Annotated in this window: 55 protein-coding genes (1 of these 55 running past the window's edge); 19 read left to right on the top strand and 36 right to left on the bottom strand. The window is 70.2% G+C overall.

What is annotated here, in order from left to right; translation table 11 throughout:
• Window positions 1-682 carry the 3' portion of a hypothetical protein gene (locus RT2_RS05765; RefSeq protein WP_139191219.1) on the top strand. Its footprint begins 212 nt before the window's first position, so the window shows 682 of its 894 coding nt (coding positions 213-894); its start codon lies off the left edge, out of view; the stop codon is at window positions 680-682.
• Window positions 683-907: 225 nt separating this feature from the next.
• Window positions 908-1,189, top strand: a complete 282-nt coding sequence (locus RT2_RS25310; RefSeq protein WP_139191218.1) for a hypothetical protein — start codon at window positions 908-910, stop codon at window positions 1,187-1,189.
• 68 nt (window positions 1,190-1,257) lie between these two features.
• Here RT2_RS25310 and rsrA read toward each other — a convergent pair whose 3' ends face one another.
• Entirely contained in the window at window positions 1,258-1,542 is a 285-nt protein-coding gene (rsrA, locus tag RT2_RS05770) for a mycothiol system anti-sigma-R factor (protein ID WP_072843590.1), read from the bottom strand.
• Window positions 1,539-2,306, bottom strand: a complete 768-nt coding sequence (locus RT2_RS05775) for a sigma-70 family RNA polymerase sigma factor (protein ID WP_083577101.1) — start codon at window positions 2,304-2,306, stop codon at window positions 1,539-1,541. Before RT2_RS05775 ends, rsrA begins: the two co-directional genes overlap by 4 nt.
• Before the next feature lie 93 nt (window positions 2,307-2,399).
• Between RT2_RS05775 and ybaK the strand changes: the two genes are divergently transcribed.
• Together ybaK and RT2_RS05785 are read left to right on the top strand one after the other, a co-directional pair.
• Window positions 2,400-2,894: a Cys-tRNA(Pro) deacylase gene (ybaK, locus tag RT2_RS05780; protein ID WP_072843592.1), complete on the top strand. Its 495-nt coding sequence runs from the start codon at window positions 2,400-2,402 to the stop codon at window positions 2,892-2,894.
• Between the two features lie 73 nt (window positions 2,895-2,967).
• Window positions 2,968-3,972 (top strand): LLM class flavin-dependent oxidoreductase, encoded by a 1,005-nt coding sequence (locus RT2_RS05785; RefSeq protein ID WP_072843593.1) that lies wholly within the window; start codon window positions 2,968-2,970, stop codon window positions 3,970-3,972.
• Window positions 3,973-3,984: 12 nt separating this feature from the next.
• Here RT2_RS05785 and RT2_RS05790 read toward each other — a convergent pair whose 3' ends face one another.
• A complete protein-coding gene (locus RT2_RS05790; RefSeq protein WP_072843594.1) occupies window positions 3,985-4,848 on the bottom strand; it encodes an SOS response-associated peptidase in 864 nt (287 codons plus the stop codon).
• Window positions 4,849-4,947: 99 nt separating this feature from the next.
• On the opposite strand from RT2_RS05790, the gene aroA reads away from it, so the two are divergent.
• Together aroA and rsgA are read left to right on the top strand one after the other, a co-directional pair.
• Complete coding sequence (gene aroA / locus RT2_RS05795) at window positions 4,948-6,240, top strand: 3-phosphoshikimate 1-carboxyvinyltransferase (protein WP_072843595.1); 1,293 nt, start codon at window positions 4,948-4,950, stop codon at window positions 6,238-6,240.
• Entirely contained in the window at window positions 6,201-7,247 is a 1,047-nt protein-coding gene (gene rsgA, locus RT2_RS05800) for a ribosome small subunit-dependent GTPase A (protein ID WP_072843789.1), read from the top strand. The genes aroA and rsgA overlap by 40 nt, the downstream gene beginning before the upstream one ends.
• A gap of 361 nt (window positions 7,248-7,608) precedes the next feature.
• Here the strand turns inward: rsgA and RT2_RS05805 are convergent, their stop codons facing one another.
• From RT2_RS05805 to RT2_RS05830, 6 genes are all read right to left on the bottom strand, one after another.
• Window positions 7,609-8,862, bottom strand: coding sequence for a fatty acid desaturase family protein (locus tag RT2_RS05805; protein WP_072843596.1), 1,254 nt, complete (start codon window positions 8,860-8,862; stop codon window positions 7,609-7,611).
• A 132-nt stretch (window positions 8,863-8,994) separates the two neighbouring features.
• Window positions 8,995-10,221, bottom strand: a complete 1,227-nt coding sequence (locus RT2_RS05810) for a fatty acid desaturase family protein (protein ID WP_072843597.1) — start codon at window positions 10,219-10,221, stop codon at window positions 8,995-8,997.
• 101 nt (window positions 10,222-10,322) lie between these two features.
• Entirely contained in the window at window positions 10,323-11,438 is a 1,116-nt protein-coding gene (locus RT2_RS05815) for a ferredoxin reductase (RefSeq protein WP_072843598.1), read from the bottom strand.
• A 74-nt stretch (window positions 11,439-11,512) separates the two neighbouring features.
• Window positions 11,513-12,049: a DUF6912 family protein gene (locus tag RT2_RS05820; protein WP_072843790.1), complete on the bottom strand. Its 537-nt coding sequence runs from the start codon at window positions 12,047-12,049 to the stop codon at window positions 11,513-11,515.
• A 12-nt stretch (window positions 12,050-12,061) separates the two neighbouring features.
• Window positions 12,062-13,498, bottom strand: a complete 1,437-nt coding sequence (locus RT2_RS05825; RefSeq protein WP_072843599.1) for a WS/DGAT/MGAT family O-acyltransferase — start codon at window positions 13,496-13,498, stop codon at window positions 12,062-12,064.
• A gap of 1 nt (window position 13,499) precedes the next feature.
• On the bottom strand, window positions 13,500-13,916 hold the full coding sequence (locus tag RT2_RS05830) for an HAD-IA family hydrolase (RefSeq protein WP_072843600.1): 417 nt from the start codon (window positions 13,914-13,916) through the stop codon (window positions 13,500-13,502).
• A 146-nt stretch (window positions 13,917-14,062) separates the two neighbouring features.
• Here RT2_RS05830 and RT2_RS05835 point away from each other — a divergent pair, with 146 nt between their 5' ends.
• Window positions 14,063-14,590, top strand: a complete 528-nt coding sequence (locus RT2_RS05835; RefSeq protein WP_072843601.1) for an Rv3235 family protein — start codon at window positions 14,063-14,065, stop codon at window positions 14,588-14,590.
• 1 nt (window position 14,591) lies between these two features.
• Here RT2_RS05835 and secA read toward each other — a convergent pair whose 3' ends face one another.
• The 8 genes from secA to ahcY all read right to left on the bottom strand — a co-directional run bounded on the left by secA (window position 14,592) and on the right by ahcY (window position 25,618).
• Window positions 14,592-17,378, bottom strand: a complete 2,787-nt coding sequence (gene secA / locus RT2_RS05840) for a preprotein translocase subunit SecA (RefSeq protein WP_072843602.1) — start codon at window positions 17,376-17,378, stop codon at window positions 14,592-14,594.
• Window positions 17,379-17,565: 187 nt separating this feature from the next.
• Window positions 17,566-18,237 carry a ribosome hibernation-promoting factor, HPF/YfiA family gene (hpf, locus tag RT2_RS05845; protein WP_072843603.1) on the bottom strand — a complete coding sequence of 224 codons (672 nt, stop codon included), beginning with the start codon at window positions 18,235-18,237 and terminating at the stop codon, window positions 17,566-17,568.
• A 175-nt stretch (window positions 18,238-18,412) separates the two neighbouring features.
• Window positions 18,413-19,072, bottom strand: coding sequence for a ComF family protein (locus RT2_RS05850; protein WP_072843604.1), 660 nt, complete (start codon window positions 19,070-19,072; stop codon window positions 18,413-18,415).
• 93 nt (window positions 19,073-19,165) lie between these two features.
• On the bottom strand, window positions 19,166-20,953 hold the full coding sequence (gene lpqB / locus RT2_RS05855; RefSeq protein ID WP_072843605.1) for an MtrAB system accessory lipoprotein LpqB: 1,788 nt from the start codon (window positions 20,951-20,953) through the stop codon (window positions 19,166-19,168).
• Window positions 20,950-22,686 (bottom strand): MtrAB system histidine kinase MtrB, encoded by a 1,737-nt coding sequence (mtrB, locus tag RT2_RS05860; RefSeq protein WP_083577104.1) that lies wholly within the window; start codon window positions 22,684-22,686, stop codon window positions 20,950-20,952. Before mtrB ends, lpqB begins: the two co-directional genes overlap by 4 nt.
• The gene (mtrA, locus tag RT2_RS05865) at window positions 22,683-23,375 is read right to left on the bottom strand and encodes an MtrAB system response regulator MtrA (RefSeq protein WP_174556676.1); all 693 of its coding nucleotides are present in this window, start codon (window positions 23,373-23,375) and stop codon (window positions 22,683-22,685) included. Before mtrA ends, mtrB begins: the two co-directional genes overlap by 4 nt.
• Window positions 23,372-24,037 (bottom strand): dTMP kinase, encoded by a 666-nt coding sequence (locus RT2_RS05870; protein ID WP_072843607.1) that lies wholly within the window; start codon window positions 24,035-24,037, stop codon window positions 23,372-23,374. The genes mtrA and RT2_RS05870 overlap by 4 nt, the downstream gene beginning before the upstream one ends.
• A 99-nt stretch (window positions 24,038-24,136) precedes the next feature.
• Window positions 24,137-25,618 carry an adenosylhomocysteinase gene (gene ahcY / locus RT2_RS05875; protein ID WP_072843608.1) on the bottom strand — a complete coding sequence of 494 codons (1,482 nt, stop codon included), beginning with the start codon at window positions 25,616-25,618 and terminating at the stop codon, window positions 24,137-24,139.
• A gap of 151 nt (window positions 25,619-25,769) precedes the next feature.
• Between ahcY and RT2_RS05880 the strand changes: the two genes are divergently transcribed.
• Entirely contained in the window at window positions 25,770-26,789 is a 1,020-nt protein-coding gene (locus RT2_RS05880) for an iron-siderophore ABC transporter substrate-binding protein (RefSeq protein WP_072843609.1), read from the top strand.
• Here the strand turns inward: RT2_RS05880 and RT2_RS05885 are convergent.
• From RT2_RS05885 to RT2_RS05940, 12 genes are all read right to left on the bottom strand, one after another.
• Window positions 26,764-28,068, bottom strand: a complete 1,305-nt coding sequence (locus RT2_RS05885; protein ID WP_245709418.1) for an MFS transporter — start codon at window positions 28,066-28,068, stop codon at window positions 26,764-26,766. The genes RT2_RS05880 and RT2_RS05885 overlap by 26 nt on opposite strands.
• A gap of 54 nt (window positions 28,069-28,122) precedes the next feature.
• Window positions 28,123-28,734: a TetR/AcrR family transcriptional regulator gene (locus RT2_RS05890; RefSeq protein WP_072843610.1), complete on the bottom strand. Its 612-nt coding sequence runs from the start codon at window positions 28,732-28,734 to the stop codon at window positions 28,123-28,125.
• A 32-nt stretch (window positions 28,735-28,766) separates the two neighbouring features.
• A complete protein-coding gene (locus RT2_RS05895; protein ID WP_072843611.1) occupies window positions 28,767-30,026 on the bottom strand; it encodes an NAD(P)/FAD-dependent oxidoreductase in 1,260 nt (419 codons plus the stop codon).
• Complete coding sequence (locus tag RT2_RS05900; RefSeq protein WP_072843612.1) at window positions 30,023-30,196, bottom strand: rubredoxin; 174 nt, start codon at window positions 30,194-30,196, stop codon at window positions 30,023-30,025. The genes RT2_RS05895 and RT2_RS05900 overlap by 4 nt, the downstream gene beginning before the upstream one ends.
• A complete protein-coding gene (locus RT2_RS05905) occupies window positions 30,196-30,360 on the bottom strand; it encodes a rubredoxin (protein WP_072843793.1) in 165 nt (54 codons plus the stop codon). The genes RT2_RS05900 and RT2_RS05905 overlap by 1 nt, the downstream gene beginning before the upstream one ends.
• A gap of 2 nt (window positions 30,361-30,362) precedes the next feature.
• On the bottom strand, window positions 30,363-31,577 hold the full coding sequence (locus tag RT2_RS05910; protein WP_072843613.1) for an alkane 1-monooxygenase: 1,215 nt from the start codon (window positions 31,575-31,577) through the stop codon (window positions 30,363-30,365).
• A gap of 135 nt (window positions 31,578-31,712) precedes the next feature.
• Window positions 31,713-33,272 carry an amino acid permease gene (locus RT2_RS05915; protein ID WP_072843614.1) on the bottom strand — a complete coding sequence of 520 codons (1,560 nt, stop codon included), beginning with the start codon at window positions 33,270-33,272 and terminating at the stop codon, window positions 31,713-31,715.
• 104 nt (window positions 33,273-33,376) lie between these two features.
• Window positions 33,377-34,297 carry a cation diffusion facilitator family transporter gene (locus tag RT2_RS05920; protein WP_072843615.1) on the bottom strand — a complete coding sequence of 307 codons (921 nt, stop codon included), beginning with the start codon at window positions 34,295-34,297 and terminating at the stop codon, window positions 33,377-33,379.
• A gap of 78 nt (window positions 34,298-34,375) precedes the next feature.
• Window positions 34,376-35,611, bottom strand: coding sequence for a mannose-6-phosphate isomerase, class I (manA, locus tag RT2_RS05925; protein WP_072843616.1), 1,236 nt, complete (start codon window positions 35,609-35,611; stop codon window positions 34,376-34,378).
• Window positions 35,611-36,759 carry a tobH protein gene (locus RT2_RS05930; protein WP_072843617.1) on the bottom strand — a complete coding sequence of 383 codons (1,149 nt, stop codon included), beginning with the start codon at window positions 36,757-36,759 and terminating at the stop codon, window positions 35,611-35,613. Before RT2_RS05930 ends, manA begins: the two co-directional genes overlap by 1 nt.
• A gap of 64 nt (window positions 36,760-36,823) precedes the next feature.
• Entirely contained in the window at window positions 36,824-38,206 is a 1,383-nt protein-coding gene (locus tag RT2_RS05935; protein WP_072843618.1) for a phosphomannomutase/phosphoglucomutase, read from the bottom strand.
• 126 nt (window positions 38,207-38,332) lie between these two features.
• Window positions 38,333-38,713 (bottom strand): DUF3499 domain-containing protein, encoded by a 381-nt coding sequence (locus tag RT2_RS05940; RefSeq protein WP_072843794.1) that lies wholly within the window; start codon window positions 38,711-38,713, stop codon window positions 38,333-38,335.
• Between the two features lie 81 nt (window positions 38,714-38,794).
• Between RT2_RS05940 and RT2_RS05945 the strand changes: the two genes are divergently transcribed.
• Window positions 38,795-39,289 carry a metallopeptidase family protein gene (locus tag RT2_RS05945; RefSeq protein WP_072843619.1) on the top strand — a complete coding sequence of 165 codons (495 nt, stop codon included), beginning with the start codon at window positions 38,795-38,797 and terminating at the stop codon, window positions 39,287-39,289.
• Window positions 39,290-39,407: 118 nt separating this feature from the next.
• Here the strand turns inward: RT2_RS05945 and RT2_RS05950 are convergent, their stop codons facing one another.
• Window positions 39,408-39,641, bottom strand: a complete 234-nt coding sequence (locus tag RT2_RS05950; protein WP_169888194.1) for a WhiB family transcriptional regulator — start codon at window positions 39,639-39,641, stop codon at window positions 39,408-39,410.
• Between the two features lie 484 nt (window positions 39,642-40,125).
• On the opposite strand from RT2_RS05950, the gene cofD reads away from it, so the two are divergent.
• From cofD to RT2_RS05965, 3 genes are read left to right on the top strand one after another with little or no spacing between them, the layout of a single operon-like run.
• Window positions 40,126-41,100 (top strand): 2-phospho-L-lactate transferase, encoded by a 975-nt coding sequence (cofD, locus tag RT2_RS05955; RefSeq protein ID WP_072843621.1) that lies wholly within the window; start codon window positions 40,126-40,128, stop codon window positions 41,098-41,100.
• Window positions 41,097-42,476, top strand: a complete 1,380-nt coding sequence (locus RT2_RS05960) for a coenzyme F420-0:L-glutamate ligase (protein ID WP_072843622.1) — start codon at window positions 41,097-41,099, stop codon at window positions 42,474-42,476. The genes cofD and RT2_RS05960 overlap by 4 nt, the downstream gene beginning before the upstream one ends.
• 5 nt (window positions 42,477-42,481) lie before the next feature.
• Window positions 42,482-43,030 (top strand): NUDIX hydrolase, encoded by a 549-nt coding sequence (locus tag RT2_RS05965; RefSeq protein ID WP_072843623.1) that lies wholly within the window; start codon window positions 42,482-42,484, stop codon window positions 43,028-43,030.
• A 25-nt stretch (window positions 43,031-43,055) separates the two neighbouring features.
• Here the strand turns inward: RT2_RS05965 and RT2_RS05970 are convergent, their stop codons facing one another.
• Both RT2_RS05970 and RT2_RS05975 read right to left on the bottom strand, forming a co-directional pair.
• Complete coding sequence (locus tag RT2_RS05970) at window positions 43,056-43,703, bottom strand: CoA transferase subunit B (protein WP_072843624.1); 648 nt, start codon at window positions 43,701-43,703, stop codon at window positions 43,056-43,058.
• Window positions 43,700-44,446, bottom strand: a complete 747-nt coding sequence (locus RT2_RS05975) for a CoA transferase subunit A (RefSeq protein ID WP_072843795.1) — start codon at window positions 44,444-44,446, stop codon at window positions 43,700-43,702. The genes RT2_RS05970 and RT2_RS05975 overlap by 4 nt, the downstream gene beginning before the upstream one ends.
• Before the next feature lie 201 nt (window positions 44,447-44,647).
• On the opposite strand from RT2_RS05975, the gene pcaH reads away from it, so the two are divergent.
• Genes pcaH through RT2_RS06005 form a run of 6 tightly spaced genes read left to right on the top strand, consistent with a single transcriptional unit; the run spans window position 44,648 to window position 50,603 of the window.
• Window positions 44,648-45,370 (top strand): protocatechuate 3,4-dioxygenase subunit beta, encoded by a 723-nt coding sequence (pcaH, locus tag RT2_RS05980; protein WP_072843625.1) that lies wholly within the window; start codon window positions 44,648-44,650, stop codon window positions 45,368-45,370.
• Window positions 45,363-46,010: a protocatechuate 3,4-dioxygenase subunit alpha gene (pcaG, locus tag RT2_RS05985; protein ID WP_072843626.1), complete on the top strand. Its 648-nt coding sequence runs from the start codon at window positions 45,363-45,365 to the stop codon at window positions 46,008-46,010. The genes pcaH and pcaG overlap by 8 nt, the downstream gene beginning before the upstream one ends.
• 13 nt (window positions 46,011-46,023) lie before the next feature.
• Entirely contained in the window at window positions 46,024-47,382 is a 1,359-nt protein-coding gene (locus tag RT2_RS05990) for a lyase family protein (protein WP_072843627.1), read from the top strand.
• Complete coding sequence (pcaDC, locus tag RT2_RS05995) at window positions 47,379-48,554, top strand: bifunctional 3-oxoadipate enol-lactonase/4-carboxymuconolactone decarboxylase PcaDC (protein ID WP_072843628.1); 1,176 nt, start codon at window positions 47,379-47,381, stop codon at window positions 48,552-48,554. Before RT2_RS05990 ends, pcaDC begins: the two co-directional genes overlap by 4 nt.
• A 2-nt stretch (window positions 48,555-48,556) precedes the next feature.
• On the top strand, window positions 48,557-49,369 hold the full coding sequence (locus RT2_RS06000) for an IclR family transcriptional regulator (RefSeq protein WP_072843629.1): 813 nt from the start codon (window positions 48,557-48,559) through the stop codon (window positions 49,367-49,369).
• 22 nt (window positions 49,370-49,391) lie between these two features.
• The gene (locus RT2_RS06005) at window positions 49,392-50,603 is read left to right on the top strand and encodes an acetyl-CoA C-acetyltransferase (protein WP_072843630.1); all 1,212 of its coding nucleotides are present in this window, start codon (window positions 49,392-49,394) and stop codon (window positions 50,601-50,603) included.
• A gap of 85 nt (window positions 50,604-50,688) precedes the next feature.
• On the opposite strand, the gene RT2_RS06010 is transcribed toward RT2_RS06005, so the two are convergent.
• Together RT2_RS06010 and RT2_RS06015 are read right to left on the bottom strand one after the other, a co-directional pair.
• Window positions 50,689-51,876, bottom strand: a complete 1,188-nt coding sequence (locus RT2_RS06010) for a 4-hydroxybenzoate 3-monooxygenase (RefSeq protein WP_072843631.1) — start codon at window positions 51,874-51,876, stop codon at window positions 50,689-50,691.
• A gap of 115 nt (window positions 51,877-51,991) precedes the next feature.
• Entirely contained in the window at window positions 51,992-52,708 is a 717-nt protein-coding gene (locus tag RT2_RS06015; RefSeq protein WP_072843796.1) for an IclR family transcriptional regulator, read from the bottom strand.
• Between the two features lie 179 nt (window positions 52,709-52,887).
• Here RT2_RS06015 and RT2_RS06020 point away from each other — a divergent pair, with 179 nt between their 5' ends.
• A complete protein-coding gene (locus RT2_RS06020; RefSeq protein ID WP_072843632.1) occupies window positions 52,888-54,168 on the top strand; it encodes an MFS transporter in 1,281 nt (426 codons plus the stop codon).
• Between the two features lie 66 nt (window positions 54,169-54,234).
• Here RT2_RS06020 and RT2_RS06025 read toward each other — a convergent pair whose 3' ends face one another.
• Window positions 54,235-55,011, bottom strand: coding sequence for an SGNH/GDSL hydrolase family protein (locus RT2_RS06025; RefSeq protein WP_072843633.1), 777 nt, complete (start codon window positions 55,009-55,011; stop codon window positions 54,235-54,237).
• Between the two features lie 51 nt (window positions 55,012-55,062).
• A complete protein-coding gene (gene manB / locus RT2_RS06030) occupies window positions 55,063-56,139 on the bottom strand; it encodes a mannose-1-phosphate guanylyltransferase (RefSeq protein WP_072843797.1) in 1,077 nt (358 codons plus the stop codon).
• Window positions 56,140-56,149: the final 10 nt, after the last annotated feature.

Below are 56,149 nucleotides of genomic sequence, written 5' to 3' on the forward strand. Positions count from 1 at the left end.
GCAGCGGCGACGCGGCACAGCCGCCCGACTCGCCACTGCCACCGCAGCCGCAGCACTCATCGCCGCGAGCGTCACCGGCATCGCCACAGCCCAGTCCGCCGACACCGGGTCCGCGAACACAAAGCGCGCCACCACGACCCACGACAACCTCACCGTCACCCACGAGGTCATCGGTAGCAATATCGGATTGGAGGGTGACGAAATCCACTACCGCACAACCATCTCCGCAACCGACGGCCCCGCGCGACAGGTCACCGGGATCGCCGAAGGCCTCGTGGATCTGGTGGGTTGCTACGCAACGTGGACGACGGCGAAGTCCGGGACCGTGACGTACACAAACAATTCGGGTGAGCGGGTGTCCGAATCCATGCCACGCAACGGCTACAGCTACCCGGCGGTCGGATCATGGACCGTCGACCCCGCAGCGGGAACAACCGTCGTCTACGACACCGTCCGCGAATTCAATTCCACGCTCGGAGGGTTCGCCGTGGGTTGCGACTGGGCCGGCAATGCGAGCCCGTCGAACATCGACGCCGTGCTGACCGTCCGAGTGGACGGTCTCGACACGCTCGATTGGCGCCCGACCGGCGTCACCGCGACCTGCGCCTCCTCCTGCCTCATCCCCGGCAGCCCTGCCGGTTCGCTCGACATGGTGCTCGGCTCCGCATTGTTCGGGAGCTGACCCGCCCGGGCCCAGGTGGCGTGGCCGCGTTCGTTGCCGAGCACGATCCATCCGTCCGCGATCATTGCAACTCGCCCCCTCGATTGGCGAAATACCATTAGACACAATGGTTTTCGCATTTACCGACAGGACAGGCCGGCCATCCATACGATGACCACAGCATGGCCGGGCGATCACCCTCCCCGCTCCGGCCCGCATATCGAATTCGCCCCAGAACGGAGACCCATGTCCTCACCGACCCGTCCCGCAGTCCGACGTCTCGCGTCGGCCCTCGCGGCCACCGCACTGCTCACCGGCGGCATCGTCGCAGGAACCGGCACCGCCGCAGCCAGCCTGCCCGTCACGGACGTGTGCGGCGGTGGCGGCTGCGAACAACCACCCGGATCCGCGGAGATTGCACTGAATTCCGGTTTGTCTGCCCTTGCTGCCGTCGTCAACCCAGTGCTGGTGCCCGTGCTGTCTGTCTACCAGTCAGTCTTCGGCAATACTGGCTCGCTAGCGGAATGACGCACGAGGGCCGCCCGGGAATCCCCGGGCGACCCTCGTCGTCGCTGCTGAGCTAGACGTCCAGATCGCTAGTTGCCCAGATCGGTGGTCGTGGTGATGATCGTGGTGGTGCGAAGCTGGATCCGCAGCCGCTCCCGCAGCCCGTCCGGGGCGTGCTCGCCGCCGCACTTGCGGTTCACCAGAGACTTCACCTTCTCCTCGATGCCGTAGGCGGCCAGGCAGGACCCGCAGTCCTCGATGTGCCGTTGCAGCCGGGCGCGGGTGGCGTGGTCACACTCGTTGTCGAGCATCAGCCACACGTCCGCGATCACCGCGGAGCAGTCCAACTGCTCGAATTCGTCCTGCTCGCTCACCGGGACGCCTCCTGCTCCTGGTCTGCGGTCGGCGCCGCGGCGCCGCTCCGGTTGAATCCACGTTCGCGCGCCACGCCGGCGAGCAGTCCGCGCAGCTGCTTGCGCCCCCGGTGCAGGCGCGACATCACCGTGCCGATCGGCGTGCCCATGATCTCCGCGATCTCCTTGTACGGGAAGCCCTCGACGTCGGCGTAGTACACCGCCATCCGGAACTCCTCCGGCAGCTCCTGCAGCGCGGCCTTGATGTCGTCGTCGGGCAGCAGGTCCAGGGCCTCCACCTCCGCGGACCGCAGCCCGGTCGAGGTGTGCTCTGCCGTCGCGGCGAGCTGCCAGTCGGTGATCTCGTCCGTCGGGTACTGCGCCGGCTGCCGCTGCTTCTTGCGGTAGGAGTTGATGTAGGTGTTGGTGAGGATGCGGTACAGCCAGGCCTTGAGGTTCGTGCCCGCCTTGAACGAGCGGAACGCGGAGTAGGCCTTGATGAAGGTCTCCTGCACCAGGTCCTCGGCGTCGGCCGGGTTGCGCGTCATCCGGAGCGCCGCACCGTAGAGCTGGTCCAGCATCGGCAGCGCGTCGCGCTCGAAGCGCGCGGTCAGCTGCTCACTCGACTCGTCCTCCGGGCGTGCGTCGAGAACTGGTTCTGGCCGGTCGTCAGGCACGCTGATCCCTTCCATCGGGGTAGAGATCAAGGCTACCGCGGCGACCCGTCTGTCCGTGGGCCGCTCCTCGCACAGCACCGGCACGTGCACTCCTTCGTTCGGTGGCATCCGTCGTGGTGACCTCGCCAGCTCGGTGACGCCACTTGTCGGGTGCAACGCCTCCCCCGCATCCCGTGTTCCCGGCGAACCTAAGCTGGCCCCATGGCAGGCTCCTCAACCCCCGCGACACAGGCACTGACGAAGGCGAAGGTCGACTTCCGGGTGCATAGCTACCAGCACGACCCGTCCAGCGCCTCGTACGGCACGGAGGCGGTGGACGCGCTGGCCGGCCAGCTCGGCCTGCAGCCCGGCCAGATCTTCAAGACGCTGGTGGTCAAGACCTCCGACGGCGCGCTGGCCGTCGCGGTGCTGCCGGTCCCCACGAAGCTCTCGCTCAAGGCCGCCGCGGCCGCGCTGGGCGCCGGCAAGGCGGTCATGGCCGACCAGGCGGACGCGCAGCGGTCCACCGGCTACGTGCTCGGCGGCATCTCCCCGCTCGGTCAGCGCAAGCGGCTGGCGACGGTCGTCGACTCCTCGGCCGTCGACTGGGACCGGGTGCTCTGCAGCGCCGGCCGGCGCGGACTCGAGATCGACCTGGACCCGGCCGACCTCGTCCGCCTCACCGGGGCGGTACTGGCACCGATCACCGCGGGCTGAGCCGGAATACCCGCCGCGCCCGCCACCGTTGCACTACGCAACGAACTCTCCACAAACGAAAGTCGGTACCCACGTGAGTGTCCCCCTCTCCATCCTCGACCTCGCGCACATCGACGAGGGCGAGACCGCCGGCGAGAGCTTCCGCCACAGCGTGCAGATGGCGCAGCACGCGGAGCGCTGGGGCTACAACCGGATCTGGTACGCCGAGCACCACAACATGCGGTCCATCGCCTCCTCGGCGACCAGCGTGCTGATCGCGCACGTCGCCGCGAACACCGAACGTATCCGGCTGGGCGCCGGCGGCATCATGCTGCCCAACCACGCCCCGCTGACCATCGCCGAGCAGTTCGGCACGCTCGAGTCGCTGCACCCCGGGCGGATCGACCTGGGCCTCGGCCGCGCCCCGGGCAGCGACCAGCAGACCATGCGGGCGCTGCGCCGCGACCCCAGCTCCGCCGAGTCGTTCCCGCAGGACGTGCTCGAACTGCAGGGCTACCTCACCGGACCGTCCCGGATCCCGGGCATCGAGGCGACGCCGGGCAAGGGTACGAATGTGCCGCTGTACATCCTCGGGTCGTCGCTGTTCGGGGCCAAGCTGGCCGCGGCGCTGGGCCTGCCGTACGCGTTTGCCTCCCACTTCGCGCCCAATGCCCTGCGCGACGCGGTGGCGATCTACCGGCGCGAGTTCCAGCCGTCGGCGCAACTGGCCGAGCCACACGTGATCGCCGGGGTCAACGTGATCGCGGCCGACGACGAGGAGCAGGCCCAGTCGCTGTTCCTCGACGCCAAGCGCAAGCGTGTGAGCCTGCTGCTGGGCCGCGGCCGCCGGTTCACCCCGGAGGAGGCCGACATGATCCTGGAGGCGCCCGCCGGTCAGCAGGTGCTTCAGATGGCCCGGTACTCCGCGGTCGGGACACCCGACCAGGTTCGGGACTATCTCGACCGGTTCACCGAGACGGCCGACGCCGACGAACTGATGGTGGTGTCCTCGGCGCCCGACCGCGACGCCTGGTTGCGCTCCCTCGAGCTGCTGGCCGCGGTCAGCGGGCTCACCGCCGCCAAGGTCACAGCGGGCTGATCTGCTCCGAGGTCACAGCAGGCTGATCTGCTCGCCCACCGCCGGTCCCACCGGTCCCGCGGGGGCGATCAGGTCCGGTCCGTCGTTGGCGACGCTGTTCACCCGCTGCGAGACGCGCCGGATCTCGATGCCGGCCACCTCGGCGGCGGACGGCCCCGCGAGCAGCTCCGCGTCCGGCTCCGAGTCCGGGTCGAGCCAGCGGTCCCACTGCCCGGCGCCGAGCACCAGCGGCATCCGGTCGTGCACGTGCTGCAACTCCCCCACCGAATCGGTGGTCAGGATCGTGCAGCTGAGCAGCGGAGGTTCGTCCCCGCCGCCGGGTCCGGGGGGATGCCAGACGGACCACAGCCCGGCCGCGAACAGCCGGGACCCGTCGACCGGGGTCATGAAGTACGGGACCTTGACGACCTTCCCCGACCGCCCGGGACCCGACGGCCGGGACCCCGACGGCCCGGCTCCAGCCGGCTCGGCGATCCACTCGTACCAGCCGTCCATCGGCACCAGGCAGCGTGTGCTCCGCAGCGCGGCCCGGAACGCCGGCTTGCTCGCCGCGGTGTCCGCGCGGGCGTTGATCAGCGGCGCCGACCGCGCCGGGCGACGCCCCGGGGCGCCGCCGGTGCCCGGCTCCTCTGCCTTGGTCCACGGCGGCACCAGCCCCCAGCGCATCCGCCGGATCCGCCGGGTCGGGGCGTCGTCCGGGTGCTCGTGCGAGTGCCTGCTCACCACCGCGAGGACGGAGTCCGTCGGCGCCACGTTGTAGTTCGCCGCGTTGTAGGCCTCGGTGGGCTCACGGCCCCCGCTCACGGTCTCGTCGATCGCATCCAACTCGACCGCCAGCAGGGCCGGGTCCACCGTCGTTGCATACCTACCGCACATGCCCACGCTCCCTCGCCCGCGACTGTTCCCACCCCATTGTGTGCCCGACCACCGACAGGTGCCGCACCACCGACACGTCCCGGGCGGCGATGCGGGAAGATGGAGCGCGTGAGCCTGTGGAGAGCACCCGTCGCCGAATCGCCCGTGCACGCGTCCGTGACGCTGCCGGGCTCGAAGTCGATCACCAACCGCGCGCTGATCCTGGCCGCGCTCGCCGACGGCCCGTCCACCGTCACCGGCGCGCTGCGCAGCCGTGACACCGACCTGATGATCGACGCGCTGCGCGCCCTCGGCGTGGGCATCGAGGAGTCCGGCGCCGCCACCACGCTGCGGGTGACGCCCGGACCGATGGGTGCGGCCACCGTCGACTGCGGGCTCGCGGGCACGGTGATGCGGTTCCTGCCCCCGGTCGCGGCGCTGGCCGAGGGCGTGGTGGCCTTCGACGGCGACGAGCAGGCGCGCAGCCGGCCGTTGAGCACCATCCTCGACGGCCTGCGCGGCCTGGGCGTCGAGATCGACGGCGACGCACTCCCGTTCACGGTCCGCGGCCGCGGCGCGGTGGCCGGCGGCGCGGTCACCATCGACGCGTCCGGCTCCTCGCAGTTCGTCTCCGGCCTGCTGCTCGGCGCGGCGCGGTTCGAGCAGGGCGTCACCGTGCACCACGACGGCGAGTCGGTCCCCTCGATGCCGCACATCGACATGACCGTGGAGATGCTCCGACGGGCCGGCGTGCGGGTGCAGACCCCCGCCGACGGCGAGGCGAACACCTGGCGGGTCGCGCCCGGCCCCGTCACGGCCGTGGACTGGGTCGTCGAGCCCGACCTGTCCAACGCCACCCCGTTCCTGGCCGCGGCCGCCGTCACGGGCGGCGCGGTGAGCGTGCCGCTGTGGCCCTCCACCACCACCCAGCCGGGTGACGCCATCCGCGACATCCTCACCGCGATGGGCGCCGAGGTGTCCCTCCGCGAGGGCACTCTCACCGTCCGCGGACCGCGGCGCCTGCGCGGCCTCGACGTGGACCTGCACGACGTCGGCGAGCTGACGCCGACGGTGGCCGCGCTGGCCGCACTGGCCGACGGCCCCTCCACCCTGCGTGGCATCGCACACCTCCGCGGCCATGAAACCGACCGTCTTGCAGCGCTTTCCGCCGAAATCAACGGACTCGGTGGCACCGTCACCGAGACCGCCGACGGCCTCCGGATCGAGCCGCGGGCGCTGCGCTCCGGCACCTGGCGTTCCTACGCCGACCACCGGATGGCCACCGCCGGCGCGATCCTGGGACTGGTGGTGCCGGGCGTCGACGTCGAGGACGTGGGCACCACCGCGAAGACCCTGCCCGGGTTCGAGAACCTGTGGGCGACGATGCTGACGCCGATCGGGGCACCGTCCTGAGTACCCGACGGTACGACGAGTCCGATGTCCGGGTACGCCCGGGCAAGGGAACTCGTCCCCGCACCAAGACCCGGCCCGAGCACAAGTCGGCGGAGAGCGCGATGGTGGTCGCGGTCGACCGCGGCCGCTGGGGGTGCGTGCTCGACGGTGACCCGACCCGCCCGGTGGTGGCAATGCGGGCACGCGAACTCGGCCGGACCCCGATCGTCGTCGGGGACCGGGTCGGCATTGTCGGCGACACTTCGGGCCGCACCGACACCCTCGCGCGGATCGTGCGCGTCGAGGAGCGGTCCACCGTGCTGCGGCGCACCGCCGACGACACCGACCCGTACGAGCGGGTCGTGGTGGCGAACGCCGCCCAGCTGCTGATCGTCGTCGCACTGGCGGACCCGCCGCCGCGCACCGGATTCGTCGAACGCGCACTGGTCGCGGCCTACGTCGGCGGACTGTCCCCCATCCTCTGCCTGACCAAGGGCGACCTCGCCGACCACGCCGAGTTCGCCGCGGCCTTCGCGGACCTGGACGTACCGGTGGTGCTCGCGGGCCAGGACGACCCGCTCGAGCCCGTTCGTGAGGTACTGGACGGCCAGCTCACCGCGCTGATCGGCCACTCCGGGGTCGGCAAGTCCACACTGGTCAATCGCCTTGTCCCAGACGCATTTCGGGCCACCGGCGTGGTCTCCGGGGTGGGCAAGGGCCGGCACACCTCCACCCAGTCCGTGGCGCTGCCGCTGCCGGCTCCCGACGGGGAGCAGGGCAACCGCGGCTGGGTCGTCGACACCCCCGGCATCCGGTCGTTCGGCCTCGCACACATCTCGCCGGACGACGTGATGGGCGCGTTCACGGACCTGGCCGCGGCCATCGAGGACTGCCCCCGTGGGTGCACGCACCTCGGCCCGCCGGCCGACCCCGAGTGCGCGCTGGACCGGCTCGGCGGCGAGGCTGCACGCCGGGTCGGCGCTGTGCGCCTGCTGTTGGTGGCGCTCAGCACGAACGAGGCGTGGTAGCCGGGCCGCAAGATCACGGTCCGGCCACGTCCGGCTAAACGCCGACATCCGTTCGCGACCCTGTGCTTACACTGTACGAGCGCCAAATCTGATTCGAATCAGCTCACAGGTCAAGACATCTCGAGATCACCATCTCACCGTCAAGACACAAGGAGTTCAGATGAGTTCAGACATCATTCAGAGCGGTTCCGACGCCGGATCGTCCATCCTCGGCGACATCAAGAGCATCATCGGCACACTCTTCGACTTCGGATCGTCGGTCATCGGCTCCTGACACTGACGATCCCAAGCAACGAAAGCGCCCCGTCTCCACTGGGGACGGGGCGCTTTCGTGACCGACGTTCGTTACACCGACTGGTGGCTACGCCAACTGCTTGCGCCGGAGTGCGCCCCGCAGGCCGCGACGCTTCTTGGCCTCGCGGATCGCTGTCCGCAACCCGCGACTGCGACCGGTCTCCGGATCCACGGTCAGCACCGTCTCCTGACCCTCCCACTTACGCTCCGACGCCGTCTCCGGCGCGTCGTCCGTGGTGCCGACCAGGTACTTGTTCGGCAGCGAGAGCTTCGCGATGGTCCGCCACGACTTCCCGTACTGCACCAGCAGCGGACCGGTGGTGTACGGCAGGTCGTACTTGTCGCACAGTTCCCGCACCTTCACCGCGATCTCGCGGTACCGGTTCGAGGGCAGGTCGGGGAAGATGTGGTGCTCGATCTGGTAGCTCAGGTTGCCGGTCATGAAGTCCATGACGCGGCCGCCGCTGATGTTGGCGCTGCCCAGCATCTGCCGCAGGTACCACTGCTCGTGCGTCTCGTTGTCGATGTCCGCCTTGGTGAACTTCTCCGCGCCGTCCGGGAAGTGCCCGCAGAAGATCACCGCATTGGTCCAGACATTGCGAATGACGTTCGCGGTGAAGTTCGCGGTGAGCGTGCTCTTCCACGCCTTGCCGGTCAGCGCCGGGAACACCACGTAGTCCTTGAGCGCCTGCTTGCCGATCTTCTCGAGCACCTCGTCGCGCTTCTGCTTGAACTCGACCATGTCCACCCGGCCCTTGGCGACCTTGCCGAGTTCGAGGTGCTGCGCGGCGATGCCCCACTCGAAGAACAGCGCGAGCAGCGCGTTCAACGGCACGTTCGCCATGTTGAACGGCTTCCAGCGCTGGTCGCGCGTCACCCGCAGCAGGCCGTATCCCACGTCGTCGTCCATGCCGAGGACGTTGGTGTACTTGTGGTGGATGTAGTTGTGGGTCTGCTTCCAGTGCGCGGACGGGCCGTTGACGTCCCACTCCCAGGTGCTCGAGTGCACCTCGGGGTCGTTCATCCAGTCCCACTGCCCGTGCATGACGTTGTGGCCGAGCTCCATGTTCTCGATGATCTTGGCGACGCCGAGCATGCCGGCACCCGCCAACCACAGCGGACGCTTGCGGCTGCCGATCAGCAGCGCACGGGCACTGACCTCGAGACCACGCTGCAGTCGGATGGTGTTGCGGAGATACTTGGCGTCCCGCTCGCCGCGCGAGGCCTCGATGTCGCGGCGGATCGCGTCCAACTCCCGACCAAGGGCTTCCACGTCCGCCTCGGTGAGGTGCGCGTACTCCTTGATGTCCGCAATAGCCATCGCTGTTCTCCCGGCCGATAGACGTTGTAGTTAACGCCACCTACCGTACCGTAAGTTACGGCGCCGTAGGTTACGGTTTCCGGGAGTGTGACGTGGCTAACACCGACCTGGCGCGGCCACGGTCGGGCGCGCCTACCGCCGACGCTCGCGCAGTTGGCGCAGGGCGGTCCGCAGCCCCACCCGACGACCCGTGACCTCGGCCCGGAGCCGGTCGAGCGCCGCCCTGGCGTCGTCGAACTTGCGCTCGGACGACGTCTCCGGGGCGTTGTCGGAGGTGGCCTTCAAGAACCGGTCCGGCAGCGCCAGCTTGTGGATGGTCCGCAGCGCCAACAGGTACTGCTTGGCGAATGATCCCGTCGTGTACGGCAGGTCGTACTTGTCACACAGCGCCTGCACCCGCAGCGAGACCTCGCGCAGCCGGTTGCTGGGCAGGTCCGGGAACAGGTGGTGCTCGATCTGGTAGCTCAGGTTCCCGCTCATGAAGGCCAGCACCCGGCCCGACTTGAAGTTCGCGCTGCCGAGCATCTGCCGCAGGTACCACTCGGCCTTGGTCTCGTGGCGGTACTGCTCGACGGTGAACTTCTCGGCGCCGTCCGGGAAGTGCCCGCAGAAGATCACCGCGTAGGCCCACAGGTTCCGGGCGAAGTTCGCGGTCGCATTGGCGGCCAGCGTGTGCTTCCACGCCGGTCCCGTCAGCACGGGAAACAGCACGTAGTCCTTGACCACCTGCTTGGCGGCCTTCCCCCAGAACTCGCGGTTTATGTCGTCGACGTTGGCGCCGCCCCGCTTACGGTCCTCCTCCAGCGCGATCGACCAGTCGTGCATGGCGATGCCCCACTCGAAGGCGCTCGCGAGCACCACGTTCGCGACGGGCTGGAGCAGGTTGATCGGGCGCCACGGCACGTCCCGGGTCATCCGGATGATCCCGAACTGCACGTCGTTGTCCATGCCGACGACGTTGGTGTACGTGTGGTGCGAGTAGTTGTGCGCGCGCTTCCACTGCGAGGACGACGCGGTCATGTCCCACTCCCAGGTCGTGGAGTGGATCTCCGGGTCGTTCATCCAGTCCCACTGGCCGTGCACGACGTTGTGACCGAGCTCCATGTTCTCGATGATCTTGGCCAGCGTCAACATCGTGGTGCCGACCGCCCAGACCGGACGCCGACGGCCGCCCAGGAGTGTCAACCGACCGCCGAATTCGAGGAACCGCTGCAGCCGGATCACACCGCGGATGTACCTGGCGTCCCGCTCACCGCGCGAGTCCTCCACGTCACGGCGGATGGCGTCGAGCTCGTGACCGAGAGCCTCGACGTCCGCCTCGGTGAGATGTGAAAATTCTTTGATGTCCGAGATGGCCATCGCCAGGACCCTCCGTAGAGCTAGATCAGATCACCGGCGGGGTCACCGCGGGCTCATGGTTACAACGATAGACGAATCGGACACCGACACCCCGGCCCAGTTCAGAGATCAAACGTGCAGTCGCCGGCGGCCGAGGAGATGCACGTCTGGACCCGCTCGCCCTCGCTGTGCTCACGGCCGGACCGCAGGTCCCGGATGTGACCCGAGACCAGCGGCACCACACAGGTCTGGCAGATGCCCATCCGGCAGCCGAACGGCATCTGCACGCCGAGCTGCTCACCGGCCTCGAGCACCGTGGTCGCGCCGTCGATCTCCACCGAACGCCCCGACTTGGCGAAGGTGACTGTGCCACCCTGGCCTGCGGTGTCCGCACGCGGGATGGTGAACCGCTCGGTGTGCAGCCGGTCCGCGATGCCCGCCTCGGTCCACACCCGCTCGACGTCGTCGAGCATCTGGGTCGGGCCGCACGCCCACGTCTGACGCTCGCGCCAGTCCGGGTACAGCGCGTCCAGGTCGGACAGCTGGAAGCGGCCGCCCGTGCGGGTGCACTGGACGTGTGAGACGAAACTCGGATGCGCCTCGTGCAGCTCCGCCATCTCGTCGCCGAACATGACGTCCTCGGCGGTCGGCGCGGAGTGCACGTGCACCACGTCCGGCAGCGCGCCCCGACGGACCATCGCGCGCAGCATCGCCATCACCGGGGTGATGCCGCTGCCCGCGGTGATGAACAGGATCTTCGCCGGCGGCGGCTCGGGCAGCGCGAAGTTGCCCTGCGGCGCCGCCAGCCGGACGACGGTGCCCGACGGGACGCCGTTGATCAGGTGGCTCGAGAGCTGCCCCTCCGGCATCGCCTTGACGGCGATGGAGATGCGCTTGTTCTCCCAGTTCGGCGGGGAGGTCAACGAGTACGACCGCCAGTGGAACCGGCCGTCGACCAGCAGACCGATCCCGATGTACTGGCCCGGCTGGTAGTCGAAGTCGAATCCCCAGCCCGGCTTGATCACCAGGGTCGCCGAATCCGAGGTCTCCTTGCGGACCTCCACCACCCGGCCGCGCAGTTCCCGCGCCGACCAGAGCGGGTTGGCCAGGTGCAGGAAATCGTCGGGCAGCAACGGCGTCGTCACCCGAGTCACCGCCCCGCGCAACATGTTCAACGAAGGCCGGCGCGGCGCGGATACTTCCGCTGCCGGCCCCTCGAGCCACTTCCTCAGACCCATCAAACTTCCGTCCACTCGCCTAGGTTACGCAGCCGTAGGTTACCCGCTGAAAAGGCGAACTGTCACGCGGATCGTCAGAGCAGGTCCAGAAGGAAAGGCAGTTCCTGCGTGGCGTACCAGGCGAGCTCGTGATCCTCGGCGTCACCGAGCACGAACTCGGCGTCCGCGTCGCCCAGATCCGCGGCGTCCACCACCGCGACGGCCCGCTCGATCGCGGCCTCCGCCTCGGACAGGTCGACGTGCACGGACGCCACCATCGCCATCGTCACCGGGCCCGCCAGGCGCACCACGGCGTCGTCCAGGTCGGGCCGCAGCTTCGCGTCCTCGACGTCCGCCGCGATCACCGCCCGGCGGTGCGGGACGGCGGTCGACGCGTCGCCGGCCGCACCCTCCGACGGCTCCCCCTCCGGCGCCTCGGACGCCAACAGGCGCAGCGACGCCCGCGCAGCCTCCGTCATCGCCACCTCCGCCAGTTCGTCGTCGTCACCGGAGGCGTACGCCTCGCGCAGCGCAGGCGTCACGGCAAAAGCGGTGCGGCTCACCGGATCCAGCTCCTGCTCCGCCACCAACTTCTGCAACATCGCGATCGTCGCGGGAATGTAGACCCTCATCGACAGCACCCCTTACCCACAGGCATCCAACAGCTCCTCGAGCGACTCGTACAACAGTGCCGTCACCACCTCGACGTCGGACATGGCGTCGCGGTCGGCATTCAAACCGTAGTAGACGTGGCCGTCGTAGGACGTCAACCCGATGCTGAGCGCCTGATTCTTGAGCAGCGGCGACACCGGGTACATCTCGAGCATCCTGGCGCCGTTGAGATACAGCGGCGACTGCGGACCGGGCACGTTGGAGATCATCACGTTGAACATGCGCTGCGAGAGGCTGCTCGCCACCCGCAGGCCCATCGCGTGCAGCGTCGCGGGCGCGGTGCCCGACATCCGCACCAGGGTCTGCGCGGTCACCGTGCTGCTGGCCCGGGTGTGCGCCTCGGTGGCGTGCGCGATGTGTGAGAGCCGCACCACCGCATTGGGCTCGCCGACCGGCAGGTCCACCAGGAACGAGGAGACCTTGCGCTCTGCGTTCTCCGGGACGTGTTCACGCTCGACCGGGTCGGCCTCCAGGTCGACCTCCTCCTCCGAGCCGTCGCCGGAGATGTAGACGGCCATCGGCACCAGCGCCCGCACCGTCGAGTACGCGGTCACCGGCTCACCGCGCGAGAGCAGCCAGTTCCGCAGCGCCCCCGTCAGCACCGCGAGGATCGCGTCGTTGACGGTGCACCCGAAGCGTCTGCGCACGCGCCGGTAGTCCTCGAGTTCGGTGTGGACCGTGGCGAATCGGCGGTTGCGCGAGATGGCCGCGTTCAGTGGGCTGGTCGGCGCCGAGGCGGTGGCCGTGCGCACCACGGCCGCGACGTTCCCGGCGACCTCGACCGCGCTGCCCACCAGGTCGCCGAGCGCCATCTTCAGCGTCGCCGCCCCCTCGCGTGGCCGGGCGATCATCTCCGCGACCGCATCGAGCACCAACTCTGCCTCGCGCGGCTCGCGGGTGGGCATCCACAACTCTTCCTCCGTCGGCCGCGGCGTGCTGCTCGGGTCGAGCAGCACCTGGCTGATCTCGAGCGAACCCTCGTCACCGACCAGCGCCGAGTGGGACTTGGTGAAGATCGCGACCCGGTTGTCGGACAGGCCCTCGACGAGGTACATCTCCCACAGCGGCCGGGTCCGGTCCAACGGCCGCGACGTCAGCCGCGCCACCAGGTCGTGCAGTTGAGCGTCGGAACCGGGACGGGGCAGCGCGGAGCGCCGCACGTGGTAGGTGATGTCGAACTCGCGGTCGTCCACCCACACCGGCCGGGCCAGCCCCAGGGCCACCTCACGCACCCGCTGCCGGTACCGCGGCACCAGCGGCAGTCGCCGCTCGACGTGGGTGAGCAACTCCTCGTAGTCGACGCCGGCCTCGGGGACCTGCAGGATCGCCAGCGACCCGAGATGCATCGGCGTGCTGCTCGCCTCGAGAAAGTAGAACGACGCGTCCTGTGTGGTCAGCCTCGTGGCCATGTCAGTTTCCGTCCCCTGGTGCCAGATCGAACAGGACCCGCAGTTCCTCCGCGGTTCGGGCGGGGGCCACGTGGTGGACGGCCACCATGCCCGCGGCCACCGCGCCGCGGACGTTGACCGCCAGGTCGTCGACGAACACACAGTCCGACTCGGCGAGCCCCAACCGCCGGGCCGCCAGCCGGTAGATCCGGGGGTCCGGCTTCTCGAGCCCGACGTCACCGGAGAGCAGCACCTCGTCGACCAGACGCCCGCCACCGAGACCGCGCAGCCAGTCCGCGCCGGGTCCGCCCGGATCGTTGCTCAGCACGGCCGTGCGCACCCCGAGGCTGCGCACCTCGGCGATGATCGCGCCCAGCCCTTCCCCGTCGGACCCGGGACCGACCAACACGCCCCCGCAGTCCAGCACCAACCCGTCCATGCGATCACCCTAGGGCCGCGACGCCGTCCGCGCCGTCGGCCATTCGCGTGCGGACGATCGAATTCCGTGTAATCCTGCTCACAGCCCGGCCTCTCCCCGGACTCGACGCAACAACCTGTCGACGCACCCCATCGGGAGAGGACCCCATGACGTACCCCGACACGAGCCATCCACCCCGGCACGAGCCGCCACGCAACTTCCTGGCCAGGGCCCCGCAGTGCGAGCCGCCGCCGCACCCCCGGGCTATGCGGCCCGCGCCCGCCGCGCCGTCGGCCGCGGCGCACACCGCCTCCCACACCGGACGCTCGCCGGCCCGGCGAACACCACCGCCTTGCGCAGACCCGGCAGCGCACCGGTTCGCCGAGACGGCCCTGCGGCTGGTGCTCGAGGTCCTCGACCGACGCCGCCAGCCGCCCCAGCTTCGCGCCGTGCTGTCCCCGGCGGTGGTGGACCTGGTGGCCGCACTGACCCACGCCGCGCCGCCGGCGAACCGGCTCGGTGGCGCGCAGTTGCAGCGGGTGCACCTGCGCCCGAACGGCCCGGACGTCGCCGAGGTGTTCGGCACCTACGCCCGCGGCGACCGGGTCTTCGCAATCGCCGGCCGCGTCGAACGCACACCAGCCGCCCCGCAGGCGCGGGGCGGCTGGTGTGTGACGTCGCTACAGGTCGGTTGAGCTACTTGCGGCGCCTTGCCTGACGACGCTCGCGGCGGCTCCCGTCGGCCTCGGGCGCGGCGTTGCGAACCTCCGCCTTGCCGCCCTCGTCGGGTCCGGAGAACGTCAGCCGGGTCTCCTCGGCTACGTCGAGGCCCTTGGCACGCAGGGCCGCGGGCGCTGCCGACCGGGCCGACTCCTGCGCGTCCACCTGGGTGGGCAGCGGGGCCGGCGCGCTCGCGTTGCGGGCCGCGGCGGCGGCGTTGGTCCAACCCGACTGCTCGGGCGCCGGGGCCGCCTCGACCTGCAGGTTGAACAGGAAGCCGACCGACTCCTCCTTGAGGCCCTCGAGCATCGCCGAGAACATGTCGAAGCCCTCGCGCTGGTACTCGACCAGCGGGTCCCGCTGCGCCATCGCGCGCAGGCCGATGCCCTCCTTGAGGTAGTCCATCTCGTAGAGGTGCTCGCGCCACTTGCGGTCCAGCACGGAGAGCAGCACCCGACGCTCGAGCTCACGCATGCCGTTCTCGCCGGCGATCGCGTCGATCTGCTGCTCACGGGCGGCGTACGCGGACCGCACGTCGGCGAGCAGCGCCTCGCGCAGCTCGTCACGGGTCAGGTCGCCCCGCTCCCCGATCTCGGTCTCACCGGCGAGGTCCTTGTAGTCGATGCCGACCGGGTACAGCGTCTTGAGCGCCGTCCACAGCTGGTCGAGGTCCCAGTCCTCCACGTAGCCCTCGGCGGTGGCACCGTCGACGTAGGCAGTCACCACGTCGGTGATCATGCTCTCGACCTGGCCCTCCATGTTCTTGCCCTCGAGGATCTGGCGACGCTCCTCGTAGATGACGGTGCGCTGCTTGTTCATCACCTCGTCGTACTTGAGGACGTTCTTGCGGATCTCGAAGTTCTGCTGCTCGACCTGGGTCTGCGCGCTCTTGATGGCCTTCGAGACCATCTTCGCCTCGATCGGCACGTCGTCGGGCAGGTTGAGCCGGGTCATGATCGACTCCAGCGCGGCGCCGTTGAAGCGGCGCATCAACTCGTCGCCGAGCGAGAGGTAGAAGCGGGACTCGCCCGGGTCGCCCTGACGGCCGGAGCGGCCGCGCAGCTGGTTGTCGATGCGCCGGGACTCGTGCCGCTCGGTGCCGAGCACGTACAGCCCACCCGCGGAGCGCACGTTCTCCGCGTCCGCCTTGACCTGCCGCTGCACCTCGTCGAGGGCCGGCTCCCAGGCTGCCTCGTACTCGTCCGGGGTCTCGACCGGGTCCAGCCCCTGCTTGCGCAGGTGCAGGTCGGCGAGGATGTCGGGGTTGCCGCCGAGCACGACGTCGGTGCCACGGCCGGCCATGTTGGTGGCCACGGTGACCGCGCCGGTGCGACCGGCCTCGGCCACGATGGTCGCTTCCTGTTCGTGGAACTTGGCGTTGAGCACGCTGTGCACGACGCCGCGCTTGGTGAACTGCTTGGACAGGTACTCCGAGCGCTCGACGCTGGTGGTGCCGATCAGGACGGGCTGGCCCTTGCCGTGCCGCTCGACGACGTCGTCGACGACCGCCGCGAACTTCGCCTCCTCGGTCTTGTAGATCAGGTCACCCTGGTCGACGCGGACCATCGGCCGGTTCGTCGGGATCGGGATGACGCCCAGGCCGTAGGTCTGGTGCAGCTCGGCGGCCTCGGTCTCGGCGGTACCGGTCATGCCCGAGAGCTTGTCGTAGAGGCGGAAGTAGTTCTGCAGGGTGATCGTGGCGAGGGTCTGGTTCTCGGCCTTGATCTCGACCTTCTCCTTGGCCTCGATCGCCTGGTGCATGCCCTCGTTGTAACGGCGGCCGACCAGGATGCGGCCGGTGAACTCGTCGACGATGATGACCTCGCCGTCGCGGACGATGTAGTCCTTGTCCTTGGTGTAGAGCTCCTTCGCCTTGATCGCGTTGTTCAGGTAGCTGACCAAGGGCGAGTTCGCGGCCTCGTACAGGTTGTCGATGCCGAGCTGGTCCTCGACCAGTTCGACGCCCGCCTCGTGCACGCCGACGGTGCGCTTCTTGATGTCGACCTCGTAGTGGACGTCACGCTTGAGCAGCGGCGCGATCCGGGCGAACTCGCCGTACCACTTGCTGGACGCGTCGGCCGGTCCCGAGATGATCAGCGGGGTACGCGCCTCGTCGATGAGGATCGAGTCGACCTCGTCGACGATGGCGAAGTTGTGGCCGCGCTGCACCAGGTCGTCGAGTGAGTGCGTCATGTTGTCGCGCAGGTAGTCGAAGCCGAACTCGTTGTTCGTGCCGTAGGTGATGTCGCACGCGTAGGCGACGCGACGCTCGGCCGGCGTCATCCCGGAGAGGATCACGCTGGTCTCGAGACCGAGGAACCGGTGCACGCGGCCCATCCACTCGGAGTCACGCTTGGCCAGGTAGTCGTTGACCGTGACCACGTGCACGCCGTCGCCGGAGATCGCGTTCAGGTAGGCCGGCAGCACACAGGTCAGGGTCTTGCCCTCACCGGTCTTCATCTCGGCGACGTTCCCTAGGTGCAGGGCGGCGCCGCCCATCACCTGGACGTCGAAGTGCCGCTGCGAGATCACCCGCCAGGACGCCTCGCGGGCCACCGCGAAGGCCTCGGGCAGCAGGTCGTCGAGGGACTCACCCGACGCGTACCGCTCCTTGAACTCCGCGGTCTTGGCGCGGAGCTCGAGGTCGGTCAGCGCCTCGACTTCGGGCGAGAGGCTGGTTACGTGCTCAGCGATGTGCTTGAGCCGCTTGACCATGCGACCTTCACCAACACGGAGCAGCTTCGACAGTGACAGCGACGGCACGGGCTTGAACGTCCTCAATCTCGGCGGGCAGGTCTCGACTCCGCAAACGGAGCAACTGACTACACAGTAGTTCCGGTCACAGAGAGGATCCGGCCGAGGGAGTTATCCCCCGACCGGATCCCATGGTAGGCGCTCTCACGATCCGTGGAGCAGAACGACCGTGTGAGCGTGTGTCAAGCAGGGTGTGTCAGGCGAGCCGGATCAGCCCGTAGTCGAACGCGTGCCTGCGGTACACGACGGACGGACGGTCGGTTTCCTTGTCGTGGAACAGGAAGAAGTCGTGTCCGACCAGTTCCATCTCGTAGAGCGCGTCGTCGACCGACATCGGGGCCGCCGAGTGGATCTTGGTCCGCACGATCTGCCCCGGGCCCGGCGGATACTCCTCCGACTCGAGGGAGATGTCGGGCGAGATGGCCAGCGAGTCGTCTGTGGCGAGCTCCGCGGTCGCCTCCGCGACCGAGACGGGCGTCTTGTCGCCGTAGTGGACGCGGCGGCGGTCCTTGGTCCGGCGAAGCCTGCTCTCGAGCTTGGCGGTGACGCTCTCGAAGGCGGCGTAGAAACTGTCCGCGGAGGCCTCGGCCCGAGCGACCGGGCCCTTGCCCCGGGCGGTGATCTCCACTCGCTGGCAGTTCTTGGCCTGCCTGCGGTTCCGTTCGTGTTGGAGTTCGACGTCGAAGTGGTAGATCGTCGGGTCGAAGCGTTCGAGTCGTGCCAGCTTCTCCGAGACGTAGACGCGGAAATGGTCGGGGACCTCGACGTTGCGGCCCTTCACGACGATTTCGGCTAGCGGGCCTTCGGGTTGCCCGGTGGTCTCTGCAGCGTCTTCGATGAACACAGAGGCTGTTGAAGGGGTCGTCACGCGTACCTCCAAGATACGGCCGAGCCACAGATGATGACTGTCGGCGGATGAGCTACGCCGGGAGGGGAACCGCCCGACGCCAGGATTTGCGGTATCACCTCCACCAGTTCGTCGGTTGTGTTGGCGACGCTAGTACGAGTTCGGCGGGAGTGCCAGCATTAACGTCGCGTTTCACTCAAGCGGCCGCAATCACCAGCACCGCGGCCACCCGAACCCGCCGCGTCGCGAGGGCCCGGACGGACTCCGCGGCCGTCGCGCCGGTGGTCAGCACGTCGTCGACCAACACCACGCAGTCCCCCCGCCCGGTCCGCGGCGCCGGCGCCACCAGGATTCGTCCCGACAGGTTCTCCACCCGCGCCCGAGCCGACAGTCCAACCGAATCACGAACTCCCCGTGCATATTTCAGAATCTCCGCCACTCGGACCGGTTCCGGCCGCAGCGCCGACGCCGCCGCGCCGACCGCGGCCGCGACCGGATCCCCACCGCGCACACGGGCCGCCCGCGGCCGACTGGGCGCGGGCACCAGGGTCAGCGCGGCCAACTCCGCGGGGTCGATCTCGCCGAGTTCGCGCAGCCGACGCACCGCCGTCGCCAACGCCTGCCCCAGCGGGACCGCGAGGTCCCGTCGGCCACGCTCCTTCGCCGCGATCACCGCCGCCCGGCGGGCCCCGACGTAGCTGCCGACCGCCCAGGCGGGCACCCCCGGGTCGACCCTCGGGGACAGCCGTACCGGCCCGGCCGCCAACGCGACCCGGCACCGCTCGCACCAGAGCGTCCCGACGGCCCCACAGCCGCCGCACTCACGGGGCAGGACCAGGTCCAGCAGCGCACGCACGCACGCAGTGTGCGCCCGCCCACCGACAACCTAGGGCGTGCCTCCTGATCCCACTGGGGTGCACCCGGCGAAACGGGGATTGGGAGACATACCCTAGCCCGGCAGGATCGGGATCGCCTTGACCCCGGTCAACCCGGGCACCTCACGCCAGTAGCGGTCGCCGGCCGGGTCGTTGTTGTTCAGCTGGAACACCGCGCGCGCGTCCGCCACGAACACCGTGGTCACCGATGCGTCGACGGAGCTCACCGGCGCCGAGAGGTTCCGGCTCGGCAGTGCGTCCATCCGGGACCCGTCGACCGCCACGGACACCACCGGGATGTCCGAGGCCGCTCGGGCCACCACGATCGCCTCGCCGCTGCTCCAGTCCAGGGACAGGGCGGGGCTGCCCAGTCCGATCGCGACGGGCCGGGGCGCGGTCAGCGCGTAACCGCCGTCCGGCCTCGGGACCACCGTCGCGACGTACACCTTGCCGTCGACGATCAGCGCCGCCCGGACGCCGTCCCGGGACAGCCGCAGTTCGGTGATCGTGGCGCCCAACGGGGCGAGGTCCGCGGTGTCCACCGGCAGTACCACCAGCTGGCCGCCCTGGGGGTCTCGGACCACCCGCACCACCGAGGTGCCGTCGACGACGGTCCACACCGCCGGCTCGGTGCGCGACCACGTCGGCCGCGTCATCGAGCCCGCCTCGAGGGCCGGCGTCGCGAAGCCCTCGACGGGCCCCACCATCAGCGCGCTCCTGGGCTCCGGCTCGGGCTTGCCGGTGTCGGCCACCGCGGCCGCCAGCCGGCCGTCCCGTGAGAGCGCGATCGACTCCAGCGTGGTGGCGGTGCCGAAGTAGCCGGGCATCGCGCTCACCCCGGTGTCGTTGACGGCCACCAGCGCGCCGTCGACCAGCCCGTGCAGGCCCACTGTCGTGCTCGTGGTCGCCATCGGGTTCGTCGAGGACACGTCGGCGGTGGTCCAGCCGTTCGCGTACCGCTCGTCGAGAGGGGCGCCGTCACCCGTCAGCACGTACGGTCCGGAGATCTCGGCCGCCGCGAGGGTCCACACCACCTGGGCGGCGAGCAGGTCGCGGGCGTTCTGGTCGAGCGCGGACGCGCCGGTGAAGTCGATGTGCAGGCCGCCGAAGCCGACCCCGACCCCGGCGCTGCGGCCGTCCGCCTTGGTGATCGGAGCCAGCACCGACACCTTGCCCGCCATGTTCTGCACCGCGTCGGAGAGCGCGGGCTTGGGTCCGGCGATCAGCAGCTCGATCAGTCGTCCCGGCATCTGTTCCTGGGTCGCGGAGATCCACCGGAGATCCGGCACCACGGTGGTGCCCGACGGGTCCAGGAAGTACAGCGCCTTGCGCTGGTAGGTCTTGAGGAACTGCGGGCGGTCCATGATCACCCCAGGCGGCAGGTCGTCGATCCGCCACTCGCCGTTGACCTTGCTCAGGCGCACCTTCGCCTCGAAGTTTCCCTCCACCGCCTGGTACTGCCCGCCGTCGTCCAACTGGCCGACCCGGTTGGCCCGGATCGTGTAGGTGGCCTGGTCGTCGGCGCGGGACTCCGGCAGCACGTCCACCTTGTCCACGACGGTGGTGCTGGCGGTGTCGTCCCAGCGGTCGGACGCCGCCGGGGTGAGGAACTGGCGAGCCGCCAGGTGCTTGTCCGCCGGGTCGGTGCTGGCCGAGAAGAAGTCCCGCAGCAGCAGGTCCGGTTCCCGGCCAGGCGTCGGCACCGGCACGCTGACGACCACCGGCTCACGGGTGATGGTGCCGATCGCCTGCGGCGACGACGACTCCGGCAGGCTCGCGCAACCGCCGACCACGACGGCGACGGCCAGCAACGCGGCCGTCAGCGAGATCCGCCCGCGACCGCGCCGGCGCTCGCCCGTCACGGCCGCCGCTCCCGCAGGACCGGCACGCTGGAGGCCTGGTCGGGATCGAGGGCCTCACCGGAGGGTTCGGCGTGCCCGCTGTGCGGGCGTTCCGCGCCGGGCAGCGGGCGGCCCTGGACGTGCTTGACGCTCGGCGGCCGCAACGGCAGCGGACTGCTGGTGATCTTGTGCCCGCGCACCAGCGGCAGGGTGAAGCGGAAGCAGGCACCCTCCCCCGGCTCGCCCCACGCCTCGAGCCGACCGTCGTGCAGCCGCGCGTCCTCGACGCTGATCGCCAGACCGAGTCCGGTGCCCCCGGAGCGGCGCACCCGAGACGGGTCGGACCGCCAGAACCGGTTGAACACCAGCTTCTCCTCACCGGGTCGCAGGCCGATGCCCTTGTCCCGAACGATGAATGCGGCCGCGTCTTCGTCGGCGCGCAGGCGCAGCAGCACCGGTTTGCCCTCCCCGTGGTCGATGGCGTTCGCGAGCAGGTTCCGCAGGATCCGTTCGACCCGGCGTGGGTCTGCCGAGGCCAGCACGGGCTCGTCGGGCAGGTCGAGGATCAGTTCGGTCCCGGACTCCCGGGCCAGATGACGGATCGTGGCGACCGCCGCGCGGGCGCTCATCCGCAGGTCCAGCTTCTCGGCCGCCAGCTCCGCCACGCCGGCGTCGTGCCGGCTGATCTCGAGCAGGTCGTTGAGCAGTGACTCGAACCGGTCCAGCTCGGCGACCAGCAGCTCCGAGGACCGGCGCATCGCCGGGTCCAGGTCGGCGCTGCCGTCGTGGATCAGCTCGGCGGCCATCCGGACCGTGGTCAGCGGGGTGCGCAGCTCGTGGCTGACGTCGGAGGTGAACCGTTTCTGCAGGTTGCCGAACTCCTCGAGCTGGGCAATCTGCTTGGACAGGCTCTCGGCCATGTCGTTGAAGGACATCGCCAGCCGGGCCATGTCGTCCTCGCCGCGGACCGGCATCCGTTCGCGGAGCTTGCCGTCGGCGAACCGCTCGGCGATCCGGGACGCGGACCGGATCGGGAGCACCACCTGCCGGGCCACGATCATCGAGATCGCGGCCAGCAGCACCAGCAGCACGACCCCGCCGACGAGCAGGGTGCTGCGCATCAACGACAGGCTCTTGTCCTCGCTGGCCAGCGGGAACACCAGGTACAGCTCGAGCGTGGAGACGTCCGAGGCGGTGGGGCTGCCGATGATCAGCGCGGGACCGCGGTAGCCGTCCGAGTCGGAGACCGTGGCGAACTGGTAGCTGACCTGACCTTTCTTGACGAACTCGCGCAGGTTCGCCGGGATCTGGTCCTCGGGCCCGCTGGAGACCCCCTCGAGCGGCGGGATGCCGGGCACGATCAGCACCGGGTTGAAGGTGCCCGCCGCCCCCGTCGCCGGGCCGGTGTCGGTGCGACTGGTCAGGGCGGCGGCCGCGGCGTCGAGCCGTGCGGCCAGCGAGCTGCTGTCGTCGGATCCGGCCAGCTGGTTCTGCACGGTGTTACGGGCCCGGTCCATCTCCTCCGTCGCGGCACTGATCTTCGCCTCGAGGAGCCGGTCGGTGATCTGGCTGGTCAGCACGACACCGAGGATCGTGATCACCACCAGCGAGAGCGTCAGTGTCGACACGACCACCCGCAGCTGCAGCGAACGACGCCACAGGTGTGCGAGCGAACGGCTCCACCCACGAAAACGACGCAGCACCGGACCGAATGTGCCACCGATCCGGCGCCGCGCGCGAGTACGTCCGATCACGGCGGTCCGGCCTTGTAGCCGACCCCCCTGACCGTGAGCACCACTTCGGGATTCTCCGGATCAGTCTCGACCTTGGCGCGCAGGCGCTGCACGTGCACGTGCACGTTGACCAGCCGGGTGTCCGCGGCGTGCCGGTATCCCCACACCTGCTCGAGCAGCACCTCGCGGGTGAACACCTGGCGGGGCTTGCGGGCCAGCGCGACCAGCAGGTCGAACTCCAGCGGCGTCAGCGCGATGAGCGCGCCCTCGCGGGTCACCTTGTGCGCGGGCACGTCGATGACCACGTCGGCGATGGCGAGCAGCTCGGCCGGCTCCTCCTCGGTGCGACGCAACCGCGCCCGCACCCGGGCCACCAGCTCCTTCGGCTTGAACGGCTTCATCACGTAGTCGTCCGCACCGGACTCGAGGCCCAGCACCACGTCGACGGTGTCCGTCTTGGCGGTGAGCATGACGATCGGCACGCCGGAGTCCGCGCGCAGCACCCGGCACACGTCGATGCCGTTCATCCCGGGCAGCATCAGGTCGAGCAGAACCAGGTCCGGCCGGATCTCCCGGACGGCGGACAGCGCCTGCGTGCCGTCACCGACGACGAAGGGCTCGAACCCCTCGCCGCGGAGCACGATGGTGAGCATCTCGGCCAGGGCCGTGTCGTCGTCGACGACAAGAATGCGTGGCTTCATGGTCTCTATCGTGTCACTTCCGACGGCAACCGACGCTGATTGGTTACGTCGGCGGCGAGTTGGGCCGGATCCACGTCGGGCCCGACCACGGTCCACGGCGAGATCCAGCCGCGCGCGGCGAGCCCGTCGTAGACCTCGCCGGTGCGGGCCTGCAGCCCGCCGTCACGCTCGTAGGCGTCGCGCTGCCGGTCGGCCTCCTCGCCGGCCCGGTCGCGGGCCCGCTGCGCGGCCAGCTCGACCGGCACCCGCAGCAGCACCTGGCGGTCCGGGCGCGGCAGGTCGAAGCGGCCGAACTCGAGTTCCTCGATCCACTGCACGGCCGGCCCGGCGGCTCCCTGGTGGCTGCGGGCCGCGGTGTACGCGGCGTTGGAGGCCACGTAACGGTCGAGCAGCACGACGTCGTGCCCGGCGACCAGTTCCCGCAGTTCCCCCGCCGCATCCCGGCGGTCCAGCGCCCACAACAGGGCCATCGCGTTGACGGACTCGGCGGTGTCGCCGTGGGAACCGTGCAGCGCCTCGGCGCCGAGGTCCGCGTGCACGGAGACCCCGTACCGGGGGAAGGCCAGGGTGGCCACGGACAGTCCGTCCGCGCGCCAGGACGCGACGACGGCGTTCGACAGCGTCCGCTTGCCGGCCCCGTCGAGGCCCTCGAGTGCGATCAGTGTTCCCACGATGATCCAGCTTAACTGCGCGGACGACCGTGGCCGGCCCCGGAGTCCGGGGCCGGCCACGACCGGATCACGCGTTCGGTGCTTCGAGGCGCGAGTGCCTCAGTACCGGTAGTGCTCCGGCTTGTACGGGCCCTCGACGTCGACGCCGATGTACTCGGCCTGCTCCTTGGTCAGCTTGGTGATCGAGCCGCCGAGCGCCTCGACGTGGATCCGCGCGACCTTCTCGTCCAGGTGCTTGGGCAGCCGGTAGACCTCGTTGTCGTACTCCTCCGGCTTGGTCCACAGCTCGATCTGCGCGATGGTCTGGTTCGCGAACGAGTTGGACATCACGAAGGACGGGTGCCCGGTGGCGTTGCCCAGGTTCAGCAACCGGCCCTCGGACAGCACGATGATGCTGTGGCCGTCGGCGAAGGTGAACTCGTCGACCTGCGGCTTGATGTTGATCCGCGTGACGTCGGCGGCGCGCTCGAGGCCGGCCATGTCGATCTCGTTGTCGAAGTGGCCGATGTTGCCCAGGATCGCCTGGTGCTTCATCTGCTTCATGTGCTCGAACGTGATGATGTCCTTGTTGCCGGTGGACGTGATCACGATGTCGGCCTGGCTGATGAACTCCTCGACGGTCTTGACGTCGAAGCCGTCCATCAGCGCCTGCAGCGCGTTGATCGGGTCCGCCTCGGTGACCGTGACGCGGGCGCCCTGGCCCTTGAGCGCCTCGGCGCAGCCCTTGCCGACGTCGCCGTAGCCGCAGACCAGCGCGGCCTTGCCGCCGATCAGCACGTCGGTGCCGCGGTTGATGCCGTCGAGCAGCGAGTGGCGGGTGCCGTACTTGTTGTCGAACTTGCTCTTGGTGACCGAGTCGTTGACGTTGATCGCCGGGAAGACCAGCTCGCCTGCGGCGGCGAACTGGTACAGGCGCAGCACGCCGGTGGTGGTCTCCTCGGTGACGCCCTGGACGGACTCCGCGACGGCGGTCCACTTGGTCGCGTCGGCGGCCAGCGAGGCACGGAGTAACGCCAGGAACACCCTGTACTCGTCCGAGTCGTGATCCTCGTCGGTGGGCGGCACGACGCCGGCCTTCTCGAACTGCGCGCCGCGCAGCACCAGCATGGTGGCGTCACCGCCGTCGTCGAGGATCATGTTCGCGGGCTCACCCGGCCAGGTGAGCATCTTCTCGGCCGCCCACCAGTACTCCTCAAGCGTCTCGCCCTTCCAGGCGAAGACTGGGACGCCCTTGGGCTCCTCCGGGGTGCCGTGCGGGCCGACGACGACGGCCGCGGCGGCGTGGTCCTGGGTGGAGAAGATGTTGCACGACGCCCAGCGGACCTCGGCGCCGAGGGCGACGAGCGTCTCGATCAGCACCGCAGTCTGGATGGTCATGTGCAGCGAGCCCGACACGCGCGCACCCTTGAGCGGCTGCACCTCCGCGTATTCGCGGCGCAGGGTCATCAGGCCCGGCATCTCGTGCTCGGCGAGCCGGATCTCCTTGCGGCCGAACTCGGCGAGCGAGAGGTCCGCCACCTTGAAGTCGATTCCGTTGCGGCTGTCCGCCACGAGGTTGTTCTCAGACACGCTGGTCGTCATCTGCCTCTCCTGTTTGGATTTGTCTCGGCCCAGGCTATCGGGTTCGGACCCCGTCCGAAGACCAGCCGTCCGTGTACGGACCCCCGCCCCGCCGGCATACCCACCCAAAATCTAAGGTGAGGGTAACCAAACAAACGAAGGGTGGTGCGGCATGGTGTCGGCATTGAGGCGGCGGACGGTTCTGTCGATGGGTCTGGTCGCGGCGGCCGTGATGGCGGTCGGCTGCTCCTCGACCTCGGCGGAGGGCACGTCCGAGGCGGGGGCCGGGGCCGCCGCCGAGGCGGGCGCGCTCCCGGTGACGATCGACCACGTGCACGGATCGACCTCGGTCGAGGCGGTGCCGCAGCGGGTCGCCGCGGTGGGCATCGGCGACGCGGACGTCCTGCTCGCCCTCGGTGTGACTCCGGTCCTGGTGCCCGCGTGGAAGGGATCCGTCGACACCGGCGTCGGCGAGTGGGCGAAGCCCGCACTGGCCGGCGCGACGCCGCCCGCGCTGGCCAATGCGACGGCCGGATTCGACGTGGAGAAGGTCGCGGCGTCGAACCCGGACCTGATCGTCGCCGTGAACAACGCCATCGACGCGAACGTCTACGGCCAGCTCAGCGCGATGGCGCCGACCGTGTTGCATGCCGCCGACCAGACCGACTGGATGCTGCCGTGGCAGCAGGTGACCACCCGGATCGGCGACGCCGTGGGTCGTCCGGCCAAGGCCGCGGAGCAGGTCCGCATGGTCGAGGACACCTTCGCCCGCGCCCGCAGCGAGCACCCGGAGTTCGCGGGCAAGTCGGCGATCCTGGTCCGGTACCTCGACGGCGACAAGTTCCGGGCCTACAGCCCCACCTCCGCGCGCGGCCAGCTGCTCACCGAACTCGGATTCGGCGTCCCGGCGCAGCTGCGCGACCGCTTCGGCGATGCGCTCTACACCGAGATCTCCGCGGAGAACCTGGGCCTGCTCGAGGCGGACCTGCTGGTGGTCGACAACTACGACGCGGCCGCCGCGCGGCTCGACGCGCTGCCCACGTTCACGGGCCTGCAGGTGGTCCGCTCCGGCGCGATGGTGGGCCTGGACCCTGTGGTCAGCGACGCCGTCTCCATGCCGAACCCGCTGACCATCCCGTTCTCGGTGAACGCGATGCTGGAGAAGATCAGCCGGACGCCGGTCGGGGCCTGACGGCCGCACGCGCCGCCGCGGCCCAGATCCCGGCCGCGGCGGCGGCGACCACCACGGCGAGGGTCCACCACGGCGTGGACGGCGCGACCGTGCCGGCGTCGACCAGGTCGTAGATCTGCCCGACCGCGAGGGAACCGACCAGGGTCATCAGCCCGCCGAGGGTGCTCAGCATGCCGAAGTGGGCGCCGAGGTGCCGCTCGCCGGCCAGCACGCCGATGGTGTCGCGCATCGGCGGCACCATCAGCATCTGGCCGAGATGCAGGGCGGCCACCCACAGGCCCACGCCGGCCAGCCCGGCGGCCACCGAGTCGGGCGCCAGGGCTCCGGTGACGATCGGGAACAGGAACGACGCGGCGATGACCCCCATGCCGGCGACGATCGCCGTGCGGTGGCCCAGGCGGCGTGCCAGCGCCACCGTCGGCGACTGACCGACGATCACCAGTACCGCCGACGCGACGAAGAACCAGCCGAGCGCGGCCTGCGAGCCGGTGACCCGTTCGAGCTGTTCGGGCAGCATCAGGTACAGCTGGTTGTAGGCCACCAGTTGGACGCCGCACAGCGCGACGAAGACCATGAACCGGCGATTGTGCAGGACCGTCCGCCAGACCACCCGCAGGCCGTCCGGACCCTGGGCGCCGGCCGGCCGGTGCGAGGTGGACGCGTCCGCTGGCAACCAGAGCGCGAACATCACGCCGAGGCCGGCGAAGAGGACGGCCGCCGCGATCGTCGTCCACACGAAGGGCACCCCCAGCAGCAGCGCGCCGAGCGCCGGGCCGATCACGGTGCCGAACCGGCTGCACATCTGCTCGATCCCGAACAGTTCGGTGCGGCGGATCACCCCCGACTCCTCGAGCCCGCGCCCGTAGGCCGCGTTCGCGGCCTCCACCGCGGGTGAGAACAGCGCCGCCGCCAGCCCGACCAGGACCACGCCGACGATCATCGTGGCCAGGCTCGACGCCACCCCCAGCACCACGAAGCCCACCACCCGGATCGCGATGCCCAGCAACACCATCGGGCGAACCCCGAACCGGTCGGCGAGGCTGCCGCCGAGGAAGAACATGCCCTGCTGGCTGAAGGTGCGCAGGCCCAGGACCAGGCCGATGGCCCACCCCGCCAGGTGCAGGTCGTCGGCCAGGTGCACCGCGAGGAACGGCACCACGAGATAGAAGCCGATGTTGAACAGCACCATCGACGCCAGGATCAGGCGCACCGCCGGAGGCAGGGTGCGCGCCGTTCTCAGCGCCGAGGTGACGGGACCGAGAGGGCGGACACGCAGCACGAGTGGTCAGCCTAGTCGGGTCGCACCGGGCGCAGGGACCCCGCGACCGGGCAGCTACGCGTGCGCGCCGATGATCGCCTCGATGAACGGCACGAAGGTCCGCGACAGGTCCTCTGCCACGTCCCGGTCCGAGTCGGGCGGCATCGAGATGTAGCTGATCGCCAGGCGGACGATGCCCCGGCTGAGAATTCCGGCCTCGGCGGGCGGGGCCTGGACCCAGCTGCGTTCCAGCGTCTCGGCGAGCCTCGCCGAGGCGTGCTCGAGCAGCGGCCCGCTGTCGGTGGTGATCAGCCGGAGCAGGTCGGGCTTCGCCTCCCCGGTCAGCAGCGACTGCACCAGCGGATCGGAGGCGCTCTGCCGGAAGAACGTGGTGAAGCCCTCGACCAGGGCCACATGCGGCCGGCCCGCGTTGGCGTAGATCGCGTCCTCGACGGCGCCGACGAAGCGGTCCGCGAGCCGCAGGGCATAGGCCTGCGCGAGCCCCTGCCGGGACTTGAACTCGTTGTAGACGGTCTGCCTGCTGACCTGCGCGCCCGCCGCGACATCGGTCATGGTCACCTCGGACCAGTCCTTCACCGACAGCAGGTCCCGCATCGCGTCCAGAACCGACTCCCGCAGGAGGGTGCGGGTGGCCTGCTGGTACGGGAGTCGGTTCGACGGAGCCATGGTGGCGAGAGTGGCATTCCGGGTGCGCGGCGTCAAACGTGCACGGCCGTCGCACGCGCGGAGCCGGGAGCGGCGGCCAGCGCGGCCAGGTCCTCGGACTCGTCCGCCAGCAGCGCCGGGTCGACGGCCGGGTGCTCGGCGATCAGCGTCCGCGCCGCCCGGACGTCCTTCGGCCGGCCGATCGTCACCGCACCAACCAGCCGCCCCGCCCGCCGGGTCAGCACGGTGAAGTCGCGGCCCGCGATGCTGCCCCGGACCACGAGCTCGTCGTCGGACTGCGGCCAGCCTGCCACCTGGAGGCTGAGTCCGTACTGGGAGGACCAGCACCACGGCACCTCCCGCACGGCCTCGGCGGGGCCGCCGGTCAGCGCCGCGTGCATCGCCCGCGCGGCCGCGGCTCCCTGCACCTGCGCGGAGTTCCAGTGCTCCGTCCGGTGCCGGCCACCGAGCACCGGATTGGGGCGGTTGGCCACGTCGCCCGCGGCGTACACCCCCGGCGCCGAGGTGGCGAAGGACTCGTCCACCACGATTCCGTCGGCGGTCTCGAGCCCGGCCCGCTCCCCAAGGTCCATGTTCGGCGCCATCCCGACGGCCAGCAGCGCCGCGCCCGCGGACCAGGTCCGGCCGTCGTCGGCGCGGGCAAGCACGCCGTCGCCGTCGCCGACCAGTTCGTCGAGCCGCACCGAGGTGTGCAGCTCGACGCCGTGCTCACGGTGAAGCTGCTCGAAGAGCGCGCTCACCCGCGGCGGCAGCACCCGGTGCAGGAGCGTGGGCGCCGCCTCGAGCATGGTCACCTCGGCGCCGAGTCCTCGCGCGGTCGCGGCCACCTCCGAGCCGATCAGGCCCGCGCCGACGACCAGGATCGAGTTCGTGCGGCCGAGGGCCTCGCGCAACGGTGCGACGTCGCCCATCGCTCGCAGCACCCGCACCGCGTCCCCTCCCGAGTGGTCGACGGTGCGGGCGCGCCCGCCCGTCGCCAGCAGCAGCGCATCGTACCGCAGGTTCTCGCCCGAGTCGAGACGGACCGTGCGGCCCGCCACGTCGACGGAGACCGCCACGACACCCGAGCGCACGTCGATCCGCCGTTCGGCCCAGTAGCCGGCCGGGCGCAGCCTGGACCTCTCCTCGGCCGACGCATCGAGCAGCAGGTCCTTGGACAGGGCCGGCCGGCGGTACGGGTGCGCGGGATCGTCACCGATCACCGTCACGGTCCCCGCGAAGCCCTCCGCGCGCAGCGTCTCGGCGGCGGTGATCCCGGCGATCCCGGTCCCGACGATCACGACCGAGGTCATGACCGAGCGACCTCGACCATGTCGAAGTCGGCCTTCGCGGCGCCGCAGTCCGGGCAGCTCCAGTCGTCCGGAATGTCGTCCCACCGGGTGCCCGGGGTGATGCCGTCGTCGGGCCACCCCAGCTCCTCGTCGTACTCGAAACCGCATTGCACGCATCGGTACAGCTTCATCACGCGCTCCTCTCGAAATCGATCTTCTCCCGCACTCCGCAGTCCGGGCAGCACCAGTCGTCGGGGACCGAGTCCCACCCGGTTCCGGCCGGGAAGCCCTCGCGCGGAGCACCTTTCGACTCGTCGTAGACGTACTCACACACCGGGCACCGGTAGGCGGCCATGATCACGCCACCCCGAACCGGGCGTAGATGCGCTCGCGCTTGGCCGGCTGCACGTTCACCCGGGTGATGTCGCCGTCGTAGTGGTCGAGGACGCGGTGGTCCATGACCTTGCGCCAGACCGGCGGGAAGTACGCGAGGGTGATCATGCTGGCGTAGCCGCTGGGCAGGTTCGGCGCCCCGTCCATGCTCCGCAGCGTCTGGTAGCGCCTGGTCGGGTTGGCGTGGTGGTCACTGTGCCGCTGCAGGTGGTACAGGAAGATGTTCGTGCAGATGTGGTCGGAGTTCCAGCTGTGCGCGGGGGCGCAGCGCTCGTAGCGTCCGCTCGCCGTCTTCTGCCGGAGCAGGCCGTAGTGCTCGAGGTAGTTCACGGTCTCGAGCAGCGAGAACCCGTACACCGCCTGGATCACCAGGAACGGCAGCACCTCCCAGCCGAAGCCGGCCACCAGCGCCGCATACAGGACCACCGACATCAGCCAGGCGTTGAGCACGTCGTTGTGGATGCTCCACACGCTCTTGTCCAGCCGCTCCATCCGGGCCTTCTCGAGTTCCCACGACGACCTCAGGCTGCCCCAGACGCTGCGCGGCAGAAAGGTCCAGAAGGACTCGCCGAAGCGCGCGCTTGCGGGGTCCTCCGGGGTGGACACCCGGACGTGGTGTCCGCGGTTGTGCTCGATGTAGAAGTGCCCGTAGAACGTCTGGGCCAGGGTGATCTTCGAGAGCCACCGCTCGAGCTCGTCCTTCTTGTGCCCCAGTTCGTGCGCGGTGTTGATGCCGATGCCGCCCATGACACCGATGCTCAGCGCCAGCCCGATCTTCGACGCGAGCGAAAGCCCGCCGTCGATGCCGAGCCAGCTCAGGTTGTCCGCGGTCCACAGGTAGCAGGCGAACGCCAGGCTCGCGAGCTGGAACGGGATGTAGACGTACGTGCAGTACCGGTAGTACTTGTCGTTCTCGAGCCGCTCCATCACCTCCTCGGGCGGGTTCTGCCCGTCCGGCCCGAAGAAGATGTCGAGCACCGGCAGCAGCCCGTAGACGAGGATCGGCCCGATCCACCACCACACCGGTGCGACCGCGGACCAGCCCAGTTCGTTGAATCCCCAGACCAGTCCGGCCGCGAGGAACACCGCCGTCGGCGGGATCAGCCCCAACAGCCAGAGATGCCGCTTCTTGTCTCGCCACTGCGCGGCGGGTACCTGCGCCTCCGGGTCGACTCGCATTGCCACGACTGCCTCCTCTCGAGGGCCGGCCCACATCCGTGAGCCAGGTCACCTGAGAGTTGACAGTACGCCGCCTTTTGTCTGCGGTCTATACAAATATCCGAATTTGTAAAACGGTTCCGGGGTGGCAGGGAATCAGAGGCCCACCCCGCCCGGGCCCTCGGGCCCACCCAGGTGACCGAGTGCCTTCGCCTCGACCCCCGGTTCCGCCCGGTTCCGCCGGCCGACCATCGAGTGACGGTGCCCGTAGGCGAAGTAGACGACGACACCGATCGCCATCCAGACGACGAACCGGATCCACGTCTCGACCGACAGGTTGAGCATCAGCCACAGGCAGGCCAGCACCGCGAGGATCGGCACCAGCGGGACCAGCGGGACCCGGAAGCCGCGCGGCAGGTCCGGCCGGGTACGACGCAGCACAATCACGCCGAGGCACACCAGCACGAAGGCGAACAGGGTGCCGATGTTGACCATCTCCTCGAGGGTGCCCATCGGGAAGAAGCCGGCCAGCAGCGCGGAGACGACACCGACGATGACGGTGATCCGCACCGGGGTGCCCTTGCGGCCGGTGTGCGCCAGCTGGCGCGGCATCAGCCCGTCCCGCGACATCGCGAACAGCACCCGGGTCTGGCCCAGCAGCATCACCATCACGACGGTGGTCAGGCCGGCCAGGGCACCCAGGTTGATCACCCACTGCGCCCAGGTGATGCCGTGGTACTCGAAGGCCGTCGCCAGCGTGGAGTTCTCGCCCGCGAGGTCGGTGTACTTGACCATGCCGGTGAGCACCAGCGTCACCGCGACGTACAGGACGGTCACGATCAGGAGGGAGGCGATGATGCCTCGCGGCAGCGCCTTCTGCGGGTTCTTGGTCTCCTCCGCCGTGGTGGCCACGACGTCGAATCCGATGAACGCGAAGAACACCAGGCTGGCGGCGGCGAGCAGGCCGTACCAGCCGTAGGTGCTGCCACCCGCCCCGGTGAGGAACGAGAACAGCGACTGGTGGATGCCCTCGCCGGTGCTGCCCGGCTGCGACGGCGGGATGTACGGCGAGTAGTTGTCCTTGTTGATGTAGAAGGCACCGACGACGATCACCAGCAGCACCACGCCGACCTTGATGCCGGTGATCACCGCGGACACCCGCGAGGACAGCTTGGTGCCGGTCACGAGGATGACGGTCAGGACCGCGATCAGCAGGATCGAGCCCCAGTCCATGTCGACCGGCCCGATCGAGACCACCGTCGACCCTTCGGCACCGAGCACATTGCCCAGGTACAACGACCAGCCCTTCGCCACCACCGAGGCCGCGAGCGCGAACTCGAGGATCAGGTCCCACCCGATGATCCAGGCCACGAACTCGCCGAAGGTGGCGTAGGAGAAGGTGTACGCGCTGCCGGCCACCGGCACGGTGGAGGCGAACTCGGCATAGCAGAGGGCGGCCAGCCCGCAGGCGATCGCCGCCAGCACGAAGGCCAGCGACACCGACGGCCCGGCCACGTTGCCCGCGGTCCGCGCGGTCAGCGTGAAGATGCCCGCGCCGACGACCACGGCGACGCCGAACACCGTCAGGTCCCAGGCGGTGAGGTCCTTGCGGAGTTTGCTGTCCGGCTCGTCCGTGTCCGCGATCGACTGCTCGACCGACTTGGTGCGGAAGATCCCGGACTGCCGCCCAGACTCCGGCTTCTCGTGCACTGCCATCTTTGCCTCCTCGAGAGGGATCCAGCTGAGCCTATGACCCCGGGGCCCGCTCGAACAGGATTGCGTGGACGCCTCGCGCGTCAGGTAAGTGGGTACGGGCCCGGTTACGCGGGGGCCGTGCGGTACAGGTCGGGCTCGAGGTAGATCACTCGGGCCATCGGCACCGCCGCGCGGACCCGGGCCTCCGCCTCGTCGATCGCGGCCGCGATCGTCTCGATGTCGGATCCCGGTGCCACCGCGACCTTGGCGGCGACCAGCAACTCCTCCGGGCCGAGGTACTGGGTCTTGCAGTGGATGACGCGGTCGATCTTCGACCCGTCGACCAGGGCGGCGAGGATCCGCTCCTCCTCGTCCTCGGTGGCGCCCTCGCCGATCAGCAGGCTCTTCATCTCGATGATGAGGATGACCGCGATGACGCCGAGCAGGACGCCGATGCAGAGCGTGCCGATGCCGTCGAAGACGGGATTGCCGGTGAGCATCGACAGGCCGACGCCGCCGAGCGCCAGGACCAGACCGACGAGTGCGCCGGTGTCCTCGAGCAGCACCACCGGAAGCTCTGGACTGCGCGAGGTCCGGATGAAGCGCCACCAGCCGGCCTTCCCCTTGAGCGGGCGCGACTCCTTGACCGCGGTCAGGAAGCTGTAGGTCTCCAGGCCGATCGCGATCAACAGGATCACCACGGCGACCATGGGCGAGGACAGGTCCTCGGGGTGCTGGATCTTGTGGATGCCCTCGTACAGCGCGAACATCGAGCCGAGGGTGAACAGCACCAGCGCCACCACGAACGAGTAGAAGTAGCGGTTGCGCCCGTACCCGAACGGGTGCAGCTTGGTGGCCGCGCGGTTGGCCCGGCTCTGCCCCAGCAGCAGCAGGCCCTGGTTCGAGGTGTCGGCGACCGAGTGCACGGACTCCGCGAGCATCGACGACGATCCCGTGATCAGGAACCCGGCGAACTTGGCGACCGCGATCCCCGCATTCGCGGTCAACGCCGCGACGATCGCCTTCTTGCCTCCACTAGCTGACACTGCAGTACTCCTCCCCCGGCCGGCTTCTGCGGTCCGAGAATCGATCCGGGCGCTGACGACGGCGCGACGGCCCGACCGTCACCCGACCGAGGCGCTGAACAGCTGGGCGTCCGGGGTGGACGCCGATGCCGTCAGAACGGGGTCCGAGGCAGCGATCCACGCCGCGTCGCCCTGGTCGAGCACGAGGGTGTCATCGCCACCGCGAATTGTGACAGACCCGGAGGTGCAGAGCAGGATTCGGGGACCCGACGCGTCGAACTCCACGGCGGCCGGGTTCGCGACGCCGTCACGGGCGAGGTCGACGCGGGCGAGCGAGAACTCGGGCGCCGGCGTGTCGTAGACGTGCATGCCGGTCCCCGGCACCGGTGCCGGCAGCAGGAACGATCCGGTCAACGGCTCGAAGTCCAACACCCGCAACAGTTCCGGGACGTCGACGTGCTTGGGGGTCAACCCGCCGCGCAGCACGTTGTCCGAGTTCGCCATCATCTCGACGGCGAGGCCGTGCAGGTACGCGTGCAGGTTCCCGGCGTCGAGGTACAGGCCCTCGCCGGGCTCCAGGGTGACCCGGTTGAGCAGCAGCGACGCCAGCACGCCCGCGTCGCCCGGGTAGGACTCGCCCAGCCCGAGCACGGTGCGCACCTCGTTGGCGAACGGGCGCTCGGCGCCGGGCGCGGCGGCCAGGTAGCGGACGCAGCCGTCGAGGATCCGCGGCAGCAGCGCGCCCAGCGCCGGCTGCGGCAGCGTGATCCAGGTGGTGAACAACGCGCGCAGGCCTGCCGAATCCGGTTGCCCGGCAAGGAGTTCGATGTGGTGCGCCAGTTCCGGCACGTCGAGGGCGCGCAGCAGTTCCACGGTGCGGTGTGGATCCCGGAACCCGGCCAGCGCCTCGAACCTGGTCAGCGCCACCACGAGTTCCGGCTTGTGGCTGTCGTCGCGGTAGTTGCGTTCGGGCGAGTCCAGGGCAATGCCGTCGGCCTCCTCACGCAGGAAGCCCTCCTTGGCCTGCTCCGCACTCGGATGCGCCTGGAGCGAGAGCGGTTCCTCCGCCGCGAGCAGCTTGAGCAGGAACGGCAACCGGTCCCCGAAGCCGGTGCGGGCCCGGTCCCCCAGCTGTCCCGCCGGGTCGGCGTCGATGGCGTCGAGCAGCGAGCGGGACCCGTCGTCGGTCAGCAGCCGCGCCGGGTCCGCGGGGTGCGAGCCGAGCCAGAGTTCGGCCTCGGGATGGTCCGAGGGCACCGGCCGACCGCACAGGGCGGCGATCGCGGTGCGCGAACCCCAGGCATAGGTGCGCAGCGCACCGGAGAGCAGGTGCACTAGCTGCCGCCGATCAACTGCAGGTAGGCGGCGGCCATCCCCAGCCGCACCGCGGTCACCGCGAGCTGCTCGACCTCGGTGCGCTCGCCCCGAGCCGGTCCCGCGGCCCGTCCTCCCATGTCGCGGTCCCCCATGTCACGGCCCCCCATCTCGATCGTCTCCTCTTCCCCTGCGGCCAGCACCAGTTCGGCGTCCGGGAGGGCGGCGATCCGCCGTCCGGCGACGGCGCGCGTGCCGGACGTGGCCAGCGCGAACACCCGCACCGGGCGCACCGGCGGCGGGCCGTCGAGTTCCTCGTCGTGGAAGATCGGGTCGTAGTCGGCCGGCCGCGCCGCATCGGCGCCGGCGAAGCGGGCGCGAGCGGCCAGCACGTCGCCGAGGTCGGCCGCCGAGGCGACCGTGCCCGCGGCGCGCAGCACCAGTTCCGCGCAGTGCCGAGCCAGGGCCGTCGTGGCCGGGCCGTCCCCGGCCAGGACCACCCGACGGCCACGCATGCGGACGGCCGTCGACTTGGCGGGGTTGTGGAACACCTCGTTCTCCGGGTGCCCCCGCAGGGCCTCGGCGTCGAGCCGGTCCGCGAGCTCACCGAGGTCGGGCAGGAGGTCCCGCGCGCGTACCGACTCGAGCGCGGTCAGCACCGCCAACCCGGCAGCAAGGTAACGGGGGAAGGCGTAGTGGTCGGGCACGTGGACCCGCGGCGGCAGCAGCATCGCCCGGCCGGCGCCCGCCGCCCGCAGCGGACCCTCGTCCGGCGCCGCCAGCACCACCTCGGCGCCGCGGCGCAACGCGCCGTCCGCCGCCTCGAGCAGCCGGGGGTCACCGGCGTCGTCGCCGGCCACCACCACCACGTCCAAGGGCCCGACCCAGGGCGGCACCGCGCTCAGGTGCAGCAAGGGCAGCCCCACCCGGGAGCCCAGCGCTGCGGTGAGCACGGACGCTGCGGCCGCGGCCCGGCCGGGTCCGGTCACCAGCACCACGCTGCGCGGACGCAGCCCGGCGAGCCGGTCCAGCGCACCCTCGGTCACGGACGCGGCCGTGGCCCGGACCTGCGCGCCACCGAGCGCGGCAGACCGCATGGAACCATCGACGTCGGCGGCGACCACACTTGCCGCGTCGTCGAGGTCGAGAAGAGGTGACGGGGCTGTCATGGCACCGCTCCTTTCTCCCTCTGCCCGGGGGCAGGTGTCCGCACGCTTCGTTCCCGGCGCCCGCTTACCCGCGCACCACTGCCAGTATCTCAGTTACCAACGAATCGACGTCTTCCGACGTGCGGGCCTCCACGTTGAGCCGGAGCAACGGCTCGGTGTTCGACGCGCGCAGGTTGAACCAGGCGCCGTCGCCGAGGTCGACGGTCACGCCGTCGAGCCGGTCCACGGACGTGGTCCGCGACGCGAAGGCCGCGACGACCGCGTCGGTGCGCTCGGCGGCGTCGGCGACGGTCGAATTGATCTCCCCGGACGCCGCGTACCGCTCGTAGCTCGCCATCATTTCGGACAGCGGCCGGTCCTGGCCCGCCAGCGCGGCCAGCACGTGCAGGGCGGCCAGCATCCCCGAGTCCGCACCCCAGAAGTCGCGGAAGTAGTAGTGCGCCGAGTGCTCGCCGCCGAAGATGGCGCCGGTCTCGGCCATCTGCTGCTTGATGAACGAGTGCCCGACCCGGGTGCACACCGCGGTGCCGCCGAGTTCGGCGACCAGTTCCGGGACGGCCCGTGAGGTGATCAGGTTGTGGATGACGACCGCCCCCGGCTCCTTGGCCAGTTCACGCTCGGCTACCAGTGCGGTGACCGCGGACGGCGAGACCGGGTTGCCCAGCTCGTCGACGACGAAGCAGCGGTCCGCGTCGCCGTCGAAGGCCAGTCCGATGTCCGCGCCGGTCTCGCGCACGTACGCCTGCAGGTCCACCAGGTTCTTCGGGTCGAGCGGGTTCGCCTCGTGGTTCGGGAAGGTGCCGTCGAGTTCGAAGAACAGCGGCCGCACCGACACCGGCAGCGCGCCGAGCACGGCGGGCACGGTGTGCCCACCCATGCCGTTGCCCGCGTCGACGGCCACGGTGAGCGGTCGCATCTGCGACAGGTCCACGAGCCCGCGGACGAACGAGGCGTACTCGTCGAGCACGTCCTGCTCGGTCACCGAGCCGGTGGCGCCGTCGTGGGACGGGACGCCGGCGATCACCTCGGCGGCGACGGTGGCAAGTCCGGTGTCCTGGCCGACCGGCTTCGCGCCGGCCCGGCACAGCTTGATCCCGTTGTAGCGCGCGGGATTGTGGCTCGCGGTGAACATGGCGCCGGGGCAGTCCAGGAGCCCGGACGCGAAGTACAGCTGGTCGGTGGAGGCCAGCCCGATCATGACCACGTCGAGGCCCTGGGCGGTCACCCCGTCCGCGAAGGCCTGAGCGAGTTCCGGTGACGAGGCGCGCATGTCGTACCCGATGGCCACCCGGGTCGCGGCCTGCGCCGGATCCGGGGTGTCACGGACGAGCCGGGCGAACGCGCCCGCCACGTCGCGAACGAAGTCGGCGTCGATCTGTTCACCGACCACCCCGCGCACGTCGTATGCCTTGATCACGGCATGGACGGATTCGGCGGAACGTGCCACTGCATTTCTCCTGCGTTCGGGGATTGTTTTCTCGCGCGCTGTCTCGGTGGGAAGCCTAGTGCCCCAGACCGGACACGCGGAATCAGCGGCCGACGCCGCGGCGGGACCGCATGGTGGATTCGAAGATCAGCTGGTGGGGTCCGGCAGCACCCGCAGGTGACCGCGACGTCCCGTGCGCGGCGCGGAGACGGCCGGAGCCGCATGCTCGACACCGCGGGACTCGACGTGGACGCGTTCGCCCCGGCCGGCCTCGCGCACGGCCTCCGCCAGTGCGGTCAGGTCGTCCTCGTCGGGGCTCGTGGCGAATCCACCCTCGTAACGAACCAGTTCCCAGCCCTTCGGCGCGGTTATCCGGGAGGCGTGCGCATCGCACAGATCCCAGGAATGCGGCTCCGCCACCGTCGCGAGCGGACCGACGACCGCGGTCGAGTCGGAGTAGACGTACGTCAGAGTCGCAACGGCAGGGTTCTTGCAACCCGGCCGGCAGCATCGACGTAGTGATATCACGAGAGTGAGGGTATCCCGCCGCTCCGCCAACTCCTACTCGGACACACCGAGTGACGATCGCGGTCGGTAGGATTGACACTCATGCGCAGAGCCCGACACGGTCGACCACTGAGTTCCCGATCGGCGGCTCGCCGGGGACGCGGGATCCGCGGACCGCTGCTGCCCGCGAGCGTTCCGGCATGGCGCAGCCGCGCGGAGAAGTTCGACCTGCTGGTGCTGGAGGCGTTCGCACCGATCGACGCCCGCTGGCACGACCGGATCGCCAAGCTCGACATCGCGGTCGACGAGGTGCCGAAAATTCGTGCACTGGACCCGGATTCGGTGACCTGGCCGCCCGAGGTGGTGGCCGAGGGACCCGTCCCGCTGTCACGGCTGGTGCCCGCGGGCGTGGACCGGCACGGCGCCGCGACCCGGGCGCGACTGGTGCTGTTCCGGCGCCCACTCGAACTGCGAGCCAAGCGCCAGGAGGACCTCGTCGATCTGCTCAACGAGGTGCTGGTGCGCCAGGTGGCCACCTACCTCGGAGTGGACCCCGAGGTGGTCGACCCCGACCTCACCGAAGACCCCGACGACTGACGGTCCGACAACCACACCGAAAACGTCAGTGTCGGTTGATGACTGACCTCAACGGCCGGAAACTCGGTACGGCTGCGCCGACAGTAGTCGACGCAGCCGTACCGGACTCCCCGTTGTTCTAGACGATCCCCCGCTTGAGGCGCCGGCGCTCACGTTCCGACAGGCCGCCCCAGATGCCGAACCGCTCGTCGTTCGCGAGCGCGTACTCGAGACATTCCCCCCTGACCTCGCAGCCAAGGCAGATGCGCTTGGCCTCGCGGGTCGATCCCCCCTTCTCCGGAAAAAAGGCTTCCGGGTCGGTCTGCGCACACAGCGCGCGTTCCTGCCATTGGTCTTCGATGGCCTCGAACATGTCGTCGAAGCCGGTTTGCACCAGACTCAGCACCGGACGGACGACCCCCATGTCGTCCTGCGTCTGACTGACGCCCAGTGCCGTGCCCCCCGTGGCATCGATCTGCGGTTCCCCTTCAATGGCGCTCGGGAGAGTTAGTGATTCCTCGTACTGGATGGACATCATGCCGCCTCCTCACCTCTTGATTAGCGCAGAAATTTCATGAACAGTCGGGACTCCCGACCATGTCATTCGAAATGAAACAGACGTTCGAATCGCTACCCATCACAATGGATCTCGGATGATGAGCATGGAATGACATAGGTGTGATTAGACACGCCCAGCTACCGAGGGTCAAGCTGTCAGCTAATTTTCCCTTACCATCCCCGACGGGTGATTCCGGACTGCTGCGCATATGTCCGGTTCTGCGCGTGTCGTGGTCGGCGCATGACGCTGGCACGGTGCCACTCGGTGGCACCGACGCTGGCCGCATAGGCTCTTGCGCGTGAGAGTCACTGTATTGGTAGGCGGAGTCGGCGGGGCGCGTTTTCTGCAGGGAATTCGCAGTCTGCTCGCAGAATCGGGCGAAGCGGTTGAACACGAAATCACTGCGATCGTCAACGTCGGCGACGACGTGTGGATGCACGGGCTGCGAATCTGCCCGGACCTGGACACCTGCATGTACACCCTCGGCGGGGGCATCGACCCCGAACGCGGGTGGGGCCATGTGGGCGAAACCTGGAACGCCAAGGAGGAGCTCGCGGCGTACGGCGCCAAGCCCGACTGGTTCGGCCTCGGCGACCGCGACATCGCGACGCACCTGATCCGGTCTCAGATGCTGCGCACCGGATACCCGCTGTCCGCGGTGACCGAGGCGCTGTGCAACCGCTGGCAGCCCGGGGTGCGGCTGATCCCCGTCACCGACGACCGCAGTGAGACGCACGTCGTGATCACCGATCCGGCCGACGGCGAACAGCGAGCAATTCATTTCCAGGAATGGTGGGTGCGGCACCGGGCCCAGGTCCCGACCCACAGTTTCGTCCACGTCGGCGCGGACAAGGCGGCACCCGCACCGGGCGTGATCGACGCCCTGGAGAATGCGGATGCGGTGCTGCTGGCGCCGTCGAACCCGGTGGTCAGTGTCGGCGCGATCCTCGCCGTCCCCGGCATCCGGGGTGCGCTGCGGACCGGACGCGCCAAGGTGGTGGGCCTGTCCCCCGTCATCGACGGCAAGCCGCTGCGCGGCATGGCCGACGAGTGCCTGGAGGTGATCGGCGTCGAGACCTCCGCCGAGGCAGTCGGGCGCTACTACGGCGCGCGATCGGACACCGGAATCCTGGACGGCTGGCTGATCCACGACACCGACACCGCCGACGTCCCCGGCGTGGCGGTCGAGGCGGTCCCGCTGCTGATGACCGATCCGGAGACCACTGCGGAGATGGCGCGGGCGGCGCTGCGCCTGGCCGGGGTGTCGGTGTGAGCTCCGAGAACGACACCGACACCGGCACCGCCGGCGTGGGCGACCACGGCGCCGGCGCGGCCATCGAGATCCTCCCGGTGCCGGGTCTGCCCGAGTTCCGGCCCGGCGACGACCTGGCCGGCGCACTCGCCGAGGCGGCGCCGTGGCTCCAGGGCGGCGACGTACTGGTCGTCACCAGCAAGATCGTCTCGAAGGTGGAAGGCCGAATTGTGACCTCCCCCACCGACCCTGACGAACGCGACGCGGCCCGCCGCGTCCTCGTCGATCAGGAGGCCGTGCGCGTCGTGGCTCGCAAGGGCCGCACGCTGATCACCGAGAACCGGCTGGGCATCGTCCAGGCCGCATCCGGAATCGACGGGTCCAACGTGCATCCCGCCGAGCTCGCCCTGCTGCCCGAGGACCCCGACGCGAGTGCACGGGCACTGCGCGTGCGGCTGGCCGAACTACTGGGAGTGTCGGTGGCGGTGGTGATCACCGACACCATGGGCCGGGCCTGGCGGATGGGCCAGACCGACGCCGCGATCGGCGCCGCCGGGCTGCCCGTGCTGCACGGCTACGCCGGCTCGGTGGACGCCCAGGGCAACGAGCTCTACGTCACCTCGGTGGCGATCGCGGACGAGCTCGCCGCCGCGGGCGATCTGGTCAAGGGCAAGGTCGGCGGGGTCCCCGTCGCCGTGGTCCGGGGCCTGAACCTGGCGGACGACGGCTCGGTCGCCGCCGACCTGCTCCGCCGCGGCGAGGAGGACCTGTTCTGGCTCGGCACCAACGAAGCGCTGGCCCAGGGCCGGGGCGAGGCTCTGCTGCTGCGCCGCTCGATCCGTGAGTTCTCCGACGAGGCGGTGGATCCCGAGGCGGTCCGCGCGTCGATCGCCGAGGCCCTCACCGCACCGGCGCCGCACCACACCCGCCCGGTCCGGTTCGTGTGGCTGCGGACCCCCGAGACGCGCAGGCGTCTGCTCGAGACGATGCAGCAGCGGTGGCGCGACGATCTTGCCGCCGACGGCATGAGCGACGAGCACATCGAGCGACGGGTTGCCCGCGGCAACATCCTGTTCGGCGCTCCGGAGGTCGTGATCCCGTTCTGCGTACCGGACGGCGCGCACCACTATCCGGACGAGCGTCGCACCCGTGCCGAGTCGACGATGTTCACCGTCGCGGTCGGTGCGGCCGTGCAGGGGCTGCTGGTGTCGTTGGCCGCCAAGGGGATCGGCAGCTGCTGGATCGGGTCGACGATCTTCGCCGCGGACACGGTGCGCGCCGTCCTCGGCCTGCCGGACGACTGGCAGCCGCTCGGCGCGATCGCCGTCGGGCATCCCGTCGAGGAGCTGACCCCGCGCAAGCCCCTCGCGCCCGGCGACGCCTTGCTGGAGCTGTGACCGAAATGACGGCACAGTCGCTGCACGCGTCGGCGGTGGCCGCACTCGAGAACTGGGACACCGATTCCGGCGAAGCCGAGTCGTTGCGGCACACCATGCTTGCGTTCCTCGACTCGGCGCCGCTCGGTTGCCTGCGCGAGCACGCCCCCGGCCACATCACCGCGTCGTCGCTGGTGCTCAGCGAGGACCGGCGCCAGGTGCTGCTCACCCTGCATCCGCGGGTCGGCCGCTGGATCCAGCTGGGCGGGCACTGCGAGCCGGGCGACGAGACGGTGGTCGACGCGGCCCTGCGCGAGGCCACGGAGGAGTCCGGGATCGCGGGCCTGCGGATCGATCCGTTGCTGCTGTCGGCGCACACCCACCCCATCACCTGCTCGCTCGGGGTGCCCACCCGGCATCTGGACCTGAGATTCCTGGTGTGGGCCGAGGTGGGCACCACGCCGGTGCGCAGTGACGAGTCGCAGGACCTGCGGTGGTGGCCGGTCGACGACCTGCCCGACGGCGCCGAGAAGGAGACGATCGACCACCTGGTCCGGCTGGCGAACGGGCGCTGAGCCCGTCCGCCGGCCGGCGGCGACGCTAGAGCAGCAGCGTCGCCGCGGTGGCGGCGACGACGTCGTCGACGCTGATGCCGGGCGCGGTCTCGACCAGGCGCAGGCCCTCGTCGGTGACGTCGAGGACGGCCATGTCGGTGATGATCCGCTGTACGCACGCCTTGCCGGTGAGCGGCAGGGCGCACTCGTCGAGGATCTTCGACTCGCCCTTCTTGGAGACGTGCTCCATCATCACGATGACGCGCTTGGCGCCGTGGACGAGGTCCATCGCGCCGCCCATGCCCTTGACCATGTGGCCGGGGATCATCCAGTTGGCGAGGTCACCCTTGGCACTGACCTGCATCGCGCCCAGCACCGCGACGTCCACCTGGCCGCCGCGGATCATGCCGAACGACTGCGACGAGTCGAAGTACGACGCACCCGGCAGGACGGTGACGGTCTCCTTGCCGGCATTGATCAGCTCGGGGTCGAGTTCGTCCTCGGTGGGGTACGGGCCCACACCCAGGACGCCGTTCTCCGAGTGCAGGACCACCGTGATGTCCTCGGGGATGTAGTTCGGCACCAGCGTCGGCATGCCGATGCCGAGATTGACGTACTGCCCGTCGGAGAGTTCCTGTGCCACCCGCGCGGCCATCTGCTCGCGGGTCAGCTTCTGCGCAATCGTCTGAGTCATGCTCGTACCGTTCGCTTCTCGATTCCGACAGTGACCTTGCCCACGGGCACGACGCGCTGCACGTGGATACCCGGGGTGTGGATCTGGTCGGGATCCAGCTCGCCCGGCTCGACGAGGTGCTCGACCTGCGCGATGGTGATCCGGCCCGACGCGGCGGCCGGGGGGTTGAAGTTGCGGGCGCTGCGGCGGAAGACGAGGTTGCCGTGGCGGTCACCCTTCCACGCGTGGACGAGGGCGTAGTCGGCGACGATGCCCCGCTCCATGACGTACGTCTGCCCGTCGAACTCGCGGGTCTCCTTGGCCGGGCTCGCGACGGCGATGCCGCCGTTGCCGTCGTAGCGGCGGGGCAGGCCGCCGTCCGCGACCTGGGTGCCGACGCCGGCCGGGGTGAAGAACGCGGGGATGCCGGCGCCGCCGGCGCGCAGCCGCTCGGCGAGGGTGCCCTGCGGCGTCAGCTCCACCTCGAGTTCACCGGAGAGGTACTGCCGGGCGAACTCCTTGTTGTCGCCCACGTACGAGCTGACGGTCCGGCGGATCCGGCCCTGCTCGAGCAGCACACCGAGGCCGAAGCCGTCGGTGCCGCAGTTGTTGCTCACCGTCTCGAGATCCGTCGCGCCCTGTTCCAGCAGCGCGTTGATGAGGATCTCCGGCACTCCTACCAGTCCGAACCCGCCGACCGCGATCGTCGCGCCGTCGGGCACGTCGGCGACGGCCTCGGCCGCCGTGGCAATGACTTTGTCCATCATGTGAGCCAGCATACGACGGTTCGTGCGTAATATGAACCCCCGTCCGCATTGCGAACAATTTGGGCGCGGGCCGTTGATCGCGCCCGCGGAACGCACTACGGTTGTTCGCATAACGTAACTTCGTCCACATTCCGAACAGGGAAGGCCGAACAAGACTCGGTACCCCTCACCCGGACCGTCCCCACACGAGGTCGTCACATGCTTCATCTGCCCCCGCAATACCGGCCGATCGGCGCCGACGTGAATGCGCCGCCGGACTTCGCCGACTACAAGACCACCGCGCTGCGCAGCCCCCGGCAGCCCCTCAAGCTGATCCCGCAGCGCCTCGGCGAGGTCACCGGACCCGTGTTCGGCGAGGACCGAGTCCAGCCCGGCGACGCCGACCTGACCATCGCCAACGGCGGCGAGGCCCAGGGGCAGCGCATCGTGGTGCACGGCCGGGTCCTCGACTCGGGCGGCAGGCCCGTCCCGAACACGCTGCTCGAGGTGTGGCAGGCGAACGCGGGCGGCCGGTACCGGCACATCGGCGACAACTGGCCCGCGCCGCTCGACCCGCACTTCGACGGCATCGGCCGGTGTGTCACCGACGCCGACGGTCACTACACGTTCACGACGGTCAAGCCGGGCGCGTACCCGTGGCGCAACCACGACAACGCGTGGCGCCCGTCGCACATCCACTTCTCGCTGTTCGGCCAGGCGTTCACGCAGCGCCTGGTCACGCAGATGTACTTCCCGGACGATCCGCTGTTCTTCCAGGACCCGATCTACAACGCGGTCCCCGCCGCCGCCCGGCACCGCATGGTCAGCGTCTTCGACTACGACGCGACCGTGGCCGACTGGGCCCTGGGCTTCCGTTTCGACATCGTCCTGCGCGGACGCGACGCCACCCCGTTCGAGGACGACGAGGACCACGATGACTGACACTTCCCCCAAGAACTCCGGTGCACCGACCTACGAGGTCACCCCGGGCGACTTCACCACCGCCGAGTTCGGCGTCACCCCGTCGCAGACGGTGGGCCCGTACTGGCACATCGGCCTGCCGTGGGCGGACGGCCCCGACGCCGCCCCCGAGGGCACCCCGGACCGGATCACGCTGCGCGTCACCGTCATCGACGGCGCCCGCACGCCGGTCGCGGACGCGATGATCGAGACGTGGCAGGCCGACGCGGCGGGCCGATTCGCCCACGCCGGCGACCCGCGCGGCGCGGCCGAGCCGACGCCCGCCGGGTTCCGCGCCTTCGGGCGGGCCGGGGCGGACGAGACCGGCACCGCGGCGATCCACACCGTCAAGCCGGGTCCGCTGCCGGCCGAGAACGGCGCCGTCGAGGCCCCGCACGTCAACGTCGGCGTCTTCGCCCGCGGCATGCTCGAACGCCTGTACACCCGGCTGTACTTCCCGGAGGACACCGAGGCGCACGCGGTCGACCCCGTGCTGACGTCGCTGCCCGAGTCGCAGCGGCCGAAGCTGATCGCGAGCAAGACCGACGACGGCTACAGCCTCACCGTCTATGTTCAGGACAGCGATCCCGAGGGCGTCGAGACGCCGTTCTTCGAGCTGTGATCAGGAGCCTGGTGTGAGCAACGCCCGCGGTGCACTCTTCGATCCCGTCTTCGGTGGTGCCGCCGTCGCCGCGGAGGTCTCGGACCAGGCCTGGGTGACCGCTCTGCTCGAGGTCGAGGCCGCCCTGTCCCGGGCCGCCTCGACCGTCGGGCTGGTGTCGGCCGCGCACGCGGCGACGGTCACCACCGTCGCCGCGGCGCTCGGCGCGCCCGCCGGGCTCGACATCGCGGACCTCGGCCGCAAGTCCGCCGCCGGCGGCAACCCGGTGATCCCACTGGTCCGCATCCTGCGCGCGGCCTGTGCCGCGGAGGGCGTCCCCGCCTCTGCCGTGCACGTCGGCGCCACCAGCCAGGACGTGATGGACTCGGCGCTGATGCTGCTCGCGCACAGGGCAGGTCACATCGTGCTCGCCGACCTGCGGGCGGCGGCGAATGCCGGTGCCGAACTCGCACGAGCGCACCGCGCCACCCCGATGGTCGCGCGCACGCTCGGGCAGCAGGCGCTGCCCACCACCTTCGGTGCGCTCGCGGTGTCGTGGTTCACAGGCCTCGACGACGCGGCCACCCAACTCGAGCGGGCGCTCTGCGCGCTGCCCGGCCAGTTCGGTGGCGCGGCAGGCACTCTCGCCGCCGTCCACCCGCACGGCCTCGAGATGGCCGACGCCCTCGCCGACGAACTCGGCCTCGCGCGGCAGGTGGCGCCGTGGCACACCACCCGCACACCGGTCGCGGCCCTGGCGTCCGCACTCGGCGTGGCCGCGGGCGCCGTCGCCAAGCCCGCCACCGACATCACCGCGATGGCCTCGACCGAGTTCGGCGAGGTCGCCGAGGACGCACCGGGCGGCTCGTCGGCCATGCCGCACAAGCAGAATCCGGTGGCGGCCATCACCGCACGTGCCGCCGCCCGCCGGGCGCCCGGCCTGGTCTCGACCGTCCTGTCGTCGATGGACCACGAGTTCGCCCGGGCCGCGGGCGCGTGGCACGCCGAGTGGGAGACGGTCACCGACCTGCTGCGCCTGGCGGGCGGGGCGGCACACCAGTTGGCGTCGAGCCTCGGCGGACTGCACGTCCACGCCGACGCGATGGCCCGCAACCTCGACATCACCGGCGGGCTGATCCTCGCCGAGCGGGTCACCGGAGCCCTTTCCACGCACACCGACTCGGCGCGCGAGATCGTCACCGCCGCGGCGGCATCCGGGGTCCCGCTCGACCGCGCCCCCGAGATCACCGCGTACCTGTCTGCCGACGAACTGCGCGACCTGCTCGATCCCTCGAACTACCTCGGCCACGCCGTCGACCTCGTCGACCGTGCCCTTTCTTCCCGACCCGCCCCAGCTTCCCGGCCCGCCCGAACCCCCGGAGGACCCGCATGACCGTGGACCTGCACTACGAACGCCACGGCGACCCGACCGCGCCGCCGGTGCTGCTGCTCGGCTCGCTCGGCTCGGACCTGCACATGTGGGATCCGCAGGTCCGCGCGCTGTCGAACCGCGCCCACGTGATCGCCGTCGACCACCGCGGCCACGGCGGCTCCCCCGCCCCCGCCGGCCCGTACACGGTCGCCGACCTCGGCGGCGACGTCATCGCACTGCTGGACACGCTCGGCCTGGACGCGGCGCACCTCGTGGGCCTCTCCCTCGGCGGCGCCGTCGGACAGTGGCTGGCGGCGCACCACCCGCAGCGCGTGCACACCCTTACCGTGCTGTGCACGGCCGCGCAGTTCGCCCCGGCTCAGCCGTGGCTCGACCGAGCGGCCGCCGTCCGCGCCGACGGCGTCGCGTCCATCGCGGAGTCCGTCGTCGGCCGCTGGTTCACCCCCGAACTGGCGCAGCGTGATCCGGAACTGGTGGCCCGCCACGTCGCGATGGTCTCCGGCACTTCCGACGAGGGTTACGCTGCGTGCTGCGAGGCCCTTTCCCAGTGGGACGGCCGCGCCGACCTGGCCCGCATCGCCGCGCCCACGCTGGTGATCGCGGCCGAGCAGGACGGCCCCACTCCCCCGTCCGCGCTGCGGGCCATCGCCGACGGCGTCGCCGGGGCGCAGTTCCACGTCCTGTCCCCCGGTGCGCACCTGGCGAACGTCGAGCAGGCCGGCTCGGTGACCCGCCTGGTCGAGGCGCACATCGCGGCGTCGACCCCGGTGGGTGTGGCCCGCCGCGCCGTCCACGACGCCGGGATGTCGGTGCGCCGTTCGGTTCTCGGCGATGCCCACGTGGACCGCGCGATCGGCTCCAGCACGGCGTTCACCGACCCGTTCCAGGACTTCATCACCCGCACCGCATGGGGTGACATCTGGGCCCGCGAGGGTCTCGACCACCCCACCCGCCGGCTGCTGACCCTCGCGATCCTCACCGCAGTCGGCAACGAGCACGAGCTCGACATGCACATCCGGGCCGCCCTGCGGGCGGGCATGGACCCCGAGCAGCTCGTGGAAGTATTCCTCCACACCGCGGTGTACGCGGGTGTGCCGAACAGCAACCGGGCGTTCGCGCTCGGGAAGCAGGCCCTCGCCGACCTGGCGGGGGCCACCGAGGGGAGTACCTGACAGTGAGCAACTCGAGCGAGACGACTTCGACCGGGACCGAGCCGATCGGGGCGTCGCCCGACTACGTACAGTCGCTCGCGCGAGGACTGTCCGTCATCAAGGCGTTCGACGCCGGCCATCCGCGGCGCACCCTCAGCGAGGTCGCCAAGCACACCGACCTGACGCGGGCGACCGCCCGCCGGTTCCTGCTGACGCTCGCCGAGCTCGGCTACGTGCGCACCGACGGTTCGGTGTTCTGGCTGACGCCGCGGGTGCTCGAGCTCGGCTACAGCTTCCTGTCGAGCCTGTCGCTGCCCGAGATTGCCGGACCACACCTCGAGGCGTTGTCCGAGCAGGTCCGCGAATCGACGTCGGTCTCGATCCTCGACCAGGACGACGTGGTGTACGTGGCCCGAGTCCCGGTGAGCCGCATCATGACCGTGTCCATCAACATCGGCACCCGCTTTCCCGCCTTCGCCACCTCGATGGGCCGCGTCCTGCTCGCGGGGCTGAACAAGCCCGAACTCGACGAGTACCTCGCGCGGGTGACGCTGACGCCCCTCACCGGCCGCACCATCGACACCCCGGACATGCTCCGCACCGAACTCGACCAGGTACGCGCGGACGGCTACTGCGTGGTGGACCAGGAACTCGAGGAGGGCCTGCGCTCGCTCGCCGCCCCCATTCGCGACCGCTCGGGCACAGTCGTTGCCTCCGTAAACATTTCGACGCAGGCAGCGCGGTACTCGATCGAGGACGTGTACAACACCCTCGTTCCCGCCGCCGTCGCCGCCGCGGAGGCCATCTCGGCCGATCTCGTCCGCACCCAGCATTGACCATCTCTGCAAGGAAGTAACCATGCCTGACGCAGTCATCTGCGAACCCCTCCGCACCCCCGTCGGCCGATTCGGCGGCGTGTTCCGCGACATCGCCCCCGAGGACCTCGCGGCCACCGTGATCACCGAACTCGTCACCCGCACCGGCATTTCCGGCGCCGACATCGACGACGTGATCCTCGGCCAGGCCTCCCCCGGCGGCGAAGCGCCCGCGATCGGCCGGATCGCGGCTCTCAATGCCGGCCTCGGCGTGGACGTTCCGGGCCTGCAGGTGGACCGCCGCTGCGGCTCCGGGCTGCAGGCGATCATCCAGGCCGTGATGCAGGTGCAGTCCGGCGGCAGCGACCTCGTCCTCGCGGGCGGTGTCGAGTCGATGAGCCAGGCCGAGTTCTACGCCACCGGAATGCGTTACGGCGTCCGCGGCGAGTCGCTGGCCCTCAACGACCGGCTGGCCCGGGCCCGCGTCACCGCCGGCGGACGGAACTACCCGGTTCCCGGCGGCATGATCGAGACCGCCGAGAACCTGCGCGCCGAGTTCTCCATCAGCCGTGCGGACCAGGACGCGCTCGCCGTGGCGTCCCACCAGCGGGCCGTCGCCGCGCAGCGCAGCGGCGTCTTCGCGCAGGAGATCGTCCCGGTCGCGGTGCCGCAGCGCAAGGGCGACGCCCTGATGGTCGACACCGACGAACACCCCCGAGCCGACACCACCGTCGAGTCGCTCGCGAAGCTGCGCCCGATCCGCGGCAAGGTCGACCCCGACTCCACCGTCACCGCCGGCAACGCCAGCGGCCAGAACGACGGTGCCGCAATCGCAATCGTCACCACGCCGGAGAAGGCGAATGCCATCGGGCTGCGTCCGCTCGCCCGGCTCGCCAGCTGGGCCGTGGCCGGTGTGCCGCCGCGGACGATGGGCATCGGGCCGGTGCCGTCCACCGAGAAGGCGCTGAGCCGCCTGGGCCTGTCGCTGTCCGACATGGACGTCATCGAGCTCAACGAGGCGTTCGCCGCGCAGGCCCTCGCCGTCCTGCGCACGTGGGACCTCGAGGCCGACGACCCGCGCCTGAACCCCAACGGCTCGGGCATCTCCCTCGGCCACCCGGTCGGCGCGACCGGCGCCCGCATCCTCGCGACGCTGCTGCGCGAGATGGACCGTCGTGAGGCTCGGTACGGCCTCGAGACCATGTGCATCGGCGGTGGCCAGGGCCTGGCGGCCGTCTTCGAACGCATCGGCTGACACCGCAGAGCGACACGCGAAATGGCCGGCCCCCTTGCGGGACCGGCCATTTCAGTGTTCCGGGACGAGCCCGTCAGACCGCGGATCAGCCCAGCGGGGTGCCCACGTAGTTCTCGGCGATCAGGGTGCGGCCGGCGACCGAGCGGGTCACCATGTCGAGCTCGGCGACCTGACGCTTGTGGTCGAAGCCGGACGCGTCGGGCAGGCGGTGCATCATCGACGACATCCACCAGGAGAAGTGCTGCGTGCGCCAGATTCGCGGCAGCACCGTCTCTGTGTAGGCGTCGAGCGGGCCACGGTTGCCGGTCTCGAAGAACTCGGCCATGCCCTTCGAGAGCACGTAGACGTCGGCCACGGCCAGGTTCAGGCCCTTGGCGCCGGTCGGCGGCACGGTGTGCGCGGCGTCGCCGGCGAGGAAGAGGTTTCCGTGCTGCATCGGCTCGCACACGAAGCTGCGGAACTGCAGGATCGACTTCTCGAAGATCTTGCCGTCCTTGATCTCCGCGCCCTCACCGTCGACCCGGGCGTGCAGCTCGGACCAGATGCGGTCGTCGGACCAGTTGTCCACCGAGTCGTCCGGGTCGACCTGGAGGTAGTGCCGCTGGACCTGCGGGGTGCGGGTGCTGATCAGCGCGAACCCACGCGGGTGGTTGGCGTAGATCAGTTCCTCGGACGACGGCGGCGCCTCGGCGAGGATGCCGAACCAGGCGAACGGGTACTGACGGAAGTGGTCCTGGCGGATGGCCGGCTCGGGGATGAGCTTGCGGGTCTTGGTGCGCGAGCCGTCGCAGCCGCCGACCAGGGCGCAGGTGACGGTCTGCGGATTGCCGTCCGTGTCGGTGTACGTGATGTACGGCTGGTCGGAGGTGTGGTCGTGGACCTCGACGTCGGAGACGCCGAACCGGATGTCGCCACCGTCCGCGATGCGCTTGGCAATGAGGTCCTTGAGCACCTCGTGCTGCGGGTAGACCGTCACCGCGCGGCCGTCGGTGAGCTCGTCGAACGCGATGCGGTGCCCGCGACCGCCGAACCGCAGCTCGATGCCGTGGTGCTCGAGCCCCTCGACCTTCAGCCGGTCGCCGAGGCCGGTCGCGGTCATCAGGTCGACGGTGTTCTGCTCGAGCACGCCCGCACGGATGGTGCCCTCCACCTCTTCCCGGGTGCGGGCCTCCAGCACGACGGATTCGATGCCGCGCAGGTGCAGCAGGTGGGACAGCATCAGTCCGGCCGGGCCGGCGCCGACGATGCCGACCTGGGTGCTCGGGTTGGTCATACGATTACTCCTCGGTAGCTCGTGATCGCCACCACTGTTCCCGCGACGGTTCCGGTGCGATACCGCGACTTTCACTCAGTGAAAGAATTCTCCGCCGCCGACCCTGAGACGTCCGTCACGCCATTCCGCGCGAGATGCCCCGCGCGGCGGCCCGCAGGGCGGGGATGAGCGGGGCCGGATCGTCGGCCGCCCGGACGACGACGGAGATGGACGCGACCACGGCACCGTTGGCGCGCAGGATGGGCGCCGCGACCGCCAGCGTGCCGACGTTGAGGTGCTCACGGCACACGATGTAGCCGGCGCGCCGGATCTCGGCGAGCGTCGACCGCAGCCGGTGCTCGGTGGTGATGGTGTTCGGGGTGAACCGGGCCAGCCCGGCCTCGAGGACCTCGGCCAGCAGATCGGCTCCCCCGTGCGCGAGCAGGACCAGCCCGCCGCTCGATGCGTGCAGGGGCAGCCGACCGCCTGCGCGCCCCACCACAGTCACCGCCCCACGTGCGGAAAGTCGCTCGATGTACAGGGCCTCGAGCCCCTCGCGCACGATCAGCTGGACGTTCTCGTGGGTAGCCTCGTAGAGGTCCTCGAGGTAGGGCATCGCGACCTGCCGGAGCCCGTGCGCGCGGGGTGCCAGCGCCCCCAGCTCCCAGAGCCGCACGCCGATCTCGTAGCGCCCGTCCGCGTCGCGCTCGAGGGCGCCGTGGTCCGCCAGTTGCCCACACAACCGGTGCACCGTCGGCAACGGCAGACCGGTGCGCCGGCTCAGCTCGGACTGCGTCAGGCGCGGCCGCTCGACACCGAAGGAGTTCAGCACCAGGAAGGCCCGACCGAGCATGCTGCGGTCGACGGCGTTCACCTCACTCACGCGTCCAGTGTGGCCGCCGCGTCGCCGCGATGGCCTACCACCCCCGCGGTCCGCCCGCTTGACATTCGAATGTGATCCACCAAACAATGACGTTTGCCAAAAATGAACGGCGGTTCGCATTGCGAACGCCCGTGGATTCCGGAGAGTGAATGAGCACCATCGAACGACCGTTGACCCGCGGTTCGACCGCAATGTGGGTAGCACCGCTCTGCTGGATCGCCGTCCTCCTCGACGGCTTCGACCTGGTCGTACTCGGCGCCGTCATCCCCTCGCTCCGCGAGTACGGGGACTGGAACCTGAGCACGGGCGCCATCACCGCCATCTCGACGTTCGGCCTCGTCGGCATGACCATCGGCGCACTGGTCATCGGCACCCTCACCGACGTCATCGGGCGGCGCCGGGCACTGATCTACGCGGTGGCCGCCTTCTCGATCGTCACCCTGCTGTGCGCCGTCGCCCCGAACCCGTTCGTCTTCGGGCTGCTCCGCTTCATCGCGGGCATCGGCCTGGGCGGCGCGCTGCCCACCGCACTGGCCCTGGTCAACGAGTTCTCGAAGAAGCAGGGCGGCGGGTCGGCCTCGACCCTGCTGATGACCGGGTACCACGTCGGCGCCGTCGCGACGGCCGCACTGGCCCTGGTGATGATCGAACCCTTCGGCTGGCACTCGATGTTCGTCATCGGCGCGGCGCCCGCGATCGTGCTGATCCCGCTGATGATCCGGTACCTGCCGGAGTCGCCGTCCTTCCTGCTCTCCAAGGGCCGCCACGACGAGGCCGAGGCCATCGCCGCGCAGTACGGCCTCACCCTCGAGTCGGCGCCGGCCGCCGACGCAGCCGCCACCGCCACCAACCCGGTCAAGACGCTCTTCTCGCCGAAGTTCCTGCGGAACAGCATCGCCATCTGGGTCACCTCGTTCATGGGCCTGCTGCTGGTGTACGGCCTCAACACCTGGCTGCCGACGATCATGCGTGAGGCCGGCTACGAACTCGGCGCGGCCCTGACGTTCCTGCTGATCCTCAACGCCGGCGCCATCGTCGGCCTGCTCGTCGCGGGCCGCGTCGCCGACAAGATCGGGCCCCGCGCCGCCGCCATCGTGTGGTTCACCGGCGCGGCCATCTTCCTCGCGGCGCTCAGCATCGACGTCGCGGGCGGCATCTACGTGCTGGTCTTCCTGGCCGGCTGCTTCGTCTTCAGCGCCCAGGTGCTCGTGTACGCCTTCACCAGCGCCAACCATCCGGCGGCTATCCGCGCGACCGCCCTGGGCTGGTCCGCGGGCGTCGGCCGGGTCGGCGCGATCTGCGGCCCCCTCCTCGGCGGCGCGCTGCTCGGCGCCGGCTACGCGGTGCCCTGGGGCTTCTACGCCTTCGCCCTGGTCGGCCTGATCGGCCTGATTGCGATCTCCTCGACCCGCAACCTCGGCACCGACTGACGAACCCGACGCGCGAGAGGGCCGACCGGGATTCCCGGTCGGCCCTCTTTCGTCGGTGGGTGTCGGCTAGCTGATGGGTGCGAGCGTGGGCCGCTTGGCGCTGACGCCGTCGCCCGAGGAACTGCCCCGCACGCGCCGACCGACCCACGGCACCAGGAAGTCCTTGGTCCACGCGAGATCGGCACGCCGCCGCGACGCCTTGTCGGTGGGCAGGTCGGGCCCCAGCGAGTCCATCTCGATCCGATGCGGGGCGCCGAGCGTCCCGAGTACCCGGATCGCCATGTTCTGGTGCCCGGGGGTGGACATGTGCAGGCGGTCCCAGTCCCACATCCGCAGGTCCTGGTACTCGCCGAAGCGCCAGAAGTCGACCAGCGTCGCGCCGTGCCGGTCGGCCACCTCACGCACCAGTTCGTTGTAGATCGCGGAGCGGCCCCGCAGCTTGCCGAACACCGCCGACCAGCCCGCGTCGAACGCGGTCCACATCAGCACCGTCGCGCCGGTCGCCGTCAGCTTGCCGATCGCCTCGTCGTACCGCGCGGCCAGTGCGTCGAGGTCTACCCTCGGCCGCATCAGGTCGTTGCCACCCGCGTAGATCGTGACGAGATCGGGTTCCATCGCGATCGCGGCGTCGAGCTGTTCGTCGACGATGGGCCCGAGCAGCCGACCGCGGACGGCCAGGTTGGCGTAGCCGAAGTCGGCGTCGCGCCGGGCCAGCTCCTCCGCCACCCGGTCCGCCCAGCCGCGTAGGCCGTTCGGTCGCGTCGGGTCGGGGTCGCCGACGCCCTCGCTGAACGAGTCACCGAGTGCGACGTACCTGTGGAATACGGGTTCCTGCGGCATCATGCCCCCCAGTATTTCAGTAGCAAAGCTAAGGAATCTGGAATCAGTGCCGAATCACACGTCGGTGCTGAAGCGGACGCCACCGTCGGGCAGGGCCACGCCGGGCCACACCCGGGCGCCGCGCAGCAGTTCGCAGCGCGCGCCGATGTCGGCGCCGTCGCCGATCACGGCGTCGCGGACCAGTGCCCGCGGGCCGATCCGGGCACCGAACCCGACGATCGAGCGCTCCACCGTCGCGCCGGCCTCCACCACAGCACCGTCGAACAGGATGGCGCCGTCGAGTCGCGCCCCGGCGCCGACCTCCGCGCCCCGGCCGACCACGGTCCCGCCGATCAGCACGGCCCCCGGCGCCACTCCGGCCCCCGGGTGCACCAGTGCCTCGCCGCGCGGGCCGGTCAGCGCCGGGGACGGCGCGATGCCGCGGACCAGGTCCGCCGAGCCGCGGACGAAGTCCTCCGGAGTCCCCATGTCACGCCAGTACGCGGCGTCCACGTGGCCGAACACCCGCCGACCGTCCGCCAGCAGTCCGGGGAACACCTCGCGTTCCACCGACACCGGGCGACCCGCCGGGATCTTCTCGATGATCTCGCGCCGGAACACGTAGCAGCCGGCGTTGATCTGGTCGGTCGGCGGATCCTGCGTCTTCTCCAGGAAGTCGGTGACCCGGCCGTTCTCGTCGGTCGGCACGCAGCCGAATGCGCGGGGATCGCCCACCCGGACCAGGTGCATCGTCACGTCCGCGTCGGTGGCGGCGTGGGTGTCCAGCACCGCCCGCAGGTCGGTACCGCCGAGCACGTCGCCGTTGAACACGACCACGTTGTCGGCGCGCAGCTTCGGGAGCACGTTGCGGATGCCGCCGCCGGTGCCCAGCGGCTCGGTCTCGGTGACGTACTCGAGTTCGAGGCCCAGCTCGGAACCGTCGCCGAAGTGCTCCTCGAAGACCTCCGCCTTGAACGACGTGCCGAGCACCACGTGGGTGATGCCCGCGGCCCGGATCCGGGCCAGCAGGTGCGTCAGGAAGGGCAGGCCCGCCGTCGGCAGCATCGGCTTCGGCGCCGACAGGGTCAGCGGCCGTAGCCGCGTGCCCTTGCCTCCGACCAGCACGACCGCGTCCACCGCGTCGTTCCGCACAATCTCGTTC

This window comes from Rhodococcus tukisamuensis NBRC 100609 (assembly GCF_001894985.1).
GTDB classification, from domain to species: domain Bacteria; phylum Actinomycetota; class Actinomycetes; order Mycobacteriales; family Mycobacteriaceae; genus Rhodococcus_G; species Rhodococcus_G tukisamuensis.

Excerpts from the sequence above, each read along its gene's own strand:
- ahcY (WP_072843608.1), bottom strand. The coding sequence starts at position 25,618 with ATGACGACCAGCGTGTCTGAGAACAACCTCGTGGCGGACAGCCGCAAC.
- pcaG (WP_072843626.1), top strand. The coding sequence starts at position 45,363 with ATGACTGACACTTCCCCCAAGAACTCCGGTGCACCGACCTACGAGGTC.
- RT2_RS05905 (WP_072843793.1), bottom strand. The coding sequence starts at position 30,360 with ATGGCCGCCTACCGGTGCCCGGTGTGTGAGTACGTCTACGACGAGTCG.
- RT2_RS05900 (WP_072843612.1), bottom strand. The coding sequence starts at position 30,196 with ATGAAGCTGTACCGATGCGTGCAATGCGGTTTCGAGTACGACGAGGAG.
- RT2_RS06010 (WP_072843631.1), bottom strand. The coding sequence starts at position 51,876 with ATGACCAACCCGAGCACCCAGGTCGGCATCGTCGGCGCCGGCCCGGCC.
- RT2_RS05880 (WP_072843609.1), top strand. The coding sequence starts at position 25,770 with ATGGTGTCGGCATTGAGGCGGCGGACGGTTCTGTCGATGGGTCTGGTC.
- RT2_RS05975 (WP_072843795.1), bottom strand. The coding sequence starts at position 44,446 with ATGGACAAAGTCATTGCCACGGCGGCCGAGGCCGTCGCCGACGTGCCC.
- RT2_RS05895 (WP_072843611.1), bottom strand. The coding sequence starts at position 30,026 with ATGACCTCGGTCGTGATCGTCGGGACCGGGATCGCCGGGATCACCGCC.
- RT2_RS06025 (WP_072843633.1), bottom strand. The coding sequence starts at position 55,011 with ATGATGCCGCAGGAACCCGTATTCCACAGGTACGTCGCACTCGGTGAC.
- RT2_RS05965 (WP_072843623.1), top strand. The coding sequence starts at position 42,482 with ATGACGGCACAGTCGCTGCACGCGTCGGCGGTGGCCGCACTCGAGAAC.
- RT2_RS05950 (WP_169888194.1), bottom strand. The coding sequence starts at position 39,641 with ATGTTCGAGGCCATCGAAGACCAATGGCAGGAACGCGCGCTGTGTGCG.
- RT2_RS05915 (WP_072843614.1), bottom strand. The coding sequence starts at position 33,272 with ATGGCAGTGCACGAGAAGCCGGAGTCTGGGCGGCAGTCCGGGATCTTC.
- RT2_RS05910 (WP_072843613.1), bottom strand. The coding sequence starts at position 31,577 with ATGCGAGTCGACCCGGAGGCGCAGGTACCCGCCGCGCAGTGGCGAGAC.
- RT2_RS05815 (WP_072843598.1), bottom strand. The coding sequence starts at position 11,438 with ATGGGTCTGAGGAAGTGGCTCGAGGGGCCGGCAGCGGAAGTATCCGCG.
- ybaK (WP_072843592.1), top strand. The coding sequence starts at position 2,400 with ATGGCAGGCTCCTCAACCCCCGCGACACAGGCACTGACGAAGGCGAAG.
- RT2_RS05805 (WP_072843596.1), bottom strand. The coding sequence starts at position 8,862 with ATGGCTATTGCGGACATCAAGGAGTACGCGCACCTCACCGAGGCGGAC.
- RT2_RS05810 (WP_072843597.1), bottom strand. The coding sequence starts at position 10,221 with ATGGCCATCTCGGACATCAAAGAATTTTCACATCTCACCGAGGCGGAC.
- pcaH (WP_072843625.1), top strand. The coding sequence starts at position 44,648 with ATGCTTCATCTGCCCCCGCAATACCGGCCGATCGGCGCCGACGTGAAT.
- RT2_RS05970 (WP_072843624.1), bottom strand. The coding sequence starts at position 43,703 with ATGACTCAGACGATTGCGCAGAAGCTGACCCGCGAGCAGATGGCCGCG.
- RT2_RS05830 (WP_072843600.1), bottom strand. The coding sequence starts at position 13,916 with ATGGACGGGTTGGTGCTGGACTGCGGGGGCGTGTTGGTCGGTCCCGGG.
- RT2_RS05820 (WP_072843790.1), bottom strand. The coding sequence starts at position 12,049 with ATGAGGGTCTACATTCCCGCGACGATCGCGATGTTGCAGAAGTTGGTG.
- RT2_RS05835 (WP_072843601.1), top strand. The coding sequence starts at position 14,063 with ATGACGTACCCCGACACGAGCCATCCACCCCGGCACGAGCCGCCACGC.
- RT2_RS05790 (WP_072843594.1), bottom strand. The coding sequence starts at position 4,848 with ATGTGCGGTAGGTATGCAACGACGGTGGACCCGGCCCTGCTGGCGGTC.
- RT2_RS06005 (WP_072843630.1), top strand. The coding sequence starts at position 49,392 with ATGCCTGACGCAGTCATCTGCGAACCCCTCCGCACCCCCGTCGGCCGA.
- RT2_RS06020 (WP_072843632.1), top strand. The coding sequence starts at position 52,888 with ATGAGCACCATCGAACGACCGTTGACCCGCGGTTCGACCGCAATGTGG.
- aroA (WP_072843595.1), top strand. The coding sequence starts at position 4,948 with ATGGAGCGCGTGAGCCTGTGGAGAGCACCCGTCGCCGAATCGCCCGTG.
- RT2_RS25310 (WP_139191218.1), top strand. The coding sequence starts at position 908 with ATGTCCTCACCGACCCGTCCCGCAGTCCGACGTCTCGCGTCGGCCCTC.
- RT2_RS06015 (WP_072843796.1), bottom strand. The coding sequence starts at position 52,708 with ATGCTCGGTCGGGCCTTCCTGGTGCTGAACTCCTTCGGTGTCGAGCGG.
- RT2_RS05775 (WP_083577101.1), bottom strand. The coding sequence starts at position 2,306 with ATGCCACCGAACGAAGGAGTGCACGTGCCGGTGCTGTGCGAGGAGCGG.
- RT2_RS05825 (WP_072843599.1), bottom strand. The coding sequence starts at position 13,498 with ATGGCCACGAGGCTGACCACACAGGACGCGTCGTTCTACTTTCTCGAG.
- RT2_RS05945 (WP_072843619.1), top strand. The coding sequence starts at position 38,795 with ATGCGCAGAGCCCGACACGGTCGACCACTGAGTTCCCGATCGGCGGCT.
- RT2_RS05890 (WP_072843610.1), bottom strand. The coding sequence starts at position 28,734 with ATGGCTCCGTCGAACCGACTCCCGTACCAGCAGGCCACCCGCACCCTC.
- RT2_RS05930 (WP_072843617.1), bottom strand. The coding sequence starts at position 36,759 with ATGACAGCCCCGTCACCTCTTCTCGACCTCGACGACGCGGCAAGTGTG.
- pcaDC (WP_072843628.1), top strand. The coding sequence starts at position 47,379 with ATGACCGTGGACCTGCACTACGAACGCCACGGCGACCCGACCGCGCCG.